Below are 57,671 nucleotides of genomic sequence, written 5' to 3' on the forward strand. Positions count from 1 at the left end.
TTTTTAATCCGTTAATGCTAAACTTTATATATCTTAAATTAGATAAATATTAAAGTATAATAATTATTTTACCTTATATTTCATTAGAATATTAAATTAAAATATTATTATTTTAGATGTATTAATAGAGGTTAAAACTTGTTTAAATTAGATGAAAATTTAATAGCTGAATTTAAAAAACCATTAGGTAAATTGTATGTTGAGTTTGAAGATGCAATTCCTATGATTAAAGAAGCTAATTTTTTAATCTCTGTTGGTGATCAAACTACTAAAAATCTTCTTGATAATGATTTAATTCCTGATTTAGGAATTATTGATAATCGTATTCAACGTGAAGATCATAATCATGATATTATTCCTACAGAAAACATTTTAGAAGCAGATAATCCTGCAGGCACTATTACTAAGAATCTATGGGAAACCATAGAATCAGCTATTTCTTTAACTTTAGATGATAATAAAAATCGTATTATTGTAGTTAAAGGGGAAGAAGATCTTGCAGTTCTTCCATGCTTATTAGTTGCACCTGAAGATGCAGTTATTTTATATGGTCAACCTAATGAAGGTTTGGTCTTTGTTAATGTTTCTGAAGGTAAAAGCAAAGCTACTAGATTAATGACCTATTTTAATGAAGAATAGTTATGGTTTTACTGATAGTTTTGTATTTATATTAGTTTAAATTTGTATTTTTTAATAATTTAAATTCAAACCCTAAAAAGAGGTTTTATGATGGATATTGAAATTTTTGAAAAGAAAGAAAACGTTTTATTTGATAGAACTGAAGTTAAATTTTACTGTTTATATGAAGGAGAACCAACTCCTAAAATTTTAGATGTTAAAAGTAAATTAATCACCTTACTTGACACTAAAAAAGAGTTAATCGTTGTAGATAATCTTCAGCCAGGATATGGTGAACCTAAAGCTGTAGGCTATGCAAAAGTATATGGTAGAGAATCATCTTTATTAGATGTAGAAAAACCAAGTATTATTGCTAAAAACAAAGAACAAGAAGCTCCTGCTGAAGAAGATGATGAAGCGGAAGAATAAATAGGATGATTTAGGAGGATATTAATATGACTGATAAAAAAGGCTTATATAGTGTAGATGGAGACAAAATCGTAAGAAAAAATCCTTTCTGTCCTCGTTGTTCTGAAGGTGTATTTATGGCTGACCATGGTGATAGATACGCTTGTGGTAAATGTGGATACACTGAAATGAAAACTAAAGAATAATTTTATTCTTTTCTTTTTACTTTTTTTATTTATTTTTAATTTAATAAGATATTTTTACTAATTTTCAAACTAATTTTCTATTTTAACTATTTTTAATTACTTAGCTATTCTTAATTATTTAACTATTTTTAATTACTTAGCTATTCTTAATTATTTTATAATGCATTGATTTACTATTTTTAACTATTTTAAGAATTTTTTTATTTTAATCCTATTTTTAGATATTTATATAAATTATTAAAACTAAACCTTAATAATATATAATAATCATATCTTATAAAAATTTAAAATGATAATGATTAACTCTTTAAAAATTATTTTATGAATTATTAAATTTACTTGAGTTGATATTTTGAAAATTAGAACTGGAAGACTTGAAAAAGAAATGACTGATGAAGCTACAGTATACACATCTTCATTAGAATTTGATAGATTTATTTTTGATGCTGATATTCAATGTAATTATGCTCATACTTCAATGCTTAAAGCACAAGGCATTATTGATGAAGATATTGCTGATAAAATCCTTGATGCTTTAGATAAACTAAATGATGAAGGGTTTGATGCTCTTGAATTTGACCATTCTGTTGAAGATGTTCACATGGCTGTTGAAAATTATGTAACTAAGCTTGTTGGTCCACAAGCAGGATTTATGCACACAGCTAAATCAAGAAATGATCAAGTTGCAACAGATATAAGGCTTCTTTTAAGGGATAGAATTAGAGAAATTCAAATAGGGATTTTAGAATTTATTGAAGGGATTTTAGAACTTGCAAAAGAACATAAAGAAACTGTGATGATTGGTTATACTCACTTACAACATGCTCAACCAATTACTTTAGCTCATCATTTAATGGCCTATGCACAATCTTTAAAAAGAGACTATCAAAGATTAGATGATACCTATAAAAGAGTTAATTTAAATCCACTTGGATCTGCAGCTATGGCAACTACAAGTTTTCCAATAGATAGAGAATTAACTACAGAATTATTAGGTTTTGATGATTATTTAGAAAACTCTATGGATGGAGTATCATCAAGAGACTTTATTGCTGAGGCGGTTTTTGATTTAACTGCTCTTTGTACTACTTTATCAAAAATCTGTGAAGAATTGGTTCTTTGGAGTACTTATGAGTTTGGAATTGTTACAATGGCTGATGAATACTCTTCTACCTCATCTATTATGCCTCAAAAGAAAAATCCGGATGTTGCAGAAGTAGCTCGTTCTAAATGTGCAATTGTTAATGGAGAGCTTGTAACTATTTTAACTATCTTAAAAGCTATTCCATATACTTATAATAGGGATTTACAAGAAATTACTCCACATTTATGGAATGCTTGTGATGTTAGCTATGATAGTTTGAAAATTACAAATCATATGCTTTTAACTGTTAAATTTAACACCGATAGATGCTTAGAATTAGCTGGAGCTAATTTTGCTACAGCTACTGATTTAGCAGATATTATTGTAAGGGAGAGAAAAATACCATTTAGAACAGCTCATAAAATCGTAGGAAGAATTGTAAATGAAGCAGTAGCAGAAGGTATTGATTCTAGTGAAATAAATGGCGAATATCTAGATGATGTAGCAGAAGAACTTGGATTTGAAAGATTAGGATTAGATGATGATTTGATTAATAAGGCTTTAAATCCAATTGAAAATGTGAAAATTAGAAATGTGCCAGGAGGACCTTCTCCAGAGATGGTTCAATTAGCTATTGACAATATGAACATATTTTTAGATGATGAATTTGAAAAACAAGGAATTTAAATTGTTTTCTATTCAATTTATTTTATTTTTTAAATAATTTTATAACTATTGTTAAATTCTGATGATAAACATTATTTTTTTAAACTTTCTGATGATGAGGATACTTAGTTTTTAGTGGTGAAAAGATGGTTTATGATGTAAATGCTCTTTTAAATCATATAAATAGAATTAGAAAAGAAATTGGGCATGAAGAAGTTCAAATTGAAATTAAGGAAGTTCTTTTTGATAGAGATACTAATGAGATGTGGATAATAACTAATGATAGACCAGATAAATCAGCTATTATTGGAAAAGGTGGATGGGTAGTTGGTAGATTAAGAGAAGAGTTAAATATTAATAGTATTCATGTTGAAAGTTATTCTGATTTCTTACAAAAAGAATATAGGATGAATCTTTCTTTAAGCAAATTAAATTCATTTGTTAAAAATAATGAATTAGATTATGATTCTTTTTTAGCATTAAATAATTTAATAGATATTTTAAAAATTAAATTAGAAAATTTATATTCCTTTAATTTTTATAAATACTTTAAAGATTTAGATGATAGCCCTTATAATTATTTTGAAGCAGAAAAACCAACAGCAGTTGTAGCATTATCTGGTGGGGTAGATAGTAGTTTTTCACTTATTTTAGCTAAAAAATTAGGCTTTAATCCAATAGCTGTTACAGTAGATCCTGGAACAATTGTAGTTCCAAAACAATTTAAATATAATATTGATAAATTAACTAAAGATTTAGATGTTAAACATGAATATATTGAGGTAGATTATGGGGAATTGATTTCTGAGTCACTTGCAGGAAGATTCCACCCTTGTGGTAGATGTTCAAAAATTATTGAAGAAACTGTATATAGTTATGCTATAGAAAATAATATTCCAATAGTTATTTTTGGAGATATGCTTGCTACTGGTAGCCAGTGTATAACAGAACAAATTTTTAATATTGATGAAATTGATGAAAATGAAAATAATGACATTATTGATGTAGATGGTGAGATAGAAAGGCATAAGATTATTAGGCTCAATTTACCTGCTTCACTATCCCTTTCAAAATTAGAAAATAAATCTTTAACTAGTCATTATAATTTAAACAAATTTAAAGGATTTGGATGTCCCTTTTTATATGAAGTTCATAATAAGTTTCCCCATATGAAAAAATACTCAATACAAAGAATTTTAAGAGAAACTCGTTCTGGTGTATTAGAACCAGGAGAAGCATTAGATTTGATTTGGAGTTTTTTTTAATAGTAATTTATAGTATGAATTATATAATTTTTAGTTTTTTAATACTGATTTAGAATGGGAATTATATAATTTTAGTTTTCGAGGTGATGATATGAAAAGACATATTTGTCCACGTTGTGGTTCAAGTAATATTGATTGGATTATTCCACAAGTTTGGTCTAGATGGGTTTGTAAAGATTGTTCTTATACTGGACCTGCTATTGAAGCGGATGATGATTTAGCTGATGAAATTATAGCGGATTGGGAAGAGAATAAAGATAAATATCTGGAAGAGGAAAATACTAGAGCTGAACAAATATTATCTGGTGAAGATGAAATTTTAGATGAAGAAATGGAAATTGAAGAAGAAGATGAACTAAGTGAAGAAGAACTTGATAAAAAATTAAGAGAGTTAAATTTATAAATTTTTTATATTTTTTTATTTTTTATTCAAGCTTTTAAATTTTTTTATATTTTTTTTATTTAAACCTTTTAAAAAATTTTAAAAAAATATTCAAATATAATCATTAAATTTTATATAGTTTGTTATACATATTAATAATCAAATACATTAAATTGGTTTTATTTAAAATTTAATTTTTATATAAACTTACAAAAATATAAAGAGGTGATATTATGCCTAGTTTTTTAAATTTACGTGGAACTAATAATGACTCTAAAGATCCTAGATTAATAAGGGAAGGGATTAAATTAGGGGTTAATTATAAAAGATTTAGTAAAGAGCCTGTTTTAGGTAAAAATATTTTACTCAGATCTAATACTATCATCTATAATGATGTAATCATTGGAGATGATTTTAGAACTGGACATAATGTTGTTGTAAGAGATCATACTAAAATTGGGGATGATGTATTAATAGGCACAAATACTGTTATTGAAGGAGGGTGTGTAATTGGAAATAATGTAAGTATCCAATCTAATGTATACATTCCAAGAAACAGTATTATTGAGGATAATGTATTTGTTGGTCCTTGTGCTTGTTTTACAAATGATAGATATCCTGTTAGAGTTGAATATGAGTTAAAAGGTCCTCAATTAAGAAAAGGATGTTCTGTTGGTGGAAATACAACATTTTTATCCAATATTGAAGTTGGTGAAGGAGCTATTGTAGCTGCAGGTGCAGTTGTAACTCGTAGTGTACCTTCTTATTACTTAGCTATTGGTACTCCAGCTAAAATTAAACCATTACCTACTTCTTTAAGAGTTCCAAACATGATATAGATTGGATTTTAATATTTTATTTTTCTATTTTCTAGATTTTTATTTTTCTATTTTTTTTATTTTTATTTTTCTATTTTTTTCATTTTGTATATTTTTTTATTTTTTAGATTTTTATTTTTCTATTGCTTATTATTTAATTAGCTTACTTTCTATTTTTTTATAGTATTTAATTATTATTTTACTTTGTTTTCCTTAATTTATCCTTTAATTTTCTTTTTTTAACCTCAAAGATTATATATGATAAATAATATATAATTTAATATTATATTTAATAATATTATGTTTAACAATATTTATTCTAAAATATTTAAAATAATTTATTTTTTAAGATTAAATGATTTAATTTTTATTTTTAATTATTATTTTTAATTTTAATCTTTAATTTTTAATCATAATCTTTTATTTTATAGTTTTAAATATTTTAAAATAATTATATGATAATTATATGAATATATTATTTAATTTAATCAAATTTATTTAAATGGAGTTTTTATGATGATAGTAAAAGATTGGTGTTCCTATTGTGGATGTTGTGCAGGAGTCTGTGTAAGGAACTGCATTGAAGTAAAAGAAACTGCTTTAGTTTTTGATGAAAACTGTAATAACTGCGGATTTTGTGTTGATGCTTGTCCTTTAGCAGCATTGGAAATGGAAGAATAGATTTATTAGGTATGATTATTATGATTAAAACTGATGTATTAGTTATTGGCGCAGGACCTGCTGGTTCTACTGCTGCTAGATTTGCAGCAAAAGGTGGAGCAAAAGTAATTCTTATAGATAAAAAATCTGAAATTGGTGCTCCTAAAAGATGTGCAGAAGGTGTTTCTAAAAAAACTTTTGATATTTTAGAACTTGAAGCAGACCCTCATTGGATTACTAGGGAAATTGAAGGTGTAAGATTAGTTGCTCCTGATGGAACTGATGTATGGCTTACTAATGATGTGGTTGAATTACCAGAAGCAGGTTATATCTTAGAGAGAAAAGTCTTTGATAAGCATTTAGCTATGGAAGCTGGTAGAGAAGGAGTGGAAATTAGAATTAAAACCCAAGCTAAATCTCTTAAAAAAGAAGATGATGGATCTTACACTGTTAGTTTTGAATCTATGGGTGAAGTTTATGATATTAATACAAAAATCCTTATTGGTGCAGATGGTCCTGAAAGTCATGTAGCTAAATGGGCTGGATTAAAAGCATACACAAAACCTAAACACATGGAATCTGGTGCACAATTTGAAATGTGTAATGCTAAAATGGAAAGAAGTGACGTACTTGAGTTCTATTTTGGTACTGTAGCTCCTGGTGGTTACTTCTGGTTGTTCCCTAAGGGTGATGATATTGTAAATGCAGGTTTAGCTATCATTCCTGAAATGGCTGATAAATCTGCTTATGAATACTTAGTTGATGCTGTAAATGATTGCTATGCAACAAAAGATGCTCAACCAGTTGAATTAAATGTTGGTGGAGACCCTGTTGGTGGACTTGTAAGAGAAATGTATGGAGACAATATCTTACTTTGTGGAGATGCAGCAAGTCAAGTTAACCCATTAACTGGTGGAGGAATCACTAGTGGTATTACTGGTGGTAAATATGCTGGTCAAGTAGCTGCTGAGGCTATTAAAGCTGGGGACTGCTCTAAAAAATTCCTTAAAAAGTATGATGAATTAGTTAGAGATGATATGGGTCATGATATGGACAAATATGCTAAAGTTTGTAACTACTTATGGACTTTAGATGATGATGAATTAAACAGTATTGCTCATGCTTTCCAAGATATAGAATTTACTAAAATCAGCACTACAGAGCTTGTTAAAGCATTAATTAAAGTTCAACCAAAAGCAGCTTTAAAATTACGTAAAATGTTCTTATAAGCTAGCTTTTTTGACCTTTAGTCAAAAGATCTAGAAAAAAATTTTTATAATTGTTTTCTAGACTTTATTTTTATTTTTCTTATTTTTTCAGACTTCTATTTTTTTATTATATTATTAATTATTTTACCTTTTTCTATTATTTTTCTTTTATTTTTATTAAAATAATATAAAAAGTTAAATATGGTTTAAAATATACTATTTAATAATATAAATTTTAAACATATAATATATATTAAATATTTTTGAAATTTAGATAGGAAATTTAGGTAGTTAAAATATATTTATATTTAAAAAATTAAAATTTATAAATTAATTAAGAAATTAGAATTTATAAATTAATTAAGAAATTAGAATTTATAAATTAATTAAGAAATTAAAATTTATAAATTAAAACATTAAAGATTTATAAATAAAGATTTATAAATAAATTAAAGATTTAATAATTAAACAACTAACCATTCGTGATATTATGATTTTAGTTACTGGTGGAGCGGGGTATATAGGTTCCCATATTAATAAATTACTTAATAATTCAGGTTATGAAACAATTGTTTTAGATAATTTATCCAAAGGCCATAAATCTGCTGTAAAATGGGGTAAATTAGTTAATGCAGATTTAAGTGATACTGAGAAATTAAGAAAAATCTTTCAAAATAATGAAATAGAAGCGGTTATGCATTTTGCAGCTTTTTCTTCTGTTGCAGAATCTGTTGAAGAGCCTGAAAAATACTTTAAAAATAACTATGAAAATACTTTAAATTTATTGAAGGTGATGAAAGAATTTAGAGTGGGAAAATTCATCTTTTCATCAACAGCCGCTTTATATGGTATTCCAAATTTTATTCCTATAGGTGAAAATAATGAATTAAAACCAATTAATCCATATGGTGAATCAAAATTAATGGTTGAAAATTTATTAAGAGATGAATCTGATTTTGGTGGTTTAAAGTATGTCTCTCTTAGATATTTCAATGCTGCAGGTGCTGATTTAGACTGTGAAATTGGTGAAGATCATAATCCTGAATCTCATTTAATTCCTTTAGTATTAGATGCAGCTATTGGTAGAAGAAATAGCATATCTATTTTTGGGGATGATTATAATACACCTGATGGAACTTGTATTAGAGATTATATTCATGTAAATGATTTAGCTAATGCTCATTTAAAAGCATTACAATATTTAGAAGATCCATTTAATGATAGCGATATTTTTAATTTGGGCAATGGTAGTGGATTTTCAGTAAAAGAAGTTATAGATACTTGTAAAAAAGTTACAGGTGTTGATTTTAAGGTAAAAGTTGAAGGAAGACGTCCTGGCGATCCGGATATATTAATAGCTGATTCTAAAAAAGCAGAAGAGATTTTAAAATGGAAACCAGAAATTACAGAATTAGAAGATATAGTTGAATCTGCTTGGAAATGGCATAAAAAGATTCATCTTTAATGGTTTTATCTTTTTATAGCTTTAAAAAATATTTTCAATATTTAAAAATATTAAATTCAAGATTTTTTTTTTAATGCTTTAGAAGTTGAAGGTGTTTAAATGAATGATAATTTTGAAGAAAATGATTATGGCTTTAATAACTTTAAAGATAATAGTGATGACATCTCAAATGAATTAAATGCTAGTGAATCTAAATTAGTTGACATTAGAATTATTTTAACAGGTATAGATTATTTGGAATTTTTATCTAAAGCAGTAAGCAATTTTGATTTATCTAATTTTAATGTAAAGATTTCTTCAATAATTCCGACTAAGGATATTGAAACATCCAAAAATACGATTATTGGTGCAGATTTAGTTTTAATTGCCACTGAACCTAATGCTGAAGGTCATAAGTTATATCAAAACCTTAAAAAATCTTTAAAAACAGAGTTTAATTTTATTGAATATTTAAAACTCCCTTCATTTGATGAATTAGATGATTATGAATATGATGATTATAACAATGATAATCTTTTTGAAGATGAAATAGCTAATTCTATTATTCGCGGAGGTTTATATAGTATATCTAATTTGTCTTCAATCAACCACTCAAAAAGAAAATATCATGATTTAAAAAAAGATTTTGATGAAGAATTATTAAAGTCTGATAAAATAACTAAAGAAAATGAATTTTTAATTAAGGAATCTAAATCATTTAGAGAGAGAAATGAAAAATTATTTGAAGAACTTAAAGTACTTCAAAGAGAGTTAGATAAAATCAAATCGGATTATTCTGATTTAAAATCTAGATTTGAAGGTATTCATAGTAAAAATTCATTAGAAGTCTTTTCTTTAAATGATTTATGGTATGATTTATTTGGAGAGTATTTGTCTGAAGAGATTTATAAGTTTATTTTAATAAGTACTGATAACTTCAGACCTAAAAATCTTATGATAGGTCAGGGAGCTATTTGTGCACAATCAAAAGAAGATGCTTTAGATTGGTTAAAGATTATAAAAACTGCATTTATCTTATCTGATACAAATAAACAAGATTTAGATTACAATAATTTTAATAGTAATTTTAAATTTGATGATATTGAAGAGTTTGGTATGAGTCCTGCTTATGAAGAATCTAAAAGCTTTGATAATTTAGATTTTGCTGAATCAAGAACTTCTAATGATTCTATTTTTAAAAAATCAATTTTTGAAAATGATGTCAACATCAAAAAAGAAGATGTGTTTAATTCTCAAGTAGAAGATGATTTTATTTATAATGCAAGATTCGAAGGAAATTCAAGAAGAGAAAATAATTTTATAAATGAAAAGTTTGTTGATGAAGAAGATTTCATTGATGGGAAGTCAAATGAAATAAATTCAGATGAAATAAATAATAATAAAGAAAAAATCAATGTTTTCAATCTTAAATCAATTAAATCAATAGAAGATGAAGAAGATAATGATAATTCTAATTTTGATGAAGAGATAAGTGGCCATAATGCTGATAATGAAGATTACGACTATGATGAAGAGGATAGTGATGAAGGTGAGGATGAAGAAATTTATTCAGCATTTTCAAATCTTTGGGATTAATTAATAATTTTTAAATCTCATTATTCTTTGTTCTTTTTTATTCTTTTTTATAGCTTTTTAGTTTTTTTATCATTTATTTTTTATAGTTTTTTAGTTTATAGTGTTTTAGTTTTTTTATTAAGATTTTTTAAAATTTTTATCAAAAAGATTTATTATAAATATTAGAAAATTTATAAGTATTTATATGATATACTTTTTAACTTAATTAATTTTATTTAGGTACTTTAATGGTATATTTATAAATTTATATTAATTAAAGAATTTTTCATGTCTTAATAGGGTAATGGAGATTATATATTGAAAGATAAGTGTGGTATTATTGGAATACATTCTAAAGATGCTTCAAAGGATGTTTCTCATTTAATTTATTATGGTTTATATGCTTTACAGCATAGAGGACAAGAATCTGCAGGAATAGCTACTCATAATATTAATTATGGCTTAAATTATCATTGTGGAATGGGTTTAGTAACTGATGTTTTTAATAATGCTTTAATTAAAAGTTTAGCTGGAAATGTAGGTATTGGTCATGTAAGATATTCTACTACTGGTGAATCAAAATTAGAAAGTTCACAACCATTCTACACAGAATTAGATGATGGTTTTATAGCTATTGCTCATAATGGAGATATTGTTAACTCAGGTTATTTAAGAAAGGATTTAAATAAAAAAGGTTATGAATTTAGGTCTGATACTGATTCTGAAGTTGTTTGTTATTTAATTAAAGAAGAGGCTAAAAATGAAACTGATATTCTTAAAGTAATTGATTCTGTTTCTCAAAAATTAATTGGTTCCTATTCTTTAGTTATTTTAATTAATGATGAGCTTTATGTCTTAAGGGATCCCATGGCTATGAAACCTCTAGTTTTAGGTCAAACTGATAATCACTTTGTAGTTGCATCTGAATCAGTTGCATTTGATGTTATGAATGCTCAGTTTATCCGTGATTTAGAACCTGGTGAGTTGATCTTCTTTAAAGACAATAGAATCAATTCATATATTCTACCTTCTGCAAAGGACTCTAAATTAGCACACTGTATGTTTGAATATGTTTACTTTGCACGTCCGGATAGTGTAATAGACAAGCAAAGCGTATACAATGCAAGACTTAGAATTGGTGAAGCATTATTTAAAGAATTTCCTATTGATGCAGATTTAGTTTTACCAGTTCCAGATTCATCTATTCCTGCAGCTATTGGCTATGCAAGATCTTCAGGTATCCCTTATGGTGAAGGTTTAATTAAGAATAGGTATGTTGGAAGAACTTTTATTATGCCTACTCAAGCAGAGCGTGAAATTGCTGTAAAACTTAAGGTAAATCCATTAAAACATGAATTAAAAGGAAAAACTGTTGTTGTAATTGATGATAGTATTGTTAGAGGCACTACTTCCGAATCTTTAGTTAAAATTCTTAAAGCAGCAGGTGTTAAAGAGGTACATATGTTAATTGGCTGTCCTCCAGTAAGGGCTCCTTGTTTCTATGGTGTTGCAATGGCAACTAAAGATGAACTAATTGCAGCTAATATGGAAATTGAAGATATTAGGAAGCACTTAGGTGCTGAAACTTTAGGATATATCAGTATTGAATCTCTTATTGAAGCTATTGGTATTGAAGGTGAAAAATTATGTTTAGGATGTTTAAATGAAGAGTATCCTACTGAGATACCTGAGGATTTAGAAGCAGAATCCTATTATGATTATTATAAATCTTTAACTGATGCAGCACAGGAAGATGATTAATTTCATCTTGTTTTTATTTTATAACTTTTTTTAAATTAAATTATTTTTCTTAATTTTAAAATTAATAATATTTTATTATTTGAGTGTGTTTTTATGGTAGAATTATTAGCTCCTGCAGGAAATTTTATTTCATTAACTAGTGCATTAAAAAATGGTGCAGATGCAGTTTATATTGGTCTTGAAGAGGCTAATATGAGAATTAATGCAAGTAATTTTTCGCTTGAAGATATAAAAAAAGCAAGTGAAATAACAAAAGAATATGGAGCTAAATTATATGTCTGTACAAATACAATAATGAAGGATAAAGATATTGAAAGACTTAAAGAACAATTACCTTATATTAAAGAATATGGTGCAGATGGTATTATTTTATCAGATATTTCATTAATAGATTTAGCAATTGAAAATGGTCTTGAAGCCCATATTAGTGTTCAAGAAAATACTAGCAATTTTTATGCTTTAAAAACATTAGAGAAATTAGGTGCTAAAAGAGCTATCTTATCAAGAGAATTGTCTTTAGAAGAAATAAAAGAGATTATTCAAAAACTAAAAGAAAACTCCACTATTGAAACTGAAGTTTTTATTCATGGTGCAATGTGTATGGCTATATCTGGGAGATGTTTTTTAAGTTATGCTCTTTATGGTAGAAGTGCTAATTGTGGAGATTGCTTACAACCATGTAGAAAAGAATGGAAATTAAGTTTTGAAGAGGATGAAAATGATGATGTAATCAATACTTCTGAATCTGAAGATGAATCTTTTATAATCTCTCATTCCTATGATGGATCTTATAGAACAAATTTCTTCTCTCCAAAGGATATGGCTTTAATAGAACATATTCCAGAACTTATTGAAGCAGGAATTGACTCGTTTAAAATAGAAGGAAGAGCAAGGTCTCCTGATTATGTAGCTATGGCAGTTAAAGTTTATAGGGAGGCTATTGATTTATATCAAAAAGACCCAAAGAGCTATCAATATAATCCAAAATGGATGGAAAACTTGATGAAAGTATTCAATAGAGGTTATGATACTGGTTTTTATTTTAATATTCCTCATGAGATTAGTGAAAATAATCAATCAAAATTTATTAAAAAAGATATTGCTAAAGTTGTTAATTATTATAATAAAATTAAAGTTGCAGAACTTAAAATATGGGATGATTTAGCAGTTGGTGATGAGATTATGATTCAAGGACCAAGTACTGGTTCTATCACTCATTTCATTGATTCTATGCAAATTGATGGAAAAGCTATTGAAAAAGCAGAAAAGGGTTCTAATGTAGCAATAGCTATTGATGAGAAATTAAGGGAAAGTGATTTTGTCTATAAGTTGATTCCTCGCGGGTAATTCTTTGGTGTTGTTTATTGATTAGTTTTTTTGTGGGTAATTCTTTGGTGTTGTTTATTGATTGGTTTCTTGAATAATTTGGTGTAATAATGAAAAGACAGAAGAAAATAGCTATTTATGGAAAAGGTGGTATTGGTAAAAGTACTACAGTAGCTAATATTGCAGTAGCTTATAGTGAAGATGATAAAAAAGTTATGGTAATCGGTTGTGATCCGAAGGCTGATACTACCAGAACATTATGTGGTAAAAGAATTCCTACAATTGTAAATACTTTAAAAGATAATAAAAAGCCAGAAATTTCTGATCTGGTTTTTGAAGGCTTTAATCAAATTAAATGTGTTGAAAGTGGAGGTCCTGAACCTGGAGTAGGTTGTGCAGGACGTGGCGTTATCGTTGCTATGAAACGTTTAGAGAATTTAAATGTTTTTGATGAAGAGTTTGATGTAATTCTTTATGATGTTTTAGGTGATGTAGTTTGTGGAGGTTTTTCTGTACCTCTTAGAGAAGATTATGCTGATGAAGTATTTATTGTATCTTCTGGGGAATATATGTCTTTATATGCTGCAAATAATATATCTAAAGGAATTAAAAAATTAAAAGGAAATCTTGGTGGAATTATTTGTAATTGTAAAGGTATTGAAAATGAAGAAGAAATAGTCAATGCTTTTGCAGAGGAAATTGGAACTCATGTAATTGGACTTATTGGAAGAAGTAATTTAATTCAAAGAAGTGAATTAGATGCTAAAACTGTAGTTGAATATGCTGCAGACTCAAAAGAGGCAGAAGATTATAGAAAATTAGCAAGTGATATTTTTACTAATGATAATTATTCAACTCCTGAACCAATGGAAGATGAAGCTTTTGAAAACTTCTTTAAATCATTTATTGATTAATTGATTTATTTTTTTCTTTTATTTTTCACCTATTATTTTATTTCTCACCTATTATTTTATTTTTCATCTATTATTTTATTATTTTTATATTAATTCTTTTTTATAGTAATTTAAATCATAATATTCAATATTTAGCTCATTATATGCATTTTTTACAGAGTTTAGTGTATCTCTTTTTCTTTTAAAATAAATTAAATGTGATTTACAATTACAGTCAGAACATCCAAACTTTGGAACTTCTTCACCATTTTTAGCTATTTTATTCGCTAAATCACATTCAATCTTTTTATTTGAGATATTAAATAGAATGTCTCTTATGGTGCTATTTTGGCTTTTCAATAAATAATCAATATGCCAATGCATTTTTTTATCATCAGATAGGTGTCTATTTATTCTTGAGATGAGTGAATTCATTGCTGAACCTATGTAAACATAGTATCCTTTCTTAAATTTATAGTCTTGATATAGATGTCCTATTTTAAGTTTCTCACTTTTTTTCATAGATATTATTAAACAGTAGCAACCTCTCATAATTCAACAACTTTTTTATTTTTATTTAAAATTATAGTTTATTATTTTTATTTAATTAATTGTATGGCTTTCTGTGTTTGTGATTTTGTGTTTTTTGTATATTTGTTTTTTTATTTAATAAAAAGCAGATATTTAAAATAATTTAGTTTGTATTGTTTTTTCATTAATTATAAAACTTTCTTGATTCATTTCTTTAATTTCATCACTTTCTTTTATATCCCCTATTAAAAGAGGTGATTTTGGATTGTGAAGTTTTAAGTTTCTTTTAACTAAATTTTTATTTGCATTTGCATAACAATATAAACATCCGTGATTACAAGTGTTATATTCACCTATATCATTGTTTAAAAGGCAATAGCATTGTCCATTTCTTGCTTTTTCTTTAGGAATATTTAGCTTTTTATTAATTACTCTTTCTATTACTTCTTTTGTCATACAACCTCTTGAATCAATACCGAATTTTTCTAATTCAGTTCCTTCAACACATGTTTTTACTTTTATATTATTTTCATTTCCTATTTTAGCAAATTCCTTTCCTATTTCTAGGCGTTCCTCTCTATTTACTGTATTTACATTTGGAAAGTTACGTTTGGTTTTTTCATATAAATCAATAAAACTTATTATAACTTCAGTTGTGTAATTAGATAAAGATCTTGCAATATGGTTAAAAGTCTCTATGTGATTATCTAATGTGTATTTTTCATTGATAAAAATAGGATCATATCTCCAAGATACTTTTTCTTTACCTAATTTCTCTGAAAGATATTTAAAACTTTCTATAACTTCATTAACTGGTGGAACATTAGGTTCTACTTCTCTTTCATAGGGGGTGATTGTTATATGCCAGTATTGATTAAATTTAGATATTTTATCAAGACTTTTAAACATTGGCTTTGGGTTTTTTGTACAAAAAATTATACAGTCAATTAGTTCAGCTTTTAGTTTATATGAATAAATTTGATGTTTTCCATAGGGATTTCTTACATAAAGGAATCCTTCATCTATTCTATTATAGAACCATTCACTAAAAAATCCAGGAATATCTGTTATTAAGCCAGTATTTAAAATCATATTATTTCTCCTTTTTCTATTTGTATATATGATAAAATCTTGATTATGGAATTTAAATATTTATTTAAATTATTTATTAGATTATTTATTAAATTATTTATTTAAATTATTTATTAAATTAGCTATTAATATATTCTTTTTTTAAAAATATTTTTATAAAATAATTTTCAAAAGATTTATTATGAATTTTAAAATTAGAGCAAAGGGACATAAAAATGTAATATCAAAACATAAATCTACATTTGAAATAACTAAAGATAAAGACCTTAGTTTATCTGGTGATTGTATAATTGGTTTAGATATAGATAAATCTATGGATGATTTTCCAGAAGAATTTAAAAAGAAATTAGCTAATGATAATACAAAAGTTATAGTAGAATTAGTTACTCCTAATGCATCAGATAAAATAGAAGGTTTTGGGCATAATGATTTAAGCCTTTCTCATCCAACAGATATAGTTTGTAGAAAAAGTACATTTGTATGTTCTAGAACTTTAATGATTAAATCTAATAAAGGAGCTATTGATTTAAACAGAGATTTAATAAATGATTTAGCTAATGGTGAATCTATGGATGTAAATATTAAACTTATTTAATTTAAACCCTTTTATTTCATTTTGTAGTAAGATTTAAATAAGATAATAAAGAAACTATATATTACTGTATTGTTTATATGGTATATTAATTTATTATTTCTATCTTAGTTATTTTAATGCAGGGGTGGTCGAGCGGTCAAAGGCGCTAGGTTGAGGGCCTAGTGGGTTAGTCCCTTCGCGGGTTCGATTCCCGTCCCCTGCACTTTTTATAAATCTATTTTTCGTTTACTAATCTTTTAATTTTTTTAATTGTTTTTTATTTATTTTTTTAAATATCTTCCTAAGCCCTATTTTTTCATCAAATTTATATATTCTTATTAATAAACTAGTATTATAATAAAGTAATAATTTATTAATTTAGATTTTTAAAAATATTTTAATTATTAATTTTTTTTAAATTAATTTAAATTAGTGGAAATAATAAATTATATTTATTTGAGGTGTAATAATGAAAGCAGTTATTCCAGCAGCAGGTTTAGGAACAAGGTTTTTACCTTCAACTAAGGCTCAACCAAAAGAAATGTTACCTGTTTATGATAAACCTACTATTCAGTATGTAATTGAAGAGTCTGTTAATTCTGGTGTAGATGATATATTAATTGTCACTGGTAAAGGAAAAAGGTCAATTGAAGATCATTTTGATAGATCTTTTGAATTAGAACACCATTTAAGAACAAAAGGAAAGGAAGACTTTTTAAAAGAAATTGAATACATTTCTGAATTAGCAGATATTCATTTTATCAGACAAAAAAAGCAAAAAGGTCTTGGTGATGCGATTTATTGTGCAAAAAAACATGTTGGAAATGATCCATTTGTAGTGATGTTAGGAGACACCATTACTAAAGATACAGTTCCATGTACAAAACAATTGATTGACAGTTATGAAAAATTTGGTAAGTCTGTAATTGCTTTAGAAAAAGTTCCAGATGAAAAAGTTGAAAGATATGGTATTATTGGTGGAGAGGAAATTGAAGATTCAATCTATAAAATTGATAAATTAGTTGAAAAACCACCTCTTAGTGTGGCGCCAAGTAATTTAGCTATTATGGGCAGATATGTTCTCACTCCTGATATTTTTGATCATATAGAAAATATAGAACCTGGATACGGTGGAGAGATTCAATTAACTGATGCATTATCTAAACTTGATGAAATATATGGGCAAATATTTAGAGGTGAATCTTTTGATATTGGTAATCGTATTGACTGGTTAAAAACTTCTTTAAAATTTGCTTTAGAAGATGAAGAAGCAAGAGATGTTATCTTAGAATTTATTCATGGTGATTTGATATAATAATTTTAGATTTAAATATTATTTAGCTTCTTGATTTAAAGTTTATGATTAATTATTTCATTTTATGGATTTTTATAAGTTTTTTGTGATTAGATGATTAATAAAGAAAGTCCTAAAGAAGAAATAGAAGAGTTAAAAATACAACTTTCTAATTATAGGAAAGAGAACAGTATTCTTAAAGAAAGATGCAAATCCTATGAAGATAGAATTGAACATTTTGCCATTGAAAGAGAAAAACTTTCAAGAGATATTATGAGATTTGAGTCCTTAGAATTAGAAATTAGACAATATGATATAGAAGAATTAGCTCTTGAAATGAAAAAGTTAAATCATAGAATTGATATTTTAAGGAGATATCTTAAAACTGAAAGGGAAGATAATGAAAAATTAAATGGATTAATTGATAAGCTAACTAAAGAATTAAATGATGCTAATTATGAAATTGCTAAATTAGAAACTGAATTTAAGAAATTAAGAATTCGTAAAAATCAAAGAACTTTTTTCTTAGAAAATCGTTTAGATATAGCATATACTAAATTAGCTCAATTAAAATACACTTTAAATGAATATGAAGAATTGGGATTTTTTGATAGAATTCGAGGTAAAAAACCTAAAAGTTATGATGAAATTGATATTTAATTTTTAATATTTGCTTTTAATATTTTCTAGTATTTTTAATTTTTAATATTTGCTTTTAATATTTTTTAGTATTTTTAATTTTAATACTTTAGAGTATTTTTAATTTTTATTTGATTCAAGGTGTTATTTATGGAAACTCAAAGAATTATGGTTACTGGTGGAAGTGGATTTATAGGTACTAATCTTGTTAATGAACTTAGAACTAGAGGGCATGAAGTTTTGTCTGTTGATTTATTACATCATGAAGATGAGGCTGATTTATATTCTGATTCTTACTCTGACTATGTAAGGGGAGATATTCGTAATTATCGTCAAATGGAAAGAATTTTTGATGATAATGATAGATTTGATTATGTTTATAATTTAGCTGCAGAATATGGTAGATGGAATGGTGAAGGTTACTATGAAAATCTTTGGGAAACTAATGTTATTGGTTTAAAAAATATGATTCGCCTTCAAGAAAAATTAGATTTTAGGATGATTTCCTTTTCATCTGCTGAAGTTTATGGTGATTATGAAGGAATTATGACTGAAGATGTAATGGAAAACAGACCAATAAAAGACACTTATCAAATGAATGATTATGCTATTTCTAAATGGGCTGGAGAATTAATGTGTATGAACTCTGCTACAATGTTTGGAACTGAAACTGTAAGAGTCCGTCCTGTAAATTGTTATGGTCCTCATGAAGCTTACTCTCCATACAAAGGATTCATTCCTATTTTTATTTATAAGGCACTTCATGGATTACCTTATTCTGTTCATAAAGGCCATAAAAGAATTATTGATTATGTAGAAGATACTGCAAATACTTTTGCAAATATTGTAGATAATTTTATTTCTGGTGAAGTGTATAATGTTGGAAGTAAACAAGAATGGGAAATGACTATTGAAGAATACTCTGATTTAGTTTTAGAGGCAGTAGGTGTTGATGATTCTTTAGTAACTTATACTCCTGCTGAAGAATTTACTACTAAAGTTAAAACTATTGATTTTTCAAAAGCTATTCAGGATTTAAAACATAATCCAAAAGTTTCTCCTAAAGAAGGAATTAAGAGAACTGTAGAATGGATGAAATGGTATTATAGAATTGAAGATTAATTTTTAATTTTCATTTTATTTCTAGATTTTTTCCTGTATTTTTTTAACAACATTTATTTTTAAGTGATAAAATGCTAAATTCAATTGCTATTATTCCAACATATAATGAAGAGGTAGCTATTGGTTCTATTGTTCTTAGAACTCTCCAATATGTAGATAAAGTTCTTATAGTAAATGATGGTAGTGATGATAAAACTGAAGAGGTAGCTAAATTAGCTGGTGCTGAAGTAATTAATCATGCTAAGAATTTAGGTAAAGGTGAAGCTTTAAAATCTGCTTTTCAAGCAATAGGTGATGCTTATATTATAGTTACTATAGATGGTGATGGTCAACATAATCCTGATGAAATTCCTAATTTAATTAAACCTATTCTTGAAGATGGTGCTGATTTAGTTAATGGTAGTAGGTATATGAATGGACCTGAGGAAAATACTCCTGCTTATAGGAGAGTAGGTCAACAAGTTCTGGATGCTGCTACAAATATCTCTGCAGGAATTAAAATTACAGATTCTCAAAGTGGCTTTAGAGCATTTTCTAATAAAGCAAAAGATTGTTTCAGATTTAAAGATACTGGTTTTGGTATTGAAAGTGAAATGCTTGTAGATGCTGCAGAGGCAGGTTTAAAAATAGTTGAAGTGCCTATCACTGTTCGTTATGATGTTGATGGTTCTACTAAAGATCCTATAACTCATGGAGTTGGTGTTTTACTAAAAATTACTAAAGATAAAGTACTTAGAATTTTAAAAAAATAGTTCTTTTATTTTTTTTCTAAAAAGTTCTTTTTATTCTTTTTTTAAATAGTTCTTTTTATTCTTTTTTAAAATGGTTTTTTATTTTATTATAAAAATTTAATTTCTACTTTTTATATAATTTAATAATTTTTTTTTTAAAAATAAATTTTAGCTATTATTATATTAATATCTAATAATTAGAATCGTTGTGGTTTTAACTTTTTAGTTTTTTCTTTACTTGCATTTTTTGCAGCTTCTTCATATTTGTCACAAATAGAATTCACTTCACCCATGTCTATAACTTTTCCTTTATCAATCCAAATAGCTTTATCACAAATAGTTCTAATTTCCTTTATAGAATGTGAAACAAGTAAAACTGTTGTATTAGACTCCATTAATGAGTGGAGTTTCTCTTTACTTTTTTTTCTAAAATTAATGTCTCCTACTCCAAGAACTTCATCAAGAATTAAAATATCTGGATTAACCATAGTAGCTATTGAAAATCCAAGTTTTGATAACATACCAGATGAATAGTTTTTAACTGGAAGATTAATAAATTCACTAAGTTCAGAAAATTCAAGGATTTCATCATATTTTGACCTTAAAAATTCTTCATCATATCCTAGAATAGCACCATTTAAAAAAACATTTTCTCTTCCAGAATAGTTTTTATCAAATCCTGCTCCTAATGATAAAAGAGGTGCAATATTTCCATTAACTATTAATTCTCCTTCATCAGGAGTGTAAACCCCAGAAATAATTTTTAGTAAAGTACTTTTTCCAGCACCATTAAAACCTATAATTCCTACTTTTTCCCCTTTATAAATTTTAAATGATACATCATTTGTAGCTTTAAAAATAGTTTTTTTTTCTTTAGTTCTATTTAATGTTCTAATAACATACTCTTTTAAGTTATCTATTTTGTCATTACCGATTTTAAAACTTAAAGAAACATTTTTTAATTCAATTGCTATATTATTTTCTTCTTTATTTTCTAAAAGTTTTTCTTCTTTCTTAGGTGAGATAATATTACGGAATAGATTAATAATTTTAGCAATAATATTTTCTTCATTTTCTTGTTTATTATTCATATTATCTCTCCTAGAATTTTAACTATTGTGATAAGTATTTTGACATTTATTTTTTTATTCTAATTTTAAAAATATATTTTAGATACTTCTTTTTTAAATTTAATATTAAATAATGCTTTTATAATTCTAAAACAATTTTATCTTTTATAATTCTAAAGTAATTTTATCTTGATATTTCTTGAATATAAATATTCCTATAAAGAATATTATGATGGAAAATATAAATGTAGTTATCATTATTCTATTTGATGGGAATCTTCCAAACATTATAAATTCTCTAAATTGTGCAATAATACCATAAATAGGATTAAGCTCCATATAACCCCTTAAAGGTTGTGGAACTATAGTCATTGGGTAGAATATTGCACATGCATATGTTAATAAACTTGTAAAAATTTTGTATAAATATTCAATATCAGTAAATTTAGTACAAACAATAGCTAAGAGTAGCCCAACACCAATAACCAATATAAATAATATTATTATAGGAATTATTGCAAATACTGACATAGTGTGGAAGGGAGATCTTGTTACAATCATAATTGCTATCATAACTATTAAAGACATAAAGAAATTAAGAAATTCTGAGCAGACACTACCTAAAGCAAATATATATCTTGGAACATAAATCTTTTGTAAAATTCCTCTATTACTTTTAATGGAAGTCATAGCTGCCTTTGTTCCTGCATTAAAAAAGTCAAGTATGCAACGGCCAGCCATAAAGTAAACTGGAAAATTTTCAATATCTCTTGCAAAAAATGTTGAAAATATTGCAGTTAAAATAGCCATGGTTATTAAAGGATTTAAAAAACTCCAAAGAATTCCTAATACAGAATCTTTGTATTTAGAAGTAAAATTCTTTTTAATCAATTGTTTAAGCAAGAAATTTTCACTCGTTCCTTTTTTTAAAAACTCCAATGTCATTTTTTTACCTTAGTTAATTAGATTATTTAAAATTTTTTAGATAGAATTTTCTATTAAGTTTATAATAACAAAAAATCTAAAATATTAAATTATTATTATTTAAATTGTTTATATATAAATATATATTTAAATTTATTTATTTAACATTATTAATATATTATTTTTAGTTTTAATAGTTTTCTATAATTTAACCTACAAAATAATCTAAAATAATATTTTGATAAAAAAACTTTTATTGTAATTATTTTAATAAGTAATCTTTAATACTATAAATTATATTTGTTATTATCAATAAATTCCTATTATTTAATATTTAAACTGATATGATAGGTCATGGTGGATTTAATCAAGAATTATGAACTTGGTCTTATCTTAGTTCATTAGCATTAGATACTCTGGATTTTTTAAGTAATTCTTTAATATGGATAAGGAAAATAAGTTAGATGGCTTGTGGGATTCATTAAATTGCTAAATTGAATCATATTAATGAGTTAATAGAAAATTTTACCATGGTTTATTAATTATTTATAAGATTAAATTATATTAATAATGACAAACAAAATTATAGTAAAAAGTATAAAATTTAAAATTATATTATTTTGATTATATTTTAAAAATTAAGGAGAGATATGATGAAATTTGAAGATTTAATAGCAAAATGCCCAAAATGTGGTTCTACTGATAAAACTGCTCATAGAAGATTTATTGATAATCATCATGCACATGCTGAACTAAAAGAATTTAAATGTGATAATTGCGGATATGTTTTTGAAACTGGTAAAGATTATGAAGATTCAGAAGAAAAAACAATTAAAAAAGATATTATCACTGAATTAAATAAAAAACTCTAATTTATTTTCTTTTTAAATCAATTTTGTTTAGAATGGTTGAATTGTTGTAAATCTTGTTTTGTTTGGAGTGATAAAATGACTTTTCATGTAATGATTATACCTACTTTAGGATGTCCATCAAATTGTGCTTATTGTTGGGGTTCTGAAGAAAATGCAGAATTAATGGATATTGACGTAATTAATCAAATTGTTAAATGGTTAGCTAATTTTAGGGATGAACCTGTGCATTTCACTTTCCATGGTGGTGAACCTTTACTTGCTGGTTATGAATTTTACAAAAAAGCACTTCCATTACTTAATGATGCTACTACTCATGAAACTGAAGGTTTTTCATTACAAAGTAATTTATGGCTTTTAGATGAAGATATGGCTAAATTATTCTCTAAATATAATGTTGCTGTAAGTACAAGTATTGATGGCCCTAAAGAAATAAATGATTATCAAAGGGGAGAAGGTTATTTTGATAAAACAACGAAAGCTGTTAAATTAGCTAGTGATAATGATATAGATATCAATTTTGTTTGTACTTTTACTTCATACTCTAAAGATTTCTCAGATGAGATTTATGATTTCTTTAAGAAAAATGGTTTAAACTTAAAAATACATGCTGCTTTACCTTCATTACGTGGGGATAATGCAGATTTATGGGCTCTTCCTCAAGAAGAACATGGAAAATTATTAATTAATTGGTTAGATAAATATTTGTATGATTTAGATAAGTTTGCTATTATGGATTTGGACCATATTGCAAAAAGCAGTCTTAGAAGGGTAGGTACTCTTTGTACATTTAATGATTGTATGGGAACTACTTTAGCTGTAGGACATGATGGTTCTATTTATCCTTGTTACCGTTTTGTGGGTATGGATGAATATATAATGGGTAATGTTTATGATGAACCTTCTATGGAGGATTTGGAGAAATCTAAAGCATGGGATAAGCTAATGGAGTTTAAAGATTTTGTTGATGAGGATTGTGCAGATTGTAAATTTATTAAATTCTGCAGAGGTGGATGTCCTTATAATGGAATTGTAGCTACTCAATCTCCAAGAGCAGTTGACCCTCAATGTGAAGCTTATAAAATGATCTTTGCTGAAGTTTCTAGAAGAGCTAATGAAGACTTTAAGAAAAATGCATTAGCTGCATTTGGAGGAGCTCCAAAACTAAGAAAAGAAGGAGATCCTTTCTCAATTATGGATTTAATGACTAAAATGTAATTATTTTATTTTTAATTGTTTTTAATCATTTTTTATTATTTTTAGTTTTATTATTTTCTCTAGTTTTTTTAATCAATTTACTCTTTTTATTTATAGATAACTATTAATAATATGTAAATTAAATAAATAGTTATATTATATTTTATTTGCATTTCTTTTTAGATTTGTAATGATTAGATATAATTTAATTATAAAAATACATTTATTGAAAAAATTTTATTTAAATTTATATATTTTAGAGGCATGTTATGTTTATTAAAATTAGGAGAGATACTTTAATAATTTTACTACTCGCTTTTATCTTAATTGTTTGTGGTAGATTAATAATTTATGTAGCATATGCATCCTCTGCTGAAGTCGCTGAAGGAGTACCTATTGCAGGTATTATTGTTAAAGGAAATGATATTGTTCCTATTGACAGTATTCGTTATAATGTTGAAAATTCTGGTTTAAGAGAAGGTAGTTATATTGATGGAGATATTCTTAGAACATCAATAAGGGAACTGCCTGTGACTGAGGCCGAGGTTAATGCAGAGAAATTCGTTAGAAGATCAACAATTCCAGGTACTAAAATTGCTCCTATTGCAGGAGCTGATGTTACTGTAAATAAACAAACTGGTATTGTTACTGTTACAGTTATTGAAGATTTCTCAACTATTAATATTACAGGAAATAGTACTACTTCTTCTGATAATTCTAATCTTGGTAAATCAACAAGTGTTTATAATTACAGTATTGCTGGATAGGAGGTTAAAATTTGGATAAAAAAATTAATATAATAATTGGTTTGGTATTTTTAGTTTTAATGCTCTTTTCAGTTATGGCTAGTGTTTCAGCTACTTGTAATGTAATTGTTATTACCGATCCAAGTGGTGAAGATCCTAATGGTGCTGCTGCAGGAAGTATGTCCTTTGCAAATAATATGTTCCAATCTTCATTTATTATGTCAAAAAATGATGGTTATGCTGTGCTTTCAGGAGGGGAAGGTAATGGTACAGAAAGGAACTATGCGATTATTGATGCACTTGGAGCAATGCAACATGGTTCAAGTCCGGCATCTGCAGCTGCTTTAGCTAGTAGTTTTGATGGTATTCGTTTAGTTATCGGCGGACCTTCAATGGGAGCAGCTATTGGTGGAGATTATAATGCATATCTTGTTGTAGTAGATAATGATGGAACTATTAGAGTTACTCACCATGAAGGTGGTGTTGTGCAATTACCTCAAGGTTCAAAAGGAGCTATTATTCACTTAAGAAACAGTCATGGTAACCCTATGTCTGGTACTGCAGACCGTGTACGTAGACAAACTGCAGTAAACATTGGTAAAATGATTAGGGACGGGTATCCTGCTACTTATATCGTTGGAAAGGCAATGGAAGAAGTTGCTAAAGACTCTGGTGAGAAATATGGTGGTGGTGCAGTAAACCTTGTTTCATTAATTAGTACTGGAGATATGTTTGTACCAGATCAAGTAAATACTACTGGTTATCCAATGGATGAGAATTATTCTAAAGTTTGCTTACATTGTGGTTGGGCAACTGGTTATCCTGATGCAGAAAATTATAATGTCTGTCCAATTTGTAATAATGAATTAGAGGTTCGTTCTGCTACAGATGTTTTAATTAATGCTATCACTGTATCTAAAGACTCTGTTTCTGTTTCTGTTTATGGAAGTGAAAAAGGAGGATTGGCCGATATCACTCGTGAAGTAGTAAAAGCATCTGTTAAGAAGTATGGTTATAATGCATCGACTATAGCAGGTTCTATTAATAAGGGTATTAATAATGGTCTTATTGTTGGAGTAGATTATGTAGAACCTAGTGATTTAAATGTAAAACCAGATGTTCGTGCTGTAGGTGTATATTATAATCCTTTACCAAATGGTAGAACTTCTCCTGCATGGAATTTACCTATTAATTCTATCGTGCTTACTATTTTAGGTTCTATTCAAACAGCAATTGGTTTTGTTTTAATAGTTTTAGTAGTATTTAGAACAAGATTGCTTAAATCATTTAGAGATCGCATATCCTAAATTTTTACCAATTTATTTATTTTTTATTTTTATTTTTTTAAATGTCTTATTTTTTATTCTTATTTTTTAATTTTTGGCTTTTTTTTAATGTCTTATTTTTTATTCTTATTTTTTAATTTTTGGCTTTTTTTTAAATGTCTTATTTTTATTTATTTATTCATTTTTTTCTATATTTTCCCTATATTTTCCCTATATTTTTTCTATATTTTTTTATTCATTTAATTAAAATTAATTATTATTCAATTTTTTTAAATTTTTATTTGTTTTTATTTAGTTTTATAAATTTTATTGTTTATTATGTAATTTAATTAGTTTTTAATAGAAATCTATTTAAATAAAGAAATATAAATTACCTATTGTGTTAATTAATATAAATTATTTTTGTTATGATTTGTATTTTATTTTTTATCTAATCATTTAATGTTTTTCATATTTTTTAAAAATTTTTATAAAATTTATTTTTAGTAGGTTTTAAATTCTTTTTAAATTTTAATTTAAAATCATTATTTTTGATTAAATTATGTAATAATAGTGATAATATGGCTTTAGTATTAATTAGAGGAGAAAGTAATTCAAAGATTCTTAATGCAATTGCAGATGTTGAAAGACATGCAAAGTTAAATTTAACTACAAAACCAAAAAAGATTGATGCAAAATTTGCAGATAAAATTGTTGAAAATATATTAAAAGCTCCTTTAAGAACTAAATCAAAGGTTGCTACTGCTTTTCGTATAAAAGAAGATACTGCTACTGCAATTGTACAAATAAAAAAAATTCATCCTCCAGCTCATATTGTTGTTATTAGCAATGGTTATGATGATTATAAAGAATTAAACAAAGTTTTAAATGATGCAAAGGTCTTTAGAGGATATTATTCAGGTAAAAATCAATCTACTCAAATGAAAGATTATAAACCTAATAAAAAGAACAGTAATGAGTCTTTAAATAATTATAATTAATCATTTAATATGCTTTCCGATTTTTAAGATATATTTTTATTATTTAACCTTTATTTTGGTTTTTTCTATTTTTATTTTATTTTAGTTTCCTATTTTTTATTTTTATGTTAATTTTCTATTTTTTAGCTGCTTCCTATTTTCTCATTGCTTTATTTTAATATAATTTATAAAGTTATTGATTACTTGATTAAGTGAAATATATAAGTGAAATATATACTTAAAATTAATTTAAAAGTATATATAAAATAGATAACATATATTTAAGTATGAATTGTGAAATATGTGGTAAACCTATGGAAGGTAAGCCTATAAGAACAAAAATTGACGGTTCAGTTTTAGAAGTTTGTAAAGAATGTTCTAAATTTGGTAGAGTTCAAAAAGACACAGCTCTTGAGAGAAAATTCACCTCAAGAAATAAAAAAGCTAAAAAACAAAACCAAAATAAACCTCAAGGAAGTAGAGGGAACATTCAAAGAAGACCTAGAGAAGAAGCAATTGATGAGTTAGCTGAAGATTATAGTAGTATAATTAGAAAAGCTCGTGAATCTAGAGGCTGGACTAGAGAAGAATTAGGTGCTAAGATTTATGAAAAGGTTTCAGTAATTAATAGGATAGAGTCTGGAAAGATGGAACCTGATTTAAAACTTGCTAAAAAATTTGAAAAGACTTTAAATATTGCGTTAATTGAAAAATATGATGCAATGGATTTAGAATCATTTAAAAGTTCTGCATCAGGACCAAATACTTTAGGAAGTGTTGTAAAAATAAAAAGAAAATAATCTTACAGTCATTTTTTTATTGTTTTAATTTTTTTATGATTGATTGCATTGTTTATTAATTGTTTATTAATTGTTTATTGGATTATTTACCTTTATTATTCATATTTATGATTCCTGTCTATGATTCATTTTTATCATCTAATTTATATCAGTTTCTTTTTTAATTTTTTTTAAAATTTTTTTATTAAATTGTTTTTCTTACCAATATTAAGAAAAACTTTATATATTACTACTTATAAATTATTTTATAATCTACGAATATTTAGGTTTTGATAAAAATTATAATAAAAATTAAAGAATTTTGATTAATTTTAATTATTAAAATCTATCTTTTTAATGTGAAATTTCGTTGTAAAAATATTTAAAAAATTATACAAACTAAGAATTCAAATATAATTTTTAATATAATCTTTAAATTAAAATTTATATTTTAAAATATTATAATCTTAAAGGAGGAGTATAATATGGAAGATTCTCCAAATGAAGTTCAAAATATTAATAGCTCTGCTAAAATAGAAGAAGTAGAAGAACCTAAAACCCGTGAAGAACTTCAAAAAGAAGTAGATTTACTTAAAGCAGAAAATACAAAAACTAAACGTAATCTTATGTGGAAAGTTAGAAAGCTTGAAAAAGATAAAATTCTAACTGAAAACGAAAAAATACGTTTAGAAAGAGAGTTAAAATCATTAAGAGGTGAAGTAGAAAGATTCAGATCACCTCCGCTTATATTAGCTACTATTACTGAAATTATAGATGATTCCAGAATGACTGTAAAAAGTAGTACAGGACCAAATTTCCTTATTAATTATTCAAAATTTTTAGATGAAAAATTACTACGTCCTGGTTCTAGAGTAGCTTTAAATCAACAAACCTTTGGTGTTGTTGAGGTATTACCTTCTGAGAAGGATGCAAATGTTTCTGGAATGGAAATTGAAACTAAACCTGATGTTACTTACGACATCATTGGAGGTTTAGATGATCAAATTCTTGAAGTTAAAGAGACAGTAGAATTACCTTTAAAACATCCGGAATTATTTGAAAAAGTTGGTATCGATCCACCTAAAGGTATTTTGTTATATGGACCACCTGGAACTGGTAAAACATTACTTGCTAAAGCAGTAGCTAATGAAACTAATGCTACATTCATTAAAGTCGTTGCTTCTGAGTTTGTTAAAAAATACATTGGTGAAGGAGCAAGAATGGTTAGAGAAGTATTTGAGCTTGCTAAAGAAAAAGCACCAAGTATCATATTTATTGATGAGCTTGATGCAGTTGCTGCACAAAGACTTAAAAGTTCTACCAGTGGAGATAGAGAGGTTCAAAGAACTCTTATGCAATTACTTGCAGAGTTAGATGGTTTTGAATCTCGTGGAGATATTGGTATTATTGGTGCAACTAATAGGCCAGATATCTTAGATCCAGCTTTACTTAGGCCTGGAAGATTTGACAGATTTATTGAAGTTCCAGCTCCAAATGAAGATGGCAGACGTGAAATCTTTAAAATTCATACTAAAAAAATGAATATAGCTCCTGAAGTTAGTATAAATACTTTAGTTGAACTTACTGATGGTGTTTCTGGTGCTGATTTAAAGGCTATTTGTACAGAAGCTGGTATGTTTGCTATTCGTGAAGAAAGAGACCAAATTTACAGTAAAGACTTTATGGATGCAATTGATAAAATTATGGGTAAAAATAAAAGTGGTCAATTAAATGAAAATGGTGGAGTGATGTTTGGTTAATTCCAAATATTTACTTTTTTCTTTTCTTGATTTTATTTTTATTTCATTTTAAATTTTATTTCATAAAGCTTTTAATTTTCTTTTAGTTTTATTTTAGTAAAATTTCATAAAGTTGGTTTTTAATTTTCTTTTAGTTTTATTTTAGTAAAATTTCATAAAGTTGGTTTTTAATTTTCTTTTAGTTTTATTTTAGTAAAATTTCATAAAGTTGGTTTTTAATTTTCTTTTAGTAAAATTGATTTTTTATTTTTTAATATTATTAATTTATTATAATCATATAATGGCCTGTGATGAACCCTATGAGCTCTGATATGTGATGAATGATGGGCGATCTGAGGCCATTATTCTATTTTTTTAATGTTTCTTTGAATAACCCTATTTTTTTAGTTTTCCAATATTTTTTTAATTTTAGATTATTTCTAATAATTATTTCTAATAGTTTCTAGTTCTAATATATAATTATAACTTATTTTTCTAATTAACAAAACCCTTAATATAAATCATATAATAAAATATAAAAAACTTTTATAAACTTTAAGTAAGTGTTTTCTAGTTCTATTAGTGTTTTATCAGAGATTTTATTTGAAATAATTATTTTTTTAAGCTTTATTTTTTAAAAGTTTATATATATTAGAAAATAGATAGTTATAATTAAAGAATATAGGAGCATTATTTTGTCAACTAAATTTAATGAAGAATATTTTCAAGATTTTCAAGAGGATATTAAATTTTTAATTAATTCGGATATTCGATTGGAAATTTTAGGCTATTTATATAATTCTTCAGCTTCAATAAAAGAGATAGAAGAGAGAACTAATTTTAGCTATAGTTCTATTTTAGACAATATAAATAAACTAGAACAGAGAAAGTTTATTTTTAGTATAGATGATAAATTCTATTTATATAATAAAACAAAACTTAAATTAACAAATATACTTTATTTTAATAAGACCACCAATTTTTTAAGAGATAATTCTGATTTTTTAAACCAGTCTCTTATTGATATAAATATAGACACTATTAAAGACTTATCTGCCCTTGAAGGTTCTAAATTAATAGAATCTAATAATATTGATTTATTTAAGCCTACTGAGATTTTTCAAGATTCTTTAATGGGTTTTAAATTTTTAAAAGGAATATTTCCTTATTTCCATCCTAACCATTATGATATTATTAGTTATTGGATTGATAATGATTGTACTGTAGAATTAATTCTTCCTGATGCAGTTTCTGAAGCTGTAAAAAATTTTATTAAAGATTATTTACCTAAAAGTCCGGCTATTAAAAATAAGCATGTCAAATTAAAACCTAATGATTCTAATATTCAGTTTGCTTTTACTGTTTCTGATAAATGTTTAGTTTTAGCTTTTTATACAAAAAATGGTCAATTTAATCAAAATGCAGTAATTACTTCAACTAACCAAGAAGCTATAAATTTTGGATTAAAACTTTTTGAAGAGTATGAAAAATTATGTGGTGATTATGTTTCACTAGATTATATTATTTATCCTGATGGAAGGGGGAAAAATTATTAATTCTGAATTTTTTGATGGAATAAGTGATTTAGAAGATTTCAATCTATTAAAATTTATAATTACATCTGAGATAAGATTAAAATTATTATTTAGCTTATATGAATCTACAAAATCAATAAAAGAATTAGAATCTGAGTTTAATAGAAAATCCGCTAATATATCTCGTGGTTTAAATGAATTAAAAGGATGTAAATTAATTACCAGATTGCCTGATAAACGTTATGCTATAAGCTCTATAGGTTTTTTACTAGCAAAAAATATAGAGAATTTAATGTATGATTGTGAAAGTATCGATTCTAAAAGTGAATTTTGGGAAAATCATTCGATTAAATCTATTCCAAACAGATTTTTAAAGGAGTTATTATTCTTTAATAATTCAACTTTAGTAAAATCAACAATCACTGAATTTGCAAAGCCTATTAATGTATATTTGGAAAATATTAAAGAATCTACGGAAATTTCTATGATTTTACCAGTATACTCTAAAATTTTCATGGATTCTATTAATGAGGCTTTAATTAATCATGGAGGTCATTTAGACTTAATAACTACTAAAAACATTCATGATTTAATATTAAAATCTGATTCAGATAATTATTTTAAGTCTTTAGTAAGAGATAAAAAAATTAATTATTATATGGTTGATGATTTAGCTAATATATTTTTCACTGCTACAGATACCTTTGCTTCATTGTACCTTTTCTTTGATGATGTGGTCTTTGATAGTTCTGAGATGTTATTAATAGAGGATTTATCTAGCTTAAGTGATGCTTATAGGTTCTATAATTCTTATAAAACTTACATTTTTAAATAATTTTTTAGTTTTTTACTATTTTTCTTTATAGTCACTTTTAATTTTAGTTATTTTTTTGGCTATTTTATTTAATTTTTTTCTTATATATTTAAACATTTAATTTATATCATTGGATTGAATTTTTATCATCGACTTGTTTTTTATCATTTGAATCTAAATTTTTTTCTTTTTATTAGATTTATTACTATTTTCATAATTTTTATTAATATTTTAATTTAATTTCATTTAGATAAAATTTTATCTTAAAGTCTTAAAAATAGTATTAACTTTATATTTATTCTTTAATTTGATAAATATGTATTGAAAAATAGCAAATTTTATATATAAAATTTATTAAACCTTTATTAAACAAATGTTTATATTATTTCTATTATTATTATTTAAATTAGATGGCTTTTATCATATTTTTTTAGAAATAAGTTTTTTTTAAACCAATTTTTAAAAATTTTCTTTTAAAAGTTTTTTATATATTTTTAGATATTTTAAAACAATAATAGATTTTTATAAACCTTTTGTTTTTATTGAGGTGAAATTATGGCAACTTTTAAAGGATTTGCAATGAAAAAAATTGGTGAAACTGGTTGGGTAGAAAAAGAAGTTCCTGAATGTGGACCTATGGATGCAATTATTAAACCAACTTGTGTATCACCATGTACTTCAGATATTCACACTGTGTGGGAAGGAGCTATCGGTGAGAGAACTGATATGGTCTTAGGTCACGAAGCAGTTGGTGAAGTTGTTGAAGTAGGTAGTTTAGTTAAAAAATTCAAACCGGGTGATAAAGTAATTGTACCGGCAATTACGCCAGACTGGGATGATGAAGCTTCCCAAAGAGGATTCCCATCACAAACAACTGAACCTCTTGGTGGTTGGAAATTTTCCAACTTCAAAGATGGTGTATTTGGTGAAAGATTCCATGTAAACATGGCTGATGCAAACTTAACTATTTTGCCTGATGGATTATCTGATGAAGCAGCAGTGATGTTAGTAGACATGTGGTCTACTGGTATGATGGGTTCTGAAAACGCTGATATTCCTTTAGGTGGCAGTGTACTTGTTATTGGTATTGGTGCAGTAGGACTTTCTGCTATTGCAGGTGCTAAATTATTAGGTGCAGGTAGATTATTTGCAGCAGGTACTCGTCCTATATCTGTCGAAGTTGCTAAAAAATATGGTGCAACTGACATCATTAACTACAGAGAAGGGCCAATTGATGAACAAGTAAGAGAACTTACTGGTGGTGAAGGTGTAGACTCTGTAATTATTGCTGGTGGTAACTTAGAAAACACTTGGAAAGAAGCTATTTCCTCTGCAAAAGCAGGAGGAACTGTTTCAAATGTTAACTACCTAAGTGGTGCAGACAATGTATTGATTCCACGTGTAGAATGGGGTTGTGGTATGTCTAATATTAGTATCCACAATGGATTATGTCCTGGTGGAGCAGTAAGAATGGAAAGACTTGCTGACTTAGCTTTATATGGTAGACAAGACCCTGAACTATTAGTTACCCATAAATTTAAAGGTCTCGATAAAATTGAAGATGCTCTATATTTAATGAAAGAAAAACCTAAAGACTTAATTAAACCTGTTGTAATGCTAGATCTTGATTAAGTTTTTATATGGTGTAAAAATTTTATTTTAAAGTAATGGATTTTTCCATTACTTTTTTTAAATTTAGATTATTATTGTATTTTTAATTAAATTTGTTTTTAATTTTTTTGATTAATTGTATTTTTAATTTTTTGATTTAGTGTATTTTTAATTTAAATAGTTTAAAACGATTTTTATTAATCATTAAATGCTTATATTTGTTTGATTAATTATCTGGGAGGATAAAATGAAAGTTGCAATTATAGGTGGAACTGGCCCACAAGGTTTAGGAATTGCAAAAAGATTTGCAATTGAAGGTGTTGAAGTTATTGTAGGGTCTCGTAAAGAAGAAAAAGCTTTAACAATTGTTGAAGAAACTATCGAAGAACTTAAGGATTATGATTTGAATATTGTTGGTATGGCTAATGAAGATGCTGCCAAAGCAGGAGATATTTTAATTCTCACTGTACCATTATCAGCTCAAAAACCTACTCTTGAAAGAATTAAAGAATTCTGTGCAGATAAAATTGTGTTGGATGCAACTGTACCTCTTGAAACAGCTATTGGTGGAAAACCATTCCGTTTCATTGATCTAATGGAAGGTTCAGCAGCAGAAAGAACCGCAAGTATTCTTGATGGAACTGGTGCAAAAGTAATCTGTGCATTCTGTAATATAAGTAACTCTCATTTATCTAATATTCCAAATGATATAGATTGTGATTGCTTAATTGCAGGAGATGATAATGAAGCAAAAGAAGTAGCTACAGAACTTATTAACAAACTTCCTGGAGTTAGAACAATTGATACTGGAATTTTAGAAAAATCAAGAGTTATTGAAAAAATCACTCCATTGTTAATTGGATTAAACATTAAATATAGATCTCATTATGGGGGACTTAGAATTACTGGAATTCCTCAATTTGAAGATTGATTTTAAAACCTAATGTTTTTAGTTATACCAATAGTTTTTGGTAAAATTTTTTTTAAGAAAAATTAGATATTTTTTCTCAACCAGGTTAAATATTTAGAAAATCACTTTCATATCAAGATAATTTTCTAATATATTTAACTTTAGGATTATTTTATTTGGAAATATTGTTTTTTCATTTTGATTTATCTTTTAAAAAATATTTATTTAGATTTATTAAAATGAAATATATTTGATTATTTTAGTTAGTTGGTGATTTTATGATAGTTGTTTTAGCAAAAGCAATCCCTAAAGATGAAAAATCTTGTGAAAAAATTGTAGAATTTGCTCAAGATTTAATTGAAAACACAAGAAAAGAAGATGGAAATATAGATTATAACTTGTATTCTAATACTGGAGATGGAGTATTATTATTTGTTGAACAATGGGAATCTAAGGAAGTATTAGGTGCACATTTAGAAACTGAACATTTCATTAAATTTGGAAAAAATATTGCAGATTTAGTTGCTCAAGACCTCATAATTGATGTTTACGAAGCAGAAGCTACTGATCTTTAATTTAATCTCTTTTTTATTTTTCTTTTTTTTTTAAGCTTGTAAATGTTTGTATTATTTATTTATCTCTTTTTTTCTTTTTTTTTTAAGCTTGTAATGTTTGTATTATTTATTTTATCTCTTTTTTTATTTTTTCTTTAATATACAGGGTGATGATTAAATTAATTATTTTATTTATTGAAATTTTAAAATTCTTTTTGTTTTATAAATTCAAAAATATATTGGTGTATATACATAAACTATATTTAAAATAAAAATTATAAATATTTACTAATGTTTGGTAAAGATAAAAAAGAAGAATTTAATGAAAAAATATTATATGAGGCACAACCTAATATTTTTCTTTATTCAAAGGGAATCTTAATCTCTATGTTTGTGCTTGGATTTTTATTTTTCTTATATTCTGCAGGAATTAGCTATATTGGGAATATGAATGTTTATTTGATTGAATCAACTAAAGTTCCAATGACTCGTTATTTTGCAATAGCTATTTTTGTCTTAATAATGATTGTATTCTTATACATTATCTTAAAACTATTAATTTGGACTTCAATTAAATATACAATCACTGAAAGTAGAGTTATTGTTGAAAAGGGTATTCTTTTACAAAAGAAAAATTATATGCCATTTAACACTATTCAAGATGTTAGTCGTTCCCAGAGTCTTTTAGGAAAAATTTTTTCAGTTGGCACAATAAATTTATACAGTGCCTATGATGGGAAAGATCTTGAGTTAAAAGATGTTTCTAGTCCAAAAAAGATTGAAAACATTATATTTGAAAATATTAGGGGAACTCATCTTAGAAGAAATAATCTTTATGATGATAATTTTGATAATGGCCCCACTTTCAATCCAATAAGACCTCATTCAGATGAACATACTCATTATAGGCGTATGGAAGATTTAGATGATTTAGAATTAGCAGATGCTAAAGAACGTAAAAGACAACTTAGAGAAATAAGGCGTAGAGCTAAAAACTCTAGAAGAGATTATAATGATTCTAAATATAATCAAGATTATAATAATTCTAACTATGATGCCTATGACTATGATAGTTCTTATTACAAGAAAAATGAGGGTTATGGTTCTCATTATGATAGTCGTGATCCATATCAAAATCTAGATTATGATTCAAATTATAGAAATACCTATGATGATAGGAGTTATAATCCTAATCAAGATCATCAATATTCTGGAGCTATTAAAGATTCTTATGGAAGAAACCCTAAAAAGTATTTTGCAAATAATTATGAAGAATTCCATCAGAATAATTTAGATGCTCAAAGAGATTATCAAGAATCTAGAGATTATGTTCATAGTCACTATAATCCAGAGAGAGATAATTCTATTTCTAAAGGAAATTATAATCAAAATAAAGAGGATTATTATCAAGAATCATTTGAAGAAAATAATAAAAAATCTAAAGGGCTTTCTAGATTTAATCCATTTTCTAGTAATAAAAAAGAAGATTCTTATAAAGAAAATATAACTGATGAAGAGTTTGATAATACAATAAACCAAGCTATGCATGATATGGAAAGTAATATTAAATTTGAACCTTCTAATAATCAATTCCGTCAAAGAGATAATAGAGATTATAATCAATCATATAATCAAAGAAATGGTGGAGATTATAATCAATCGTATAATCAAAGAAATGGTGGAGATTATAATCAATCGTATAATCAAAGAAATAATTCTAATTATCATTCTTATAATAGAAATTATGATGATAGAGATTATTATGCAGAATATGATGATTATAATCAAGGTAGGTCTTATAAATCCAATTCAGATAGAGGGAAATCTAGAGTTTTAAGAGATGATTATGATTCTAATTATCATGCTCCTAGAGATGATTACATAAATCAACATAATGATTTAAGAAAAGATAGCCATAGAAGATATTATAATAATCGCTATGATGATTATTCAGATAATTATTCTCCTAAACCTTATAAGAAAGAGAATAGATATAAGTCTAGAAATCTAGATTATGAAGATAATTCTGAGTATAATAACTATAATAAGCCTAGAAATTACAAAAAATCTAGAAGAAATAATGAAAGGTATGCTCAAAGTAGTCATTATGAAGATAATGCTAATTATGAGGAGTCTAATTCTAATCAAGAAAATGATAAAAAAGAAAAAACTTCTGAAGATTTATTTAAAAAACATTCTAGAAAATTTAGGAGATGATTTTTTATCATTCTTAAAATTAGGTTATTTTTTAATTTAATATTAGGTTATTTTTTAATTTAATATTAGGTTATTTTTTAATTTAATATTAGATTATTTTTTAATTTAATATTAGGTTATTTTTTAATCTTTTAAGAAACTATTAAAATTTTTATTATAGCTTTTTAGCTATAACTCTTTTTATTGATGATGTAGGGAAAATATGAGTTTTGATTATGATGTTACAATTGTTGGTGCAGGTCCTATTGGTTCTACTTTAGCATATGAATTAACTAAAGAAGATATCAAAGTATGTCTCATTGATAAAAAGAAAGTAATAGGTTTACCATTACAATGCTCAGGTATCATTAATAAAAGAGTATTGGATTTCAATCAAATTCCTAAAGAATTAATTTTAAATAAAGTAAAAAGTGCTTTTTTACATAGTAAAAATCATTCTTTTGCTGTTTCTAAGGAAGAAGACCAAGCTTTAATAATCGATAGAGTTGGATTAGATCAATTTTTATACAATAGAGCTATTGAAAAGGGTGTTGATTCTTATTTATCTTCTAAAGTGTTAACTATTGATGATATAGAAGGTAAAGTCCTATTTCAAAATGATTCTGAAGAGAAAACCATTAAATCTAAAATTATCGTTGGTGCAGATGGGCCACTTTCATTAGTTTCTTCAACTATTGGTAATGATTTTAATTATTATTGTGCATCCCAATATTTAGTTAAAGTTGATAGAATTAAAGATATGTCATTTGTTGATTTATTTGCCTATGAAAATTTATTTCCTGGATTTATATGGATAATTCCAGTTTATAAAAATATTTTTAGAGTTGGTTTATTCTCTAATTATGATTATAAAAAGCAAAGAGAAATTTTAAATGATTTTTTAGAAAATGATTTTCAATATGACAATTTTGAAGTAATTGAAAAATACAAAGGTAAAATACCTATTTATAATAAAGACAATAAACTGTATAAAAATAGAGCTTTAATTATTGGAGATGCTGCTTCACAAGTTAAACCAACTACTGGTGGAGGCCTTTTAATAGGTTTTGAAACAGTTAAAATAGCTAAAAAGAATATAATTAAAGCTTTAAATTTAGATATGGCTGAAAATGACTTAGATATGTTAGCGAATCTTTTTAAAGATTATCAAAAAGATTTTGAGAAAAGATTTTTAAATGAAATATCTTATCAGTTTAAAGTTCAAAAAACATTATCTACTTTATCTGATGATGATTTAGATTATTTTTTTATGAAATTAAAAGAAAAAGAAGCAGATAAATTAATATCTGAATATGGGGATATGGATAATCAATCAACACTTGTTAAAGAATTCTTAAAAAGAGGTTTGATTTTATCATTATTACCTAAAATTCATAAAAAAGAATTAGCTAAGATTTGGTTATTATGATTAGATGGTACTTTTAGATTATTGCTTTGTTTTATTATTAGATATTTTATTTTTAGATTATTAAATTTATTAGACTATTAAAAATGGAGATAAAAAATGGATTTATTATTAATCTTATCACAAGAACATGATAAATTACCCTTAGCTGAACTTAGAGCAGTTTTAGAAATTGAAAATATAGAAACTGATATTGAAATAGTTTGTCCGGGATTAGTTATTCTAAGAAAGCTTAATGAAGATCTTTTTGATGATTATTATAAAATACTTGTTAAAAGATTAGCTTATACCCATGAGGTTCATCAATTAATAAGTGAATGTGACTGTGAAGACTTAGATAGCACTGTTAAATCTATTGATTGGTCTGGTTATGTGGATGAAAATTTTGCAGTTAGGGTAAAACGTTTTAATACAGAAATAGATACGGTAGGTACTGAAAAAAGAATTGGTTATTTAATTTTATCTAATACAGAGAATATTTCAGTTAATTTATCTAATCCAAAGTCATTTATTAGAGTTGTAGCATATCGTGATAATTTTTATTTATGTTTTGGTAAATATAAGTTTAATAAAAAGTATTTTGAAGATATGAAGCCTCATAAAAGACCATTTTTCCATCCTGGTTGTATGAGTCCTAAATTAGCACGTTGTATGGTTAATTTATCTCGTGTTAATGAAGGGGATTTAGTTTTAGATCCTTTCTGTGGAACTGGTGGAATCCTTATTGAAGCAGGGCTTATTGGTGCTAAAGTTGTAGGTTGTGATATCGATTGGAGAATGAAGAGAGGTACAGCTACTAATTTAGAATATGCAGGGGTAATTGATTATAAAACTCATGTTGTAGATATTCGTGAACTTGAAATGTATGAGGAAGCTGATGCAGTTGTTACTGATCCTCCTTATGGTATTTCTACAACTACCTGTGGTGAAGGTGCTTCCGGTATATTTAGTGAATTTTTACAATCAATTGAACATAGTATGAAGAAAGATGCTCTTTTAGTAATGGCCAGTCCTGATTCATTAGATATAGATTCATTACTTAGGGATGTAGGTTTCATATTATTGGAAAGGTATGAAATTAAAATGCATAGAAGTTTAACTCGTATCATTTCTGTGATAGCTAAAATTCATTAAATTATATTTAATTTCTGTGGAGCAAACTATTTTTTATTTTTATTTTTTATAGAAAATCTTATATTTTTTTATTTTTTTATTATATTATTATTTTTATTTATAGGGAGGGTTTAAAATGCAAACAAATAAAAATATTGAATCAATTATTGGGGATCCTAAGAAAGCTATTAATAGACTAGCTTATCCCACTATTTTATCTATGCTTTTGATGTTTGCAAATAACCTTATTGATAGTATGTGGGTTGGAGGACTTGGTTCTGGACCTCTTGCTGCTTTAGGATTTATGTCTCCATTATATTTAGTTATCCTTGGTTTTGGAGTGGGTATTGGAGCTGGTGCTAATTCTTTAATATCTCGTTATATTGGTGCTAAACGTTATAGGGAATCTAATAATGCTGCTATGCACAGTATAATAATTGCAATTATCATATCTATTTTTCTTTTCTTAATAGGCCATCTCTTTTTAAAAGATTTGCTTATTCTCTTTGGAGCTAGTTCTGTAATTGATTATGCAATGGATTATGGATTTATAATTTTCTTTGCAAATATTATTATCCTATCTCCAGCAGTAATTTCAAGTCTTTTTAGGGCAGAAGGAGATATAAAAAGAGCTACTTGGCCTTTAGTATTAAATGCAGTTTTAAATTTAGTTTTAGATCCAATATTGATTTATTACTTTAATTGGGGCATTAAAGGAGCAGCTATTGCTACAGTTTTATCCACATCTGCAAATTTATTTCTGATGTTGTATTGGTATTTAATTAAAAGAGATACTTTTATAAAATTAAGTTTAAAATATTATAATAGAAAATTAGAAATTTATAAAGAAATTCTTCTTGTAAGTTTACCTGCAAGTTGTGAAGAATTGATCTATTCAATTGTTGGGATTTGCTTTAATTATTTAATCATAATAACTGCTGGAACTATGGAAGTAGCTGTTTTTACAGTTGTTTGGAGATTTGTATCAATTGCTTTTTTACCTTGTATCTCCATTGGAATAGCAACTATAACAGTTTCAGGTGTGGCATATGGTGCTAAAAACTATAAGAATTTTAAAACAACTATTAATTATTCAACATTTATTAGTTTTATTATAACTTTAATTATTTGCACAGTATTCTTTGTATTTGCCTATCCAATTTCTGAATCTTTTAATTTTATCTCTGGAAATACAGAAATGATTAATAGGACAGCAGAGGTTTTAAGGATTATGGTTTTCTATAATCTTTTTATACCCTTTGGAGCAACTGCCGCTTATGTTTATCAAGGTGTAGGTTCTGGGTTTAAATCATTAAGCCTTACAATTTTAAGAGAATTAATTTTAAGTATTTCCTTTGCTTATTTGCTTGCAATTACATTTAAAATGGGAATATTTGGTCTTTATTTAGGTGCAATAATTGGTATGATTTTAGGTTGCTTTATTGGATTTGGATCTATTTTAATCTATGAAAGGAAATTTAAAAAAGAGTGTTTAGCACTTGAAAATAGTGTTTAAAGAGATTTTATCACTTGAAAATAATATTTAAAAATATTGTTAAAAAGAGTTAAATTATTAATATTTAAAAATATTGTTAAAAAGAGTTAAGATATTGAAATAGTCCAATATCTTTTTAATAACAGTAAAAATAGTAAAAAAATAGTTTAAGAGTAATTACTCCAAACTAGTGAAAAAATTTTAATCCAGGCTTTTTACATTAGGCTAAAAAAGCGGGGATTTTAGTGTAATCCACAACCAACACATTCATGGCTTGCTACACCAATTTCTTGTTCTTCATCAACTACTTCTTGTTTTAATTCTTGAACAGTAGCTGAAATAAAAGAATAATCAGGTTTTTCAATGATTGGTGAAATTCCTTTAAAGTAACAGTGGATATTTCCAGTACATGCAATATCTATGAGTATTGGTTCAGAAATTTTAAATCCTTTAAAAAATGTTTCAATGTCATTTATTTGTTCTTTAGGAACTCTAAGGTTAAAAGACATTATTCCATCTTCTTTAGATCTAATTTTAACATATGATTGCTCAACTAATAATTCATTACCATATTCCTGTTTAAATATTACACAGTCTTCTCTATTTACCATATTTTTCCCTCCAATATAATCTTAATAATGATTTAAATTAAACTATTGCTAAATTTTCTACAATTTTTGTTGTTGATTATTATTAATGTTTCATATAATATAAACTTTATTATTAACTAACTAATCTTTTATTAAAAAAGAATAAAAAAGCTATTTAAAATAGATTTAAATATAGATAATTTAAATAAATGTTGTATGAAAGATAACTATTGAAAATGAAATAATAAAATATAATATATATGACTTTTATAAATAAGATAAAAGATTAAAAGGAGGTTTAGTAATAATGATAATAAGAGCTAAAATTAATCCTAATATGATGAAATGGGCTAGAAAATATGCTGGATTTACAGATGGTTATGAAGATAAACTTCCTGTAGAAATTAAGTCAAGATATAGATCATGGGAAGATGGAGAAACTAAACCTACCTGGAATCAATTAAGAAAAGTAAGTAAAAGATATAATATTCCAACAGCATTTTTCTTCATGGACACAGTACCTAAATTCAATAATCTGCCAGAATTAGTTAACTATAGAAAACTCGATACAAAATTTCTTTTTGAAACTAAGTCTCCGGATTTAATTAAAGAAATAAGAAAAGCTGAAAATAGAAGAGAACATTATATAGATTTATTATATGAATTAGAAGAGGATATTCCTTCATTTGACAAATATGATGGAACATTAAATAAAAAACATGTTTCTACTTATATTCGTGAAAAATTAGGAATTTATTTAGATACTCAAAAAACTTGGATAAGGAAAAACAATTCATTAGACAAAAAACATTATAATTTTTTAAATAAATGGAAGAACATTATTACAGAAAAATTAGGAGTACTTATCTTTGAAACTGAAGGAGTTTCAATTAAAGAAATGAGAGGGTTGTGTATTTTTCATAATGAAGTTCCTATAATTTTATTAAATGGTAAAGATAGTGTTAATGGTAGAATTTTTTCATTGTTCCATGAATTAACTCATTTATTATTAGGAGAAAGTGCAATATGTGGAGATGATGAAAATATTGAAGAAGAAGTTTTCGCTAATGCTGTTGCAGGTGAATTCTTAGTTCCTAAAGAAGATTTAATTAAGAATATTAATGATGACTTACTATCAAATAACTCAATTAATAATTTATCTCATTTATATGGGGTTAGTGAAGATGTAATCATTAGAAGACTATATGATGATAAGCATATTGGTAAATATGATTACACAAGTAGAGTAGAAGATTTTGAAGAAATTACTAAAGAATCTAAAGGTTCTGGAGGAAATTATTTCAATAATCGATTAAAATATAATGGAGAACCTTATTGTGCTATTGTTTTACAAGCTTATGAAGAGGGTATAATCCATGGAGGGGATTTTTCTAAATTCACTAATTTAAATAAAAAATTCATTCCAAATTTATATAAAAGATTATATGGGGGAGAATAATGAAACGGTTTATCATTGATTCCTCTTCATTAATCCATTTTGAAGAAAAATACCCCTATGATATTTTACCTACTTTATGGGATGAAGTATTTAAATTATTTGAAGCGAATATTCTTTTTTCAGTAAGAGAAGTATATGAAGAATTAGAAGATTCTCAACAAATATGGAAAGATTATGAAGAATATTTTAGAGAATTAACTGAAGAAGAATCCGATGCTATGAATAAAATTCTTACAGATGAGCGATTTGAAGTTTTTAAAATAAACGGTATGAAGGAAGATGGGCCTTGGGCAGATCCTCATTTAATTGCATGTGCTATGGTAAATGAAACAGTTAGTGTAGTATCTCAAGAAAATTTAAATAGAAATCCTAAAAGAAAAATAGCTTTTGTTTGTAAAGAATGTGGTATTCCTTATATGGATTTTCTTGAATTTTTAAGAGAAGCTAATGTGAAAATATAAAAAATAATAAATTATTTAAGTGATAATTTTATAAATTTAAATATATATTAATTAGTGATACTTTAAATGATGGGAATAAAGCAAATATTCCTTATAAAAATTAAGAAGTCCACTTAATAATTACTAAATATGTTAAAATAAATGATAAAAAGATTTACAGTGTTTTAGATATTATTTTAGAGTTTGAAAAGGATAATAGGATTAATTATAATTATTTTAATCTTATTATTAAATCAAAATCTTTAAATGAGATTAAATTAATACTAAACTTAAGATTGATATAAAACTGATGTATAATATTTTAATAATTAATAAAGTTTATTTTTACATAAAATAATTTAGTTAATAGTTTTAAAATATAAACTTTTTAAATTTAACTATGATTTTTGAGGTTTTTTCATGATAAATAATTTAAATTTTAAATTGAATAATGTTGGTTGCTTAGCAAATGCTGATATGGATATAGGTAAAATTAATATTATTGGAGGACTTAATTCTACAGGTAAATCAACATCTAGTAAAATTTTATACTCTTTTTTAAGATCTAATTCAAAAGTAAGAAAAGATCTTGTAGATTCTACTTTAACTAAAGAAATATTGGGTTTAACTGTTGATTTATTGAATTTTAATCGCCCTTCTTGGGATGATGATAAAAATAATTATGAAGAAATTAAAGATAAGTTTATGAAAATTATGGATAAATTAAGTTCTAGAGTAAATAAATCCAAAAGAAATGAAGAGGAAGATAAAGAATATTCTGATATTATAGGTTGTTATAATGAGATAAAGAGAATATATGAGGAAAAATTTATTATTAAAGAAGATTATAAAAAAATTTTAGATAAATCTTTTTCTGATGTAGAAAAATTAGTTAAAATATATAATGATAATGGTGATGAACTTTTTAAAACTTTAATGAATCAGTTAATAAAAAGAGAGTTTGGTAAAAATTTAGCTAATTTAAATAATGTTAGATTATCTGGTGAATTTAATAATAATGATTTTAATTATAATGTTAATATTAAAGATTCTGAATTTAATATGAGTGGTTGGTTTATACTTGAAGATGTGTTTTATTTAGACTCTTTTTCTATTTTTGATGGTATTAGTCATGGGGGGTTACAAAATACTGAACATATTCAACATGTTTTTTCCAGTTTAGATGATGATAATAGCAATGATTGGGCTGATGAAATTCTTAATGATGATATTATTGAATTAGAGAATAAAATAATGGAAATTACTGGAGGAACTTTTGCTTATGATGACAATAATATTATTTTTTCTTCATTAAATCAAGAATTCTTAATGAAGAATACATCATCAGGCATTAAACAAATTGGCATCATTCAAATGTTATTAAATAATCGTAAATTAAAAGAGAATTCTTTTTTAATTATGGATGAACCTGAAGTTAATCTTCATCCTGAATGGCAAGTAAAATTTGCTGAAATAATAACTTTACTTGCTAAAGATTTAAATGTAACTTTATATATTAATTCACATAGTCCTTTATTTATTGAAGCAATAAGAACTTATTGTGAAAAAAATGGTTTATTGGATGAAACTAATTTTTATCTTACTTTTGAATCTGAAATATCTGGAAAATATGATATAAAATATATTCCTAATGATGATTTGAATATTATTTATAACACTCTTGGTAAACCTTATGAATTACTTAGTATGATAAGTATAGAAAATGAGTTTGATTTTTAGAAAAAACTTTCAGAGGCCATTTTATGGATATACATAAGGATATTCTAAAATTTTCAGAATTTTTAGATTTTTATAAAGAAAAATATACTAATACTTCTTCAGAAATTTCAAAGCCTAAACCAATTGATGTTGATTATGATGAAGAAAAATTAGAACCTTTAGTTTCTTCTAATTATATTATGTTAGATTTTGATGCAATGTGTGATGATGCTAAGTTTTATCCAAAATTTCCAGAAGAAGAATTTAATCAACCATCTACTGTTGATGCATTATATTATCGGATTATAGATGAAAATAGAATTCAATTTTTTTTAGTTGAATTTAAAACATTTGATTTTGGATGGAGCAGCTCTAGTGATTATAATTCTTCCTTAGATAAAGTATTAAAAAAACTTGATATGGATAATCTTGATGATATTACTAAAACTGGTGTAAAAAGATTAAATAAAATTAGAAAAACATATGGTTATAATATTGAGTTTTCTTTGAGATTAAAACCTTATGAATCTTTGTTTGTTGTTTTACCTAAAATTTATGAAGAATATTGTGATGAAAATAATATTCTTGAAGAAGAAAGACTTGATTTATATGGGTTTTTTAAAAGCAATTTATCTGATATAAGGCTAATTATTGTTGGAAAATCAAATGATAATCTTCCTAGAGCGTATAGTGGAAAGTTGGGGAATTTATTAGAAAAACAATATAGGCGATTAGACTATGTGAATGTACTTTCTCAACATAATTTTAGATTATGTTTTGATTTTGAATTTGATAATATTACAGTTAATTTTGAATTAAAAGATAAAAATACAATTAAATCATTGAATAAACCTAATAAAAATTATGTGTAAATATATAAATGTATCATGTAGGTTTTTATCTAAAGATTTTAATTCTTTTATAAATGAATTAATATATTCTTAGTCCTCTTTAGTTTTATTTTGAATTGATAATGAATTATTCTTTAATTTCTTAATATCGTGTCGTCATAAAAAAATTTAATTATAAATTTAGAATTAGTTAAATATGACTTAAAAATCTTATGAAATAAGGAATTTGATGTTATTGTTGTGATTAATTGATAATACAGTGTTATAGGAGTGTAAATTATGTTAAAAAGCATAAAATTCACTTATCTAAAACCTTTAAAATTTATGAAAAATTATAGAGTATGTAGAAAAAATACTTAAAAAACAATGTTATTGATTTATAAAATGAAATCATCTGTTTTTTAGATTAAACAGAATATTGAAATTTAAACAATTTTAGTAATTCATACCTAAAGATATAAAAATATATTAAAAATCAATCCTTGAAAATTAACGAAGATTATATAAATAAATGATGAGTGAAGAATTAACTAATAAATATGAGTTTAAATAATATTTGCAATTGTTTAAACTAAAAAATTAAGTTCAAATAATTAAAAAAGAAATTAATTTTGAAATTAGAGAAAACAAATTTAAGTTCTAAAAAGATAGAAATAAGAACAAAAAGCTCCTTTTTTTTTAAAATTTGGGTTTATAACTATTTTTAAACAATTTAGAAAGAAGTAAATAATCTAATCTAAATATAATTATACATATTAAAAAGAGGATATTTTATGGATGAATTAATAAAGGAAATTATTGAATTTCAAACTGAAAGAGATTGGAAACAATTTCATACTCCTGAAAATTTAGCTAAATCTATTTCTATTGAAGCTGCAGAATTATTAGAACATTTTCAATGGGATAATGATTATAATAAAGAAGAAGTCATTGATGAGTTAGCTGATGTTATAAATTATTGTTTTTTAATGGCTGATGCATTAGATGTTAACGTTAAGGAAATTGTTTTAAATAAAATGAAAAAAACTGCGGTTAAATATCCTATTAAGAAATCAAAGGGTGTTTCTATAAAATATGATAAATTATAATTTTTTATCATATATCTAAGAGGTTTTCTATGTTAGTTTATGAAGCTACTAAAGAAGAATTTATGAATTCAGTTTTAATGGGATCTATTACTGATGAAATTTATGATATTTACAAAGAAAAAATAGGAAAATCTAATCAATCACAAATTAATTCGTGGACTAATTCTATGGAATTTATGTTTAAAGTATTATCTGATAATGAAATTCCAAATGATTCTGGGGTTGCTATTGAGTTTACAATTCCAACTACATCTAAAAGGATTGATTTTACTTTAACTGGTCAAAATGAATTTGGTAAGGATTCTGCTATTATAATTGAATTAAAACAATGGTCAGAAGCAGATAAAGTTGAAGGTAAAGATGGTATTGTAATAACTTATTTCGGGAGAGGATTAAGGGAAACAGCACATCCATCTTATCAAGCATGGTCCTATGCTTCATTAATAGAAAATTTTAATGAAACTGTTGAAGAAGATTCAATTGGTTTATATCCCTGTGCTTATTTACATAATTATGACTTTGATGAATTTAATGATCCTTTAAAAGATAAAATTTATGAAGGATATATAGAAAAAGCACCATTATATGGAAAAAGAGATGTTTTTAAACTTAGGAATTTTATTAAAAAATATGTTAAATATGGAGATAAAACTAATATCCTATATAGAATAGACAATGGGAGGATTAGACCTTCTAAAAAATTACAAGATACTTTAGTAGGAATGCTTGAAGGAAATGATTATTTTGTAATGATTGATGAACAAAAAGTAGCTTATGAACTAGCTGTTGAAATGGCGAGAAAATCATATATTGATGAAAAGAAAAGAGTTTTAATTGTAGAAGGAGGTCCTGGAACTGGAAAATCTGTAGTTGCAGTTAATTTATTGGTAAATCTGTTAAATGATGAACTAAACACATTATATGTAACTAAAAACACTGCACCTCGTGAAGTATTTTATGAAAAATTAAAAGGAATTAATTATAATCAAAATTATATTAAAAATCTTTTTAAAGGTTCTGGTTCATTTACAAAATCTGATGAAAATCAATTTGATGTATTAATTGTTGATGAAGCCCATCGTTTAAATAAAAAATCTGGTTTATTTGGTAATTTAGGTGAGAATCAAGTTAAAGAAATAATTAATGCTGCCAAAACCTCAATTTTTTTCATTGATAAACATCAAAGAGTTACTTTAAAGGATTATGGTAATATAAGAGTAATAGAAAAATTTGCTAATGAGGCATGTGCTGAAATAGAACATATTAAATTAATATCTCAATTTAGATGTAATGGTTCTGATGGTTACCTTTCATGGTTAAATCATGTTTTAGAAATAGAAGAAACAGCTAATTATGATGGTTTTAATTTTGATTATGATTTTAGAATAGTAAATAGTCCTGATGAATTAAAAGAGTTAATTTTTGAAAAGAATAAAATTAATAATAGTGCTAGATTACTTGCAGGATATTGTTGGAATTGGATAAAAGAGGGTAAATCTAATACCAATATTCATGATATTGAAATTGGTGACTTTTCAATGAGTTGGAATCTTAATAATACAAGTACTTGGGCTATTGATGAAAATTCAGTTAATGAAATTGGTTGTATTCATACATCTCAAGGACTTGAATTTGATTATGTAGGTGTAATTTTAGGTCATGATATAAGATATGAATATGGTCAAATTGTCACTGATTTTAATGAAAGAGCAAGAACTGATCAATCTTTAAAAGGAATTAAAAAATTATATAGGGAAAATCCTAATGAAGCCTTAAGATTAGCTGATGAAATAATTAAAAATACTTATAGAACTTTAATGACTCGTGGAATGAAAGGTTGTTATATTTATTGTGAGGATATTAATTTAGAGAATTATTTCAAAGAAAGAATAAACCAATTATATAAAAATAAAGTTGAGAATAATTCTAAATTTACTTTAATTAACTAATTTATATTTAATTAAGTTTAATATTTGATTATTTTTTTTAAATTTTTTTAAATATTTTTAGTTAAATTTATACATTCCTTATTTAAACAAAGAATATTTAACTATAGCTAACCATTGTTATAAATGTTTTTTAGAATCTAATCTTCTTTTAATTTAATTGAATAATTATTTTTATCTTAAAAATTTTAAACGATTTTAATAATACTCTTTTTTAAAAGTTTTTTTTTAAAAATATTTAATATTATTGTACTTTTTTTATAATATATTATATTTTATCTTAATTATATTATTGAACATTTTTGAACATTATTCTTATTATTTTAGTCATTATAAATTATTTTCACCGTAATCTTTATATTAGTTTAATTATATAACTATCAAGTGTTATATATAATATAAATATAATAAGTTAATATAACAAATAAAGTTGATTACTCGATTTTTAACTTTCATCTGAAGAAATCTTAGTTATTTATTGGTTTTAAAAGCTATTTAAATATTTTAAAGGGCTTATTGATTAATTTTCACTTTTTAAGTTTTATTTTAATCTTTTAAAGAGTATGATGATTAATTAAGCTAATCTTTAAAAAGTTACTAATTGTTTATTCAATTCTAAAATATATTAAAGAAATAGGAATCTTTAAAAAATTAAATATATCAAAAGTTGATTGAAATGAGTGATGTAAATAAAGATATCGGTGCAAGAATTAGAGAATTAAGAGAATTGTCCGATAGTACTACAGAAGAAATTGCTAAAGAACTTGATGTTGATGAAGAAACTTATATTTCCTATGAAAAAGGTATTATTGATATTCCAGCTAGTTTCTTATACCAAATTGCACACATTTTCAAAGTAGATTTAGCTTTGATTCTTACTGGTGAAGAAACTCGTATGAATTATTTTGATTTAACAAGAAACGGTAAAGGAGTTATTGTTGATAGGAAAAAGGAATACAAGTATGAAAATTTATGTAAACATTTCATTCATAAAAAAGCAGAAATGTTTATTGTAACTGTAGATCCTAAAGAAGATGATATTCCTTCATTAAATGCCCATGCAGGTCAAGAATTTAATTATGTATTAGAAGGCTCATTAAAAATATTCATTAAAGATAATGAAATTATTTTAAATGAAGGAGATTCTATATTCTTCGATGCAACTTGTCAACATGCTATGATTGCTTTAAATAATAAAAAAGCTAAATTTTTAGCTGTTATTATGTAATTTGGAGTTAATATTAAAATGACTATTATTATCTAATTTAGATTAATAGTATTTGGTTATTATTTAATAATTTAGATTATGATTTGGATTTTTCATTGAATTATATTGTGTTTAATAAGATTATTTAGAAAATTTATACTCAAGGGGAGTATAATAAATTGTTATGTTTGAGGGGATGAAATGACATCTTTAATAGGAAACTTTGTTAATAGAGTTGATTTTAAATCGTATAAAGATTTTTATGATAATTTTGAATTTAATATTCCAAAAGATTTTAATTTTGGATTTGATGTAGTGGATGAATATGCAAGAATAGATCCTGATAAACTTGCTTTAATTTGGTGTGATGATAGTGAAAAAAGAGTTTTTACTTTTTCAGATATGAAAAGATTATCAAACCAAACAGCAAACTTCTTTAAATCATATGGAATTAAAAAGGGGGATGCTGTATTACTTACTCTTAAAAATAGATATGAATTTTGGATTTGTATGACTGCACTTCATAAAATTGGTGCTGTAGCTATTCCAACTACCCATATGGTAAAGCTTCATGATATTGCTTATAGGGTAGAAAATGCAGATGTAAAAATGGTGGTATCTGTTGAGGAAGACCAATTAATTCCAGATTTTGAAGCTTGTGAGAAAGAATTAGGTATTGAACTTAAAAAAGCCCTTGTTGGTAATATTAATAAAGATGGTTGGATAAACTTTGATGATGAGATTTCTAAGATGAGTGATGTATTTGAAAGACCAACTGGTGAAGATGCTACTCATGAAGATGAAACTTTCTTAATTTATTTCTCATCTGGAACAACTGGAAACCCTAAAATGGTTGCACATGCACATACTTATGCAATTGGACATTTAATAACTGCTAAATATTGGCATAACGTTGTAGAAGATGGTGTTCACCACACATCTGCTGATACTGGTTGGGGTAAAGCAGTATGGGGTAATTATTATGGACAATGGATTTCAGGTTCTGCAGTATTTATCTATGATTATGTAAGATTCAATGGTTTAGATTTAATGGAGAAGATTATTGAAAATAAAGTAAATACTTTCTGTGCTCCTCCAACCATTTATAGATTCTTGATTAAAGAAGATTTATCTCAGTTTGATTTTTCCAATATTGAATATGCAACTACTGCCGGAGAACCATTACCTCCTGAGGTATTTAACAGATTTAAAGAGTTTACTGGTTTGGAAATTAAAGAAGGATTTGGCCAGACTGAAACAACTTTATCTTTAGCTACATTTATTTGGATGGAGTCTAAAACAGGTTCTGTTGGAAAACCATCCCCTGCATTTGAGGTAAAACTTTTAGATAAAGAACATAATCATGTTGATATTGGTTCTTCAGGTGAAATTTGTTTTGATATTTCTGAAGGCCAATCTGTTGGTTTATTTAAAGAATATTATAGAAACCAAGAGAAAACTGATGAAGTAATTTATGATAATTTTTACCACTGTGGAGATACTGCATATATCGATGAGGATGGTTATTTCACATTTATTGGAAGAAATGATGATATTATTAAATCTTCTGGTTACCGTATTGGACCATATGAAGTAGAAAACGCAGTAATTTCTCATCCTTCAGTTTTAGAATGTGCTATTACTGGTGTACCTGATGAGTTAAGAGGTCAAATTGTAAAAGCAACAATAGTTCTTGCAAAAGGATTTGAGGCAAGTGAAGAGCTTAAAAAAGAGATTCAAACTCATGTAAAACATGAAACTGCTCCTTATAAATATCCAAGAATGATTGAATTTGTTGAAGAGTTACCTAAAACTATAAGTGGTAAAATCCAAAGAAAAGTTATTAGAATTGAAGATGAACAAAAAATCTAATTGTTTAATTGTTTTTAATTAGTTTTTTTTCATTATTCTTTATTATTTTTTTAATTTTATTAAAATTTTATTAACTAATTAGTTTAAATTTTATATACTTTATTTATTAAATATATAGATGTGTGAATTAACTATTTATTATCATAAGAATAATTTAAATATTTAAATCATTTTTAATTTATAAGATTTTAAATTATTTTAAGATTATCTTTTATCTTAAGATTATCTTAAAATAATTAATTCTTATTCAATTTATTAATATATCAATTAACTAATTAAATTTATTATAGGATAGTGTGTAAATGAATTTAAATAAAGTAAAACCATATCCTATCATTAGTAAAAACAATTGTAAGGCATGTTTAAGATGTATAAGTGCTTGTAGTGTAGAATGCCTTAAATTAAGTGAAGAAATTAATGATAGTGGATATCAATATGCAGAATATACTGGAGAAGGCTGTATTGGTTGTGGAGATTGTTATTATACTTGTCCAGAACCATTAGCTATTGAAGTTCATATTCCTAAAAGAACTAGAAAACCTAAAGGAGATGCTTAAATGACTCTTAAATTTGAAATTCTAATGGAGGGTGATTAAATGAGTAATCAAATTGTAAAAGGAAATACTGCAGTTATTATTGGGGCATTATATGCTGGCTGTGATTGTTTTTTTGGTTATCCAATTACCCCTGCAAGTGAAATTCTCCATGAGGCATCTAAATATTTCCCAATGCTAGGAAGAAAATTTGTACAGGCTGAAAGTGAAGAAGCATCTGTAAATATGATTTACGGGGGAGCTTCTACTGGCCATAGAGTAATGAGTGCATCTTCTGGTCCAGGTATTAGTTTAATGCAAGAAGGATTTACTTATTTAGCTGGTGCAGAATTACCTGCAGTTATTGTAGATGTAATGAGGGCAGGTCCAGGTTTAGGTAATATTGGTCCGGAACAAGGGGATTATAATCAAATTGTAAAAGGTGGAGGTCATGGAAACTATAAAAATATAGTTTTAGCTCCAAATAGTGTTCAAGAAATGTGTGACTTTACTATGAAAGCATTTGAACTTGCATCAAAATACAGAAACCCTGTAGTTGTACTTGCTGATGCTGTACTTGGACAAATGGCAGAACCTTTAAAATTTCCATCTGAAGCTATCGAACCAGAAAGTGATAACTCTTGGGCTGTAAGAGGTAGTAAAGAAACTATGGACAATCTAGTTACTTCAATTTTTTTAGATTTTAATCAGCTAGAGGATTTCAACTATCAGATTCAAGAGAAATATGAAGAAATTAGAGAAAATGAAGTAGTTTATGAAGAGTATATGGTTGAAGATGCTGAAATTGTACTTGTATCTTATGGAACAAGTAGTAGATTATCAAGATCTGCTGTTGATGTTGCAAGAGAAAATGGTATAAAATTAGGTTTACTAAGACCAATTACTTTATTCCCATTCCCAGAGAAAAGAATTAAAGATTTAGCAGATAAAGGCGTTAAATTTGTTTCTGTAGAAATGAGTAATGGACAATTAAGAGAAGATGTAAAAGCAGCTGCTAACTATGATGATGTTCATTTAGTTAGTAGAATGGGTGGAAATGTAATTGAGCTTAAAGATATTCTTAATGGAATTTATAAAATGGTAGGTAGTGATGAACGTTACAAAGTACATAGTGCTGATAAAGAATACAAAGCAAGTTATCTGAGTGATAAAGAATATCAAGAAGAGTTAGATAATGACAATTATTATAATCATAGGGTTGTAGATTAAGGAGGTGGAAAGATGGATAGTATAAAAGTAACTGATGAGAATACTGAAAAAGTTCAAAAAAGTGAAATTGAAGAAAAAGTTATTAAAAAACCTGAATCCTTATATGATAGCTTCCCTAGAAAAGGAAATGATATTTACAATACTCATTACTGTGCTGGTTGCGGTCATGGTATTTTACATAAATTAATTGCTGAAGTAATGGATGAATTAGATATTCAAGATAGATGTGTAATGATTTCTCCTGTTGGATGTGCTGTATTTGCTTATTACTACTTTAATTGTGGTAATGTTCAAACTGCACACGGAAGAGCTCCTGCTGTCGCTACCGGTATTTCAAGAGCTGAAGATAATGCTATTGTTATGAGTTATCAAGGAGATGGAGATTTAGCATCTATAGGTTTAAATGAAACATTACAAGCTGCAAACCGTGGAGAAAAATTAGCAGTTTTCTTTGTTAACAACACTGTTTATGGGATGACTGGTGGACAAATGGCACCAACTACCTTAGTTGGTGAGAAGACTGTTACTTGTCAAAATGGAAGAGATGCTAGTTATGCTGGTTATCCATTACATTTATGTGAATTATTAGACAATTTAAAAGCACCAGTATTTATTGAAAGAGTATCCTTAGCAAATCCTAAACTTATTAGAAGAGCTAAAATAGCTATTAAAAAAGCTTTAATGATTCAAAAAGAGGGTAAAGGTTATGCTTTCGTTGAGGTTTTATCACCTTGTCCTACTAATATAAAAAGAGATGTCAAAGGTGTAGAAGACTTCTTAATTAATGAAATGGGTAAAGAATTTCCTGTAAAAAGATTTAGGGATTTATCTAAAGAAAAAGAACCTCTTGAAAGAAGTTTAAGTGATTTTTCTATTGAAACTCTTGATAAAGTCTTTGGCATAGATAGAACTCGTGAGATAAAAGAACTTGAAGAGGACTTTGATGATATTAAAGTTAAAATAGTTGGTTTTGGTGGTCAAGGAGTATTAAGCACTGGCCTTACTCTTGCTCAAGCAGCATGTAGTGAAGGTAAAGAAGTATCATGGTATCCAAGTTATGGTCCAGAACAAAGAGGAGGAACTTCTAATTGTTCTGTAATTATTTCAGCTAAAACTATTGGTTCTCCTGTTGTAGAAGAATGTGAAATTTTAATTGCAATGAATAAACCAGCTTTAGAAAAATACTCTATTGATGTTAAAGAAAAAGGTATTATTCTTTATGATTCTCGTGCAGGAGATTACAATAAAGATAATCTTCATGTGAAAGATGATGTAGAGATTATCGCTATTCCAGCAAGAGCTATTGCAACTGAAGTAGGTAATGCAAAAGCTATGAACACTGCAATTTTAGGTGCTCTTATGGAACTTGGTGCAGATAGCCCTATTTTATCTAAAGAAGCATTTGAAAATGGAATTAAAGATACCTTTGCTTCAAAACCTAAACTTATTGATATAAACTTAAAAGTTTTAGAAGCTGGAGCTAACTGGCTAAGAGAAAATCGCAGTTAATCAACTGAACTTTTAAAGAATGTTTGATTAAATTTCTTTTTAAGTTTTTAGGAAAAGCTTGATTAAAATTCTTTTCAAGTTTTTAGGAAAAGTCTGATTAAAATTTTTTCTCTTTATTATTTTTTTATTTTTCTCATATTTTAATTTATTTTATCAATTTTTTAATTTTTATTACTATTTTAACCATTTATTATTATTTTAAATTTTTAAAAAGATTTATTATATAAAAAATTGAAAATATTATTTAAAAGTATATAGGGGAAATATTATCACTAAAATTAACAACTTTAATGCATTAGAAGTTAAAAATCAATGTGTTAAATGGATTCAAGACTTTTTTGAAGAAAATGGAAAAGGTTGTAACGCTATTGTAGGTGTTTCTGGAGGTAAAGATAGTTCTGTAGTTGCAGCTTTATGTGTGGAAGCTCTTGGAAGGGAAAGAGTTATTGGAGTCTTAATGCCTAATGATATTCAATCAGATATTGATTGTGCTAAACTTCTTGTAAACCATTTAGATATTAAACATTTTACAATAAATATTAAAGATTCTGTAAATGGAGTTTTAGATCAATTATCTTTATCTGGAATTGAAATATCTGAGCAAACAAGAATTAATTTACCTGCAAGAATTCGTATGTCTACTTTATATGCAATTAGTCAAAGTAATAATGGTAGAGTAGCAAATACTTGTAATTTATCTGAAGATTGGATAGGTTATGCTACAAGGTATGGTGATGGTGCTGGAGATTTTAGCCCACTTGCAAAGCTAACCGTAAGGGAAGTTAAGGAAATAGGAAGAAGCCTTAATTTACCGAAGGAATTAGTGGATAAAGTACCTCTTGATGGACTCTCTAATCAATCTGATGAAGAGAAACTTGGATTTACTTATGATGTATTGGATAAGTATATACGAACTGGTGAAGTTAGTGATAAAAAGATAAAAGAAAGAATTGATTACTTACATAATCTTAATAAATTTAAATTAGAACCAATGCCAAGTTTTGAATATAAATAATTTTTTAGTTGAAAATTAAAAAAGATTTTTTTAATTTTATTTTTTTAAAGTAGTTTAAAATAATTTAAAATAGTTTAAAGTAGTTTAAAGTAGCTTAAGTAGTTTAAAGTATGGTGTATTTTTTTTATTGTTAACTATTCTTTACTTAATTCTGCACCTATTTTAAATGCTTCTTCTAAGTCAATTGGGAATTGTTTTTCTCTGAATTCTTTTTTATGATTTTCATCAAATATGCCTAGATTAAATTCAGAATAATCATCAACCTGTACTGTATCAAATATTCCATATGATTTAGCATCGGCATTTAATAATGGGAAAAATCCTTCAAATTCTTTGAATTTCTCCTTTATAACGCCTTCATAAAATTCTTTTGGTGCATTCATAGTATAGAAAAGTCCAATTTTAAGTTTTCCTTTGTAATATGTTGGTTCACCATCAAAGGATGTAACACAAAAGAGTAATCTTTCAAATAAAGCTCTAAATCCACTTGTAGGTTGGCCATAGTAAATAGGGGATCCTATAAGTAAAGTATCTGCATTGAGAATTTTATCAATTAATGGTGAAAGTTCATCTTTCCAATAACATTTTGCTTTTTCTTTATCTACCTTTTTACAAGCTAAACAACTCATACAACCTTTAAAATCAAGAGTGTATAAGTCAATGTATTCAACTTCAGCTCCAATAGATTCTGC

The 57,671-nt window shown here is 25.9% G+C and carries 53 protein-coding genes and 1 tRNA gene (1 of these 54 running past the window's edge); 48 read left to right on the plus strand and 6 right to left on the minus strand.

Annotated features, from left to right (window positions below):
• Window positions 1–138 precede the first annotated feature (138 nt).
• The 14 genes from BM020_RS03470 (at window position 139) to cfbC (ending at window position 14,335) form a co-directional block, all read left to right on the plus strand.
• Complete coding sequence (locus BM020_RS03470; RefSeq protein ID WP_074798221.1) at window positions 139–639, plus strand: GTP-dependent dephospho-CoA kinase family protein; 501 nt, start codon at window positions 139–141, stop codon at window positions 637–639.
• A gap of 90 nt (window positions 640–729) precedes the next feature.
• Window positions 730–1,047, plus strand: coding sequence for a 30S ribosomal protein S24e (locus BM020_RS03475; RefSeq protein WP_067149039.1), 318 nt, complete (start codon window positions 730–732; stop codon window positions 1,045–1,047).
• Between the two features lie 26 nt (window positions 1,048–1,073).
• Window positions 1,074–1,232: a 30S ribosomal protein S27ae gene (locus BM020_RS03480; protein WP_067146854.1), complete on the plus strand. Its 159-nt coding sequence runs from the start codon at window positions 1,074–1,076 to the stop codon at window positions 1,230–1,232.
• A gap of 352 nt (window positions 1,233–1,584) precedes the next feature.
• On the plus strand, window positions 1,585–3,003 hold the full coding sequence (gene argH / locus BM020_RS03485) for an argininosuccinate lyase (RefSeq protein ID WP_074798223.1): 1,419 nt from the start codon (window positions 1,585–1,587) through the stop codon (window positions 3,001–3,003).
• Window positions 3,004–3,128: 125 nt separating this feature from the next.
• Window positions 3,129–4,247 carry a 7-cyano-7-deazaguanine synthase gene (locus tag BM020_RS03490; protein ID WP_074798225.1) on the plus strand — a complete coding sequence of 373 codons (1,119 nt, stop codon included), beginning with the start codon at window positions 3,129–3,131 and terminating at the stop codon, window positions 4,245–4,247.
• Window positions 4,248–4,338: 91 nt separating this feature from the next.
• Entirely contained in the window at window positions 4,339–4,650 is a 312-nt protein-coding gene (locus BM020_RS03495; protein WP_067146849.1) for a hypothetical protein, read from the plus strand.
• Between the two features lie 212 nt (window positions 4,651–4,862).
• Window positions 4,863–5,468, plus strand: coding sequence for an acyltransferase (locus tag BM020_RS03500; RefSeq protein WP_067146847.1), 606 nt, complete (start codon window positions 4,863–4,865; stop codon window positions 5,466–5,468).
• A gap of 495 nt (window positions 5,469–5,963) precedes the next feature.
• Window positions 5,964–6,128, plus strand: coding sequence for a 4Fe-4S binding protein (locus BM020_RS03505; protein WP_067149036.1), 165 nt, complete (start codon window positions 5,964–5,966; stop codon window positions 6,126–6,128).
• Between the two features lie 20 nt (window positions 6,129–6,148).
• Window positions 6,149–7,336 (plus strand): NAD(P)/FAD-dependent oxidoreductase, encoded by a 1,188-nt coding sequence (locus BM020_RS03510; RefSeq protein WP_067149033.1) that lies wholly within the window; start codon window positions 6,149–6,151, stop codon window positions 7,334–7,336.
• 469 nt (window positions 7,337–7,805) lie between these two features.
• Window positions 7,806–8,780, plus strand: a complete 975-nt coding sequence (galE, locus tag BM020_RS03515; RefSeq protein ID WP_067146845.1) for a UDP-glucose 4-epimerase GalE — start codon at window positions 7,806–7,808, stop codon at window positions 8,778–8,780.
• Between the two features lie 99 nt (window positions 8,781–8,879).
• Window positions 8,880–10,355, plus strand: coding sequence for a hypothetical protein (locus BM020_RS03520; protein ID WP_067146842.1), 1,476 nt, complete (start codon window positions 8,880–8,882; stop codon window positions 10,353–10,355).
• Window positions 10,356–10,652: 297 nt separating this feature from the next.
• A complete protein-coding gene (gene purF / locus BM020_RS03525; RefSeq protein ID WP_067146841.1) occupies window positions 10,653–12,095 on the plus strand; it encodes an amidophosphoribosyltransferase in 1,443 nt (480 codons plus the stop codon).
• 93 nt (window positions 12,096–12,188) lie between these two features.
• Window positions 12,189–13,442 (plus strand): peptidase U32 family protein, encoded by a 1,254-nt coding sequence (locus BM020_RS03530; RefSeq protein WP_067146839.1) that lies wholly within the window; start codon window positions 12,189–12,191, stop codon window positions 13,440–13,442.
• An 89-nt stretch (window positions 13,443–13,531) separates the two neighbouring features.
• Window positions 13,532–14,335 (plus strand): Ni-sirohydrochlorin a,c-diamide reductive cyclase ATP-dependent reductase subunit, encoded by an 804-nt coding sequence (gene cfbC, locus BM020_RS03535; protein WP_067146837.1) that lies wholly within the window; start codon window positions 13,532–13,534, stop codon window positions 14,333–14,335.
• 84 nt (window positions 14,336–14,419) lie between these two features.
• Here the strand turns inward: cfbC and BM020_RS03540 are convergent, their stop codons facing one another.
• Both BM020_RS03540 and BM020_RS03545 read right to left on the minus strand, forming a co-directional pair.
• Window positions 14,420–14,866, minus strand: coding sequence for a GIY-YIG nuclease family protein (locus BM020_RS03540; RefSeq protein WP_067146835.1), 447 nt, complete (start codon window positions 14,864–14,866; stop codon window positions 14,420–14,422).
• Window positions 14,867–14,998: 132 nt separating this feature from the next.
• Window positions 14,999–15,937, minus strand: coding sequence for a DUF1848 domain-containing protein (locus BM020_RS03545; RefSeq protein WP_074798228.1), 939 nt, complete (start codon window positions 15,935–15,937; stop codon window positions 14,999–15,001).
• A 181-nt stretch (window positions 15,938–16,118) separates the two neighbouring features.
• Here BM020_RS03545 and BM020_RS03550 point away from each other — a divergent pair, with 181 nt between their 5' ends.
• The 6 genes from BM020_RS03550 to BM020_RS03575 all read left to right on the plus strand — a co-directional run bounded on the left by BM020_RS03550 (window position 16,119) and on the right by BM020_RS03575 (window position 20,318).
• Entirely contained in the window at window positions 16,119–16,532 is a 414-nt protein-coding gene (locus BM020_RS03550) for a DUF371 domain-containing protein (RefSeq protein ID WP_067146831.1), read from the plus strand.
• Between the two features lie 118 nt (window positions 16,533–16,650).
• Window positions 16,651–16,734, plus strand: a tRNA-Leu gene (locus BM020_RS03555).
• A gap of 246 nt (window positions 16,735–16,980) precedes the next feature.
• Window positions 16,981–17,826, plus strand: a complete 846-nt coding sequence (gene galU / locus BM020_RS03560; protein ID WP_067146829.1) for a UTP--glucose-1-phosphate uridylyltransferase GalU — start codon at window positions 16,981–16,983, stop codon at window positions 17,824–17,826.
• A gap of 93 nt (window positions 17,827–17,919) precedes the next feature.
• Complete coding sequence (locus BM020_RS03565; RefSeq protein ID WP_067146827.1) at window positions 17,920–18,465, plus strand: hypothetical protein; 546 nt, start codon at window positions 17,920–17,922, stop codon at window positions 18,463–18,465.
• Between the two features lie 129 nt (window positions 18,466–18,594).
• Window positions 18,595–19,566: an NAD-dependent epimerase/dehydratase family protein gene (locus tag BM020_RS03570; protein WP_067146825.1), complete on the plus strand. Its 972-nt coding sequence runs from the start codon at window positions 18,595–18,597 to the stop codon at window positions 19,564–19,566.
• A gap of 71 nt (window positions 19,567–19,637) precedes the next feature.
• Window positions 19,638–20,318, plus strand: coding sequence for a glycosyltransferase family 2 protein (locus BM020_RS03575; protein ID WP_067146823.1), 681 nt, complete (start codon window positions 19,638–19,640; stop codon window positions 20,316–20,318).
• A 176-nt stretch (window positions 20,319–20,494) separates the two neighbouring features.
• Here the strand turns inward: BM020_RS03575 and BM020_RS03580 are convergent, their stop codons facing one another.
• Window positions 20,495–21,388, minus strand: a complete 894-nt coding sequence (locus BM020_RS03580) for an ABC transporter ATP-binding protein (protein ID WP_083405367.1) — start codon at window positions 21,386–21,388, stop codon at window positions 20,495–20,497.
• 144 nt (window positions 21,389–21,532) lie between these two features.
• Entirely contained in the window at window positions 21,533–22,312 is a 780-nt protein-coding gene (locus BM020_RS03585; RefSeq protein WP_067146821.1) for an ABC transporter permease, read from the minus strand.
• 632 nt (window positions 22,313–22,944) lie between these two features.
• On the opposite strand from BM020_RS03585, the gene BM020_RS03590 reads away from it, so the two are divergent.
• The 16 genes from BM020_RS03590 (at window position 22,945) to BM020_RS03670 (ending at window position 41,541) form a co-directional block, all read left to right on the plus strand.
• Complete coding sequence (locus BM020_RS03590) at window positions 22,945–23,163, plus strand: TIGR04165 family Cys-rich peptide (RefSeq protein ID WP_067146819.1); 219 nt, start codon at window positions 22,945–22,947, stop codon at window positions 23,161–23,163.
• 75 nt (window positions 23,164–23,238) lie between these two features.
• A complete protein-coding gene (locus tag BM020_RS03595) occupies window positions 23,239–24,378 on the plus strand; it encodes a TIGR04083 family peptide-modifying radical SAM enzyme (RefSeq protein WP_067146818.1) in 1,140 nt (379 codons plus the stop codon).
• Between the two features lie 248 nt (window positions 24,379–24,626).
• Window positions 24,627–25,124 carry an Mfer763 family protein gene (locus BM020_RS03600; protein WP_067146817.1) on the plus strand — a complete coding sequence of 166 codons (498 nt, stop codon included), beginning with the start codon at window positions 24,627–24,629 and terminating at the stop codon, window positions 25,122–25,124.
• Window positions 25,125–25,183: 59 nt separating this feature from the next.
• Window positions 25,184–26,410, plus strand: a complete 1,227-nt coding sequence (locus BM020_RS03605) for an Mfer764 family protein (protein WP_067149027.1) — start codon at window positions 25,184–25,186, stop codon at window positions 26,408–26,410.
• A 539-nt stretch (window positions 26,411–26,949) separates the two neighbouring features.
• Window positions 26,950–27,369: a DUF356 domain-containing protein gene (locus BM020_RS03615; RefSeq protein WP_067146816.1), complete on the plus strand. Its 420-nt coding sequence runs from the start codon at window positions 26,950–26,952 to the stop codon at window positions 27,367–27,369.
• 266 nt (window positions 27,370–27,635) lie between these two features.
• Window positions 27,636–28,148 carry a multiprotein bridging factor aMBF1 gene (locus tag BM020_RS03620; RefSeq protein ID WP_067146815.1) on the plus strand — a complete coding sequence of 171 codons (513 nt, stop codon included), beginning with the start codon at window positions 27,636–27,638 and terminating at the stop codon, window positions 28,146–28,148.
• Window positions 28,149–28,612: 464 nt separating this feature from the next.
• A complete protein-coding gene (gene pan, locus BM020_RS03625) occupies window positions 28,613–29,887 on the plus strand; it encodes a proteasome-activating nucleotidase (RefSeq protein ID WP_074798233.1) in 1,275 nt (424 codons plus the stop codon).
• Window positions 29,888–30,561: 674 nt separating this feature from the next.
• Window positions 30,562–31,422: a helix-turn-helix transcriptional regulator gene (locus BM020_RS03630; RefSeq protein ID WP_067146813.1), complete on the plus strand. Its 861-nt coding sequence runs from the start codon at window positions 30,562–30,564 to the stop codon at window positions 31,420–31,422.
• Window positions 31,400–32,236: a helix-turn-helix transcriptional regulator gene (locus tag BM020_RS03635; protein ID WP_074798235.1), complete on the plus strand. Its 837-nt coding sequence runs from the start codon at window positions 31,400–31,402 to the stop codon at window positions 32,234–32,236. The genes BM020_RS03630 and BM020_RS03635 overlap by 23 nt, the downstream gene beginning before the upstream one ends.
• Before the next feature lie 534 nt (window positions 32,237–32,770).
• A complete protein-coding gene (locus BM020_RS03640) occupies window positions 32,771–33,847 on the plus strand; it encodes an NAD(P)-dependent alcohol dehydrogenase (protein ID WP_067146809.1) in 1,077 nt (358 codons plus the stop codon).
• A 226-nt stretch (window positions 33,848–34,073) separates the two neighbouring features.
• On the plus strand, window positions 34,074–34,757 hold the full coding sequence (gene npdG, locus BM020_RS03645) for an NADPH-dependent F420 reductase (RefSeq protein ID WP_074798237.1): 684 nt from the start codon (window positions 34,074–34,076) through the stop codon (window positions 34,755–34,757).
• A 257-nt stretch (window positions 34,758–35,014) separates the two neighbouring features.
• Window positions 35,015–35,311: a putative quinol monooxygenase gene (locus BM020_RS03650; protein WP_067146805.1), complete on the plus strand. Its 297-nt coding sequence runs from the start codon at window positions 35,015–35,017 to the stop codon at window positions 35,309–35,311.
• A 270-nt stretch (window positions 35,312–35,581) separates the two neighbouring features.
• The gene (locus BM020_RS03655) at window positions 35,582–37,507 is read left to right on the plus strand and encodes a PH domain-containing protein (protein ID WP_074798239.1); all 1,926 of its coding nucleotides are present in this window, start codon (window positions 35,582–35,584) and stop codon (window positions 37,505–37,507) included.
• A gap of 202 nt (window positions 37,508–37,709) precedes the next feature.
• Window positions 37,710–38,915: a geranylgeranyl reductase family protein gene (locus tag BM020_RS03660; protein ID WP_074798241.1), complete on the plus strand. Its 1,206-nt coding sequence runs from the start codon at window positions 37,710–37,712 to the stop codon at window positions 38,913–38,915.
• Between the two features lie 96 nt (window positions 38,916–39,011).
• A complete protein-coding gene (locus BM020_RS03665; protein ID WP_074798243.1) occupies window positions 39,012–40,046 on the plus strand; it encodes a TIGR01177 family methyltransferase in 1,035 nt (344 codons plus the stop codon).
• A gap of 115 nt (window positions 40,047–40,161) precedes the next feature.
• Entirely contained in the window at window positions 40,162–41,541 is a 1,380-nt protein-coding gene (locus BM020_RS03670) for an MATE family efflux transporter (RefSeq protein ID WP_067146797.1), read from the plus strand.
• A 221-nt stretch (window positions 41,542–41,762) separates the two neighbouring features.
• Here BM020_RS03670 and BM020_RS03675 read toward each other — a convergent pair whose 3' ends face one another.
• Complete coding sequence (locus tag BM020_RS03675; protein WP_082762122.1) at window positions 41,763–42,131, minus strand: hypothetical protein; 369 nt, start codon at window positions 42,129–42,131, stop codon at window positions 41,763–41,765.
• Between the two features lie 286 nt (window positions 42,132–42,417).
• Here BM020_RS03675 and BM020_RS03680 point away from each other — a divergent pair, with 286 nt between their 5' ends.
• The 12 genes from BM020_RS03680 (at window position 42,418) to nadE (ending at window position 56,979) form a co-directional block, all read left to right on the plus strand.
• Window positions 42,418–43,569 (plus strand): ImmA/IrrE family metallo-endopeptidase, encoded by a 1,152-nt coding sequence (locus BM020_RS03680; protein WP_074798245.1) that lies wholly within the window; start codon window positions 42,418–42,420, stop codon window positions 43,567–43,569.
• Window positions 43,569–44,030: a DUF4411 family protein gene (locus tag BM020_RS03685; protein ID WP_074798247.1), complete on the plus strand. Its 462-nt coding sequence runs from the start codon at window positions 43,569–43,571 to the stop codon at window positions 44,028–44,030. Before BM020_RS03680 ends, BM020_RS03685 begins: the two co-directional genes overlap by 1 nt.
• Before the next feature lie 399 nt (window positions 44,031–44,429).
• Window positions 44,430–45,749 (plus strand): AAA family ATPase, encoded by a 1,320-nt coding sequence (locus tag BM020_RS03690; protein WP_074798249.1) that lies wholly within the window; start codon window positions 44,430–44,432, stop codon window positions 45,747–45,749.
• A 23-nt stretch (window positions 45,750–45,772) separates the two neighbouring features.
• The gene (locus tag BM020_RS03695; protein WP_074798251.1) at window positions 45,773–46,600 is read left to right on the plus strand and encodes a hypothetical protein; all 828 of its coding nucleotides are present in this window, start codon (window positions 45,773–45,775) and stop codon (window positions 46,598–46,600) included.
• A 752-nt stretch (window positions 46,601–47,352) separates the two neighbouring features.
• Window positions 47,353–47,667, plus strand: a complete 315-nt coding sequence (locus tag BM020_RS03700; protein ID WP_074798253.1) for a nucleotide pyrophosphohydrolase — start codon at window positions 47,353–47,355, stop codon at window positions 47,665–47,667.
• A 29-nt stretch (window positions 47,668–47,696) separates the two neighbouring features.
• Window positions 47,697–49,616 (plus strand): DUF2075 domain-containing protein, encoded by a 1,920-nt coding sequence (locus tag BM020_RS03705; RefSeq protein ID WP_074798255.1) that lies wholly within the window; start codon window positions 47,697–47,699, stop codon window positions 49,614–49,616.
• 673 nt (window positions 49,617–50,289) lie between these two features.
• Complete coding sequence (locus BM020_RS03710; protein WP_067146791.1) at window positions 50,290–50,841, plus strand: helix-turn-helix domain-containing protein; 552 nt, start codon at window positions 50,290–50,292, stop codon at window positions 50,839–50,841.
• Between the two features lie 180 nt (window positions 50,842–51,021).
• Window positions 51,022–52,692 (plus strand): AMP-binding protein, encoded by a 1,671-nt coding sequence (locus tag BM020_RS03715; RefSeq protein WP_067146789.1) that lies wholly within the window; start codon window positions 51,022–51,024, stop codon window positions 52,690–52,692.
• Between the two features lie 302 nt (window positions 52,693–52,994).
• Window positions 52,995–53,249, plus strand: a complete 255-nt coding sequence (locus tag BM020_RS03720) for a 4Fe-4S dicluster domain-containing protein (RefSeq protein ID WP_067146787.1) — start codon at window positions 52,995–52,997, stop codon at window positions 53,247–53,249.
• A 39-nt stretch (window positions 53,250–53,288) separates the two neighbouring features.
• A complete protein-coding gene (locus BM020_RS03725) occupies window positions 53,289–54,455 on the plus strand; it encodes a 3-methyl-2-oxobutanoate dehydrogenase subunit VorB (protein ID WP_074798257.1) in 1,167 nt (388 codons plus the stop codon).
• A 12-nt stretch (window positions 54,456–54,467) separates the two neighbouring features.
• Window positions 54,468–55,964 carry a 2-oxoacid:acceptor oxidoreductase family protein gene (locus BM020_RS03730; RefSeq protein ID WP_067146783.1) on the plus strand — a complete coding sequence of 499 codons (1,497 nt, stop codon included), beginning with the start codon at window positions 54,468–54,470 and terminating at the stop codon, window positions 55,962–55,964.
• Window positions 55,965–56,241: 277 nt separating this feature from the next.
• Window positions 56,242–56,979, plus strand: coding sequence for an NAD(+) synthase (gene nadE, locus BM020_RS03735; RefSeq protein WP_074798260.1), 738 nt, complete (start codon window positions 56,242–56,244; stop codon window positions 56,977–56,979).
• 134 nt (window positions 56,980–57,113) lie between these two features.
• On the opposite strand, the gene BM020_RS03740 is transcribed toward nadE, so the two are convergent.
• On the minus strand, window positions 57,114–57,671 hold the 3' portion of the coding sequence (locus BM020_RS03740) for a flavodoxin family protein (RefSeq protein ID WP_074798262.1). The gene runs 78 nt beyond the window's last position; only the last 558 of its 636 coding nucleotides appear in the window; the start codon falls outside the window, past its right edge; its stop codon occupies window positions 57,114–57,116.

Origin of the sequence: Methanobrevibacter olleyae (assembly GCF_900114585.1) — an archaeon.
Lineage (GTDB): Archaea > Methanobacteriota > Methanobacteria > Methanobacteriales > Methanobacteriaceae > Methanobrevibacter > Methanobrevibacter olleyae.

What these genes read in the sequence shown, in the direction of transcription:
- BM020_RS03475 (WP_067149039.1), top strand. Translation starts at nt 730, where the DNA reads ATGGATATTGAAATTTTTGAAAAGAAAGAAAACGTTTTATTTGATAGA.
- BM020_RS03480 (WP_067146854.1), top strand. Translation starts at nt 1,074, where the DNA reads ATGACTGATAAAAAAGGCTTATATAGTGTAGATGGAGACAAAATCGTA.
- BM020_RS03490 (WP_074798225.1), top strand. Translation starts at nt 3,129, where the DNA reads ATGGTTTATGATGTAAATGCTCTTTTAAATCATATAAATAGAATTAGA.
- BM020_RS03495 (WP_067146849.1), top strand. Translation starts at nt 4,339, where the DNA reads ATGAAAAGACATATTTGTCCACGTTGTGGTTCAAGTAATATTGATTGG.
- BM020_RS03500 (WP_067146847.1), top strand. Translation starts at nt 4,863, where the DNA reads ATGCCTAGTTTTTTAAATTTACGTGGAACTAATAATGACTCTAAAGAT.
- BM020_RS03505 (WP_067149036.1), top strand. Translation starts at nt 5,964, where the DNA reads ATGATAGTAAAAGATTGGTGTTCCTATTGTGGATGTTGTGCAGGAGTC.
- BM020_RS03510 (WP_067149033.1), top strand. Translation starts at nt 6,149, where the DNA reads ATGATTAAAACTGATGTATTAGTTATTGGCGCAGGACCTGCTGGTTCT.
- galE (WP_067146845.1), top strand. Translation starts at nt 7,806, where the DNA reads ATGATTTTAGTTACTGGTGGAGCGGGGTATATAGGTTCCCATATTAAT.
- BM020_RS03520 (WP_067146842.1), top strand. Translation starts at nt 8,880, where the DNA reads ATGAATGATAATTTTGAAGAAAATGATTATGGCTTTAATAACTTTAAA.
- BM020_RS03530 (WP_067146839.1), top strand. Translation starts at nt 12,189, where the DNA reads ATGGTAGAATTATTAGCTCCTGCAGGAAATTTTATTTCATTAACTAGT.
- cfbC (WP_067146837.1), top strand. Translation starts at nt 13,532, where the DNA reads ATGAAAAGACAGAAGAAAATAGCTATTTATGGAAAAGGTGGTATTGGT.
- BM020_RS03540 (WP_067146835.1), bottom strand. Translation starts at nt 14,866, where the DNA reads ATGAGAGGTTGCTACTGTTTAATAATATCTATGAAAAAAAGTGAGAAA.
- BM020_RS03545 (WP_074798228.1), bottom strand. Translation starts at nt 15,937, where the DNA reads ATGATTTTAAATACTGGCTTAATAACAGATATTCCTGGATTTTTTAGT.
- BM020_RS03550 (WP_067146831.1), top strand. Translation starts at nt 16,119, where the DNA reads ATGAATTTTAAAATTAGAGCAAAGGGACATAAAAATGTAATATCAAAA.
- galU (WP_067146829.1), top strand. Translation starts at nt 16,981, where the DNA reads ATGAAAGCAGTTATTCCAGCAGCAGGTTTAGGAACAAGGTTTTTACCT.
- BM020_RS03565 (WP_067146827.1), top strand. Translation starts at nt 17,920, where the DNA reads ATGATTAATAAAGAAAGTCCTAAAGAAGAAATAGAAGAGTTAAAAATA.
- BM020_RS03570 (WP_067146825.1), top strand. Translation starts at nt 18,595, where the DNA reads ATGGAAACTCAAAGAATTATGGTTACTGGTGGAAGTGGATTTATAGGT.
- BM020_RS03575 (WP_067146823.1), top strand. Translation starts at nt 19,638, where the DNA reads ATGCTAAATTCAATTGCTATTATTCCAACATATAATGAAGAGGTAGCT.
- BM020_RS03580 (WP_083405367.1), bottom strand. Translation starts at nt 21,388, where the DNA reads ATGAATAATAAACAAGAAAATGAAGAAAATATTATTGCTAAAATTATT.
- BM020_RS03585 (WP_067146821.1), bottom strand. Translation starts at nt 22,312, where the DNA reads ATGACATTGGAGTTTTTAAAAAAAGGAACGAGTGAAAATTTCTTGCTT.
- BM020_RS03590 (WP_067146819.1), top strand. Translation starts at nt 22,945, where the DNA reads ATGAAATTTGAAGATTTAATAGCAAAATGCCCAAAATGTGGTTCTACT.
- BM020_RS03595 (WP_067146818.1), top strand. Translation starts at nt 23,239, where the DNA reads ATGACTTTTCATGTAATGATTATACCTACTTTAGGATGTCCATCAAAT.
- BM020_RS03600 (WP_067146817.1), top strand. Translation starts at nt 24,627, where the DNA reads ATGTTTATTAAAATTAGGAGAGATACTTTAATAATTTTACTACTCGCT.
- BM020_RS03605 (WP_067149027.1), top strand. Translation starts at nt 25,184, where the DNA reads ATGCTCTTTTCAGTTATGGCTAGTGTTTCAGCTACTTGTAATGTAATT.
- BM020_RS03615 (WP_067146816.1), top strand. Translation starts at nt 26,950, where the DNA reads ATGGCTTTAGTATTAATTAGAGGAGAAAGTAATTCAAAGATTCTTAAT.
- BM020_RS03620 (WP_067146815.1), top strand. Translation starts at nt 27,636, where the DNA reads ATGAATTGTGAAATATGTGGTAAACCTATGGAAGGTAAGCCTATAAGA.
- pan (WP_074798233.1), top strand. Translation starts at nt 28,613, where the DNA reads ATGGAAGATTCTCCAAATGAAGTTCAAAATATTAATAGCTCTGCTAAA.
- BM020_RS03635 (WP_074798235.1), top strand. Translation starts at nt 31,400, where the DNA reads ATGGAAGGGGGAAAAATTATTAATTCTGAATTTTTTGATGGAATAAGT.
- BM020_RS03640 (WP_067146809.1), top strand. Translation starts at nt 32,771, where the DNA reads ATGGCAACTTTTAAAGGATTTGCAATGAAAAAAATTGGTGAAACTGGT.
- npdG (WP_074798237.1), top strand. Translation starts at nt 34,074, where the DNA reads ATGAAAGTTGCAATTATAGGTGGAACTGGCCCACAAGGTTTAGGAATT.
- BM020_RS03650 (WP_067146805.1), top strand. Translation starts at nt 35,015, where the DNA reads ATGATAGTTGTTTTAGCAAAAGCAATCCCTAAAGATGAAAAATCTTGT.
- BM020_RS03655 (WP_074798239.1), top strand. Translation starts at nt 35,582, where the DNA reads ATGTTTGGTAAAGATAAAAAAGAAGAATTTAATGAAAAAATATTATAT.
- BM020_RS03660 (WP_074798241.1), top strand. Translation starts at nt 37,710, where the DNA reads ATGAGTTTTGATTATGATGTTACAATTGTTGGTGCAGGTCCTATTGGT.
- BM020_RS03665 (WP_074798243.1), top strand. Translation starts at nt 39,012, where the DNA reads ATGGATTTATTATTAATCTTATCACAAGAACATGATAAATTACCCTTA.
- BM020_RS03670 (WP_067146797.1), top strand. Translation starts at nt 40,162, where the DNA reads ATGCAAACAAATAAAAATATTGAATCAATTATTGGGGATCCTAAGAAA.
- BM020_RS03675 (WP_082762122.1), bottom strand. Translation starts at nt 42,131, where the DNA reads ATGGTAAATAGAGAAGACTGTGTAATATTTAAACAGGAATATGGTAAT.
- BM020_RS03680 (WP_074798245.1), top strand. Translation starts at nt 42,418, where the DNA reads ATGATAATAAGAGCTAAAATTAATCCTAATATGATGAAATGGGCTAGA.
- BM020_RS03685 (WP_074798247.1), top strand. Translation starts at nt 43,569, where the DNA reads ATGAAACGGTTTATCATTGATTCCTCTTCATTAATCCATTTTGAAGAA.
- BM020_RS03690 (WP_074798249.1), top strand. Translation starts at nt 44,430, where the DNA reads ATGATAAATAATTTAAATTTTAAATTGAATAATGTTGGTTGCTTAGCA.
- BM020_RS03695 (WP_074798251.1), top strand. Translation starts at nt 45,773, where the DNA reads ATGGATATACATAAGGATATTCTAAAATTTTCAGAATTTTTAGATTTT.
- BM020_RS03700 (WP_074798253.1), top strand. Translation starts at nt 47,353, where the DNA reads ATGGATGAATTAATAAAGGAAATTATTGAATTTCAAACTGAAAGAGAT.
- BM020_RS03705 (WP_074798255.1), top strand. Translation starts at nt 47,697, where the DNA reads ATGTTAGTTTATGAAGCTACTAAAGAAGAATTTATGAATTCAGTTTTA.
- BM020_RS03710 (WP_067146791.1), top strand. Translation starts at nt 50,290, where the DNA reads ATGAGTGATGTAAATAAAGATATCGGTGCAAGAATTAGAGAATTAAGA.
- BM020_RS03715 (WP_067146789.1), top strand. Translation starts at nt 51,022, where the DNA reads ATGACATCTTTAATAGGAAACTTTGTTAATAGAGTTGATTTTAAATCG.
- BM020_RS03720 (WP_067146787.1), top strand. Translation starts at nt 52,995, where the DNA reads ATGAATTTAAATAAAGTAAAACCATATCCTATCATTAGTAAAAACAAT.
- BM020_RS03725 (WP_074798257.1), top strand. Translation starts at nt 53,289, where the DNA reads ATGAGTAATCAAATTGTAAAAGGAAATACTGCAGTTATTATTGGGGCA.
- BM020_RS03730 (WP_067146783.1), top strand. Translation starts at nt 54,468, where the DNA reads ATGGATAGTATAAAAGTAACTGATGAGAATACTGAAAAAGTTCAAAAA.